Raw genomic sequence first — 55,881 nt, 5'->3', positions numbered from 1 at the left:
GAGAATACCACTACCAGCAAACCGATGCCGCCCGCACTTTGAGCCATGATCGTTACCACGTCTGCGGTGCCGAGCGTTTTGGCAATAAAAATCGCCAGGCCGTTAACCACGAATTCACCGGCAATAATGGTCAGCAGCGTAATGCCAAACACGTGGCGTTTGTTTTTGGAGTAACGGGTCAGGTCTGGAGTCATCAGGCTGGCAACAATGGCGCCGCCGACCACGATGGTGATGCCCGCGCTGATGGTTAACGCTTCCCCCATAGGGGCCAGCAGAATGGCCTCATGCAGTTTCTGCCCAGAGAGGACGTTATAGGAAATAAAGAACACCAGCAGGATAAACAGCGGCACCGCAATACGTGCTGTGATGCGCAGCGCTTTAAAACCAAAAGCGACCAGCACCGTCAAAAACAGGCCGGAGAGTGAGGCTGACAGCGGGAAGCCCAGGCGATCGCCCAAGGCGAAGTTAAGCGATTTGGCAAAGATGGCGTTCTGAATACCAAACCAGCCCAACAGGCTGACGGCCACTACCAGGCCGATAAGCACCGAACCTATACGGCCAAAGCCACACCAGCGAGCCAGCAGGCTGCCGGAAATACCTTCTCTCATCCCGGCCAAACCTAGCCCGAACGTCACGACCCCAAAAATCAAGCTGCCAATAGAGATGGCGATAAAGGCATCGGTCAGGGTCATTGAGTTGCCCAATACGGCACCCAACATAAACTGGTCCAAGGCCGTTAGCATACCCATATGCACGATGGCGACGCTGAGGAAGGAGACCCTCTTATCCTGCGGTACCCGGCTCAATGGGTAGTCTTCAATTTTAATCACGATAATCTCTCGTTAACGTTTAAATAAATTGGATGCCTTTTTCAATCAGGCGTACTGGAATGTAGCTGTCCAAATTCACCAGTTTGCAATACTCTTCGAACTGTTGGAGCGTATGCACATCGGCTTTTTGGTAGATGTTGTAGATTCTATTTTCTATGGTTTTATTGCTGACGTCATATAACCTGGCAATCTCTTTGTTGGTGTAGCGTTGCAGCATCAAAAATATGATATCCAGCTCCGACTGGGTAAAAATCTGGATGCTGACTTCGGTGGTTAATATGCTGGGTTTTTGCTGGTTGATATATTTTAGCGGTGAGAAACTGTCCAGCGGACGGGCGTTCCACATGGTGCCAACCAGCTCTTCCTTGTCATTATAGATAGGCAATTTTTCGCTGATAAAGGGGACCAGGCTGTCGCTGCCGTACCAGAAGTGCGTCTCGATGACGGCTACGCGATCCCGCGTTCCTTCGGTTTTTCTATCGTGTTCTTGCAAGTCTGGGGCGAACTCTGCCCAATCGGCAGGGAATTCGGCATCAAGCTTGCCCGCAATATCGAAATTGAGAGGTGTGTTGGTATAAAGATAGGCCGCCTTGTTCATATAAATATGGCGTGAAGATAAATCTTTAATGCCCCAAGGCTCATTTAAATGTTCCATCATGGTGATGAGACCTTTTAAATATAATTCATTGCTCTGCCAAAATGAATCCATTTGAACCCCTCATACTTCAGCGCTATCAGATGTTTTTCGCTAAATAGATGCGAGTATGGCGGTGCGCATAGCCCGCTAAGTTGCCATACGGTTGGTACCCCAGTTTTTCGTAAAACGCCTGCGCCTGAAAACTGAAGGTATCGACATAGGCCATATGGCAACCGCGCTTGACGGCTTCCTGCTCTGCCCGCAGCATCAGGTCACGGCCGTAGCCTTTTTTGCGATACTCGTCACCTACCCACAGGTACTGGACTTCTAATCCACCCCACCAGGTTCTGGCAACCAGCCCGGCTACGATCTGCCCACGCTCGTCGGTGACGGTCAGGAATAACGGATGAATATCTACTGCATCATACTGATGGTTGTGCGCCCAGAGGCTGTCAATCACGAACTCTTCGTCCTGCGGATTTGGAGTGTCCGTTACGTTAATCTTCATGGCCAATCTTTCCTTTTCATGCTAATAATTCAAATGTTCATTAAGGTGTCTGTATTGATTAGCTTTTGTTAACATTTATTGTCAGTGATTACAAGGGTGTTTTTCACCTGTTTTCCTGGTGGCAAAAAATGGGTATGTTGTTGGCAAGAGAAGGGAATAATTGACCTTTCTCAACAGTATACCGAATAGAAAATATTGTGCTTCACCAGGGATACGCCCTTAAGGGCAGAGGGTAGTGACAAGAGCAAGCCAACTTGCCAACAGCACTATGCCTCACTGAACATGTAGTAAGATTTACCATCACTTCACAGTAATGCATTGCGGCAAAGTAGTGGATTAAACTCCGCTACTTTGCCGCAAAATCCGCGCCGTTATCGTATAATTACCTGTCAAGCACCGCGTTTCGTGGTGCCTCCTCGCTTCAAGTGGCTCCACTGAGGTATTATGGCTGAGCGGCCCATTTCGCGGCCAGCTTGCAACAGGTGAGAAAGTATTGATGGCATTATGAAAACACTTAAGCCACGCCGCCCTCATGGGAGGTGGATCTATTACATTCTGCACGAAGATATTCTTTGGCCCTGCCCAGTCAAATGGGAGTGGGAAGAGAATTTCGAGGCATGGTTGCCTTTTTACTACTCGCCCACTCTGGAGTTTGTGGCAGGCGATCCGGCGAAAGCCATCAAGGTGACGAGACCCCAAACGCCCGGCTTGCAGCCGAAACGCCTGGAGTACGCTTGATTCGGGTATACCCGATGATTATTCAACCATTCTCTGAATGCCGATACTCGCCAAGTCATGCTATCAGGGCTGAAACAATCCATTCCCAATGCACAACCGCTTTTCTGGCGGAGCTCAATTGAGTAAATCGTGAACGGTACGGCGCACGTAGTGGGTCATTTGTGCCAGATCTTCGGGTGCAACCGGGCCTCCGCCAGCCAAGACGACCTGCTGCTCGATCTGAGTGATCTCTTGCTCAACTCGGTTGGCGATTTGCACCTTGACGATCTTGTCTACCGATGACAGCAGAACCTTCAATACCACTTTCAGCGCAATGTTTTCGCAGAATGAATCGTAGGAGTGAGCTGTTGGCGGCGCTTCTACCGCCGGTGGCGGCATGCGTGGGGCCATAGCCTTGAAACTGTCTACATTTTCAATAATAAGATCCATGTCTCTTATTAGTTCATCAAAATCTTTAGACACTGACTTATTTCCCTTTGCAGTACGCAAAAAATAGAACGCCTGGCTTTGGTAGGTGGACAGGCGGACACAGCTTGGATCGACCGGACGTTCAACGGATGAGCGGTAGGTTGAGCGGCATTTTAACCCTGCTCGGGTTCCGCAAACAAGATAGGGATGATTGATGTTTCACCTTCTATGTATAACTGCCAGTGATGATTTTTCGCTGACCATACAAAGTGTATTGCCGCACGTAGCTCTGATAACCGGGGGAGATGATAAAAAATGCGAAGGGTATTCAGATAAACGCTTAGACCGCAACCCGACAGGCGCCGCACAGGCTAAACTTGAGGGGCAGACATTCACACAGGGAGGAGATATGGAACCCGAACGTGGCATTAAGCGAGTGATACTTTCTGACGGTGCTATCAAACATGTGGTGGTGGAAGACGCTATGGGCAACGAGCGCCCCCTGGCTGCCGTAGATTACATCTCTGAGGGGATACAGCCGCCGTTGGAAACGCTGCCGGAAGTCCCGGCCCAGGAAGAGTAAAAAGCTCCAGGAGGATGGGGTGTAAGCCCTCGGCACAGGGCGGTGATTGCTGCTGCCAATCCGGCACGATATTGCCCATTGCTAGCCTTTTCCCCATACTGGCAGAAATTGTGTATTTTATTGCAGCCAGCAGGAAGGGCAAGTCAGTGTCAACGGTCAAGAAAAACTCTACTCCCACGCTGTTTCTGAAAATCAAACCCCAAGAAGCCGTGCTGGTCTTTATCACCATGCTCTGGGGCGGCACTTTTTTGGCCGTACATCAGGCCATGCTGGTCAGTGGGCCATTCTTTTTTGTCGGGCTACGCTTTGGCACCGCGACGTTGGCGCTAGTGCTGTTCTCTCTGCGTTCGCTGCGGGGGATGACCTGGTACGAAATCAAGGCCGGGGTGTTTATCGGCACCTCAATCATGTTCGGCTATGGGCTGCAAACCATGGGGCTGCAAACCATCACCAGCAGCCAGTCGGCGTTTATTACTGCCATGTACGTGCCGATTGTGCCGTTATTGCAGTGGTTGGTCCTTGGGCGTATGCCGGGGATCATGTCCTGGATTGGCATTCTGCTGGCCTTCGTCGGCCTGATGCTGTTGAGCGGGCCAAGCAGTTCCAGCCTAGCATTCAGCGGCGGTGAATTCCTCACATTGGTCAGTGCGCTGGCGATCGCCATCGAGGTGATTTTAATCGGTGCTTTTGCGGGCAAGGTCAACGTGCGGCGGGTGACCATTGTGCAGTTGGCTACCGCGTCGTTGTTGTCGTTTTTGATGATGGCCCCTACCGGGGAGTCGGTTCCGGCGTTTTCCAACTATCTGCTTTATAGCGCAGTAGGGCTGGGGATAGCCAGTGCGGTGATCCAACTGACGATGAACTGGGCACAACGCAGCGTTTCACCTACCCGTGCCACGGTTATTTATGCCGGTGAACCGGTATGGGCTGGGATAGTCGGCCGTATCGCCGGTGAGCGTTTGCCGGGGTTGGCGTTGATTGGCGCAGGGTTGATTGTGTTGGGGGTGATTGTCAGTGAGTTGCGTATTCGGCGAAAACCAAAGCCTGCGGAGTTAACGTAGAGGCGCTGCATGCTGCGCCTGTAAAAACGCCGCGTGAGAACGCGGCGTTGCAATAACCAAAATCAGGCCGCCTTCTTACGGCGTACAAACTGATAACCGATCCCCAGAATGATAAACCACAGCGGCGTGACGACCAGCGCCTGGCGTGTGTCCTCGCGCAGCGTCAGCAGCACCAGCACGAATGCGAAGAACGCCATGCATACCCAGCACATCAACTTACCGGCAGGCATCTTGTAGATCGATTTCTGGTGCAGAGCCGGACGTTGCTTACGGTAGACCAGATACGAGCACAGAATGATGGTCCAGACGAACATGAACAGAATAGCCGACACGGTGGTGACCAGCGTGAATACGGTCATGACGTTCGGGATAAGATAGATCAGCACCACGCCGCCCAGCAGACAGATACAGGAGAAGGTCAGGCCGTTTGCCGGTACCGCACGTTTGGACAGGTTGGCAAAGGATTTAGGCGCATCGCCTTCCTGTGCCAGGCCGAACAGCATACGGCTGGTGGAGAACACGCCGCTGTTGGCTGAAGAGGCGGCAGAGGTCAACACTACGAAGTTGATCACGCTGGCTGCGGCTGGCAGACCAATCAGTACGAACAGCTCGACAAACGGGCTCTTATCGGCCACCACAGAGTTCCAAGGCGTTACCGACATGATCACGATCAGCGCGAAGACGTAGAACATGATGATGCGGATCGGGATGGAGTTGATGGCGCGTGGCAGCACTTTTTCCGGATCTTTGGTTTCGGCGGCGGTGGTTCCCACCAGCTCGATACCCACAAAGGCAAACACCGCAATCTGGAAGCCGGCAAAGAAGCCGCTAATGCCTTTCGGGAACATGCCGCCGTCATTCCATAAGTGGGAGAAGGAGGCCACGCTGCCGGTTGGTGATTCGAAGTGCATCGCCACCATGACCAGACCGGCGATGATCAGGCCCACTATCGCGACGATTTTGATCATCGCAAACCAGAACTCCATCTCACCGAACATTTTCACCGTTGCCAGGTTCAGGCTGAGCAGCAGCAACACGCACAGTAAAGAGGCGATCCATTGGGAGAGATCGGGGAACCAGAACTGCGCGTAGGCGGTAATGGCCACCACGTCGGCAATGCCGGTCACTACCCAACAGAACCAGTAAGTCCAACCGGTGAAGAACCCTGCCCAAGGGCCGAGGAGATCGGCGGCAAAGTCGCTGAAAGATTTGTACTGCAGATTGGAGAGCAGCAGTTCGCCCATCGCGCGCATCACGAAAAACAGCATAAAGCCGATGATCATGTACACGAAGATGATGGAAGGCCCGGCCAGGCTGATGGTCTTACCGGAACCCATAAACAAACCTGTACCAATGGCACCGCCGATAGCGATCAGCTGGATATGTCGGTTTGAGAGGTTTCGCCTTAGGTGATCTTCTGATCCGGGCGTGGCGTCCACTGCTATTTTAGAATGATCTACCATCTTATGCTGTCCTGTTTTTACCTGTCATGAGTGGAATGGCGAGCTCTGAAGTGGCTCTTTTTTATCTGTATTCGCCGGTTTTTCCGACAAAAGTTAAGGTAACTCAATATCACCACCTTTGTGCAACATATTTACAACATAACGGGGTGGGATAAAAGCCGATTATTCTTTACTCAGGGGAGGCAAATCGGACGTCTAGGGGGCGGAAGATTACTCTTTACTGCGGTAAATGAACAGTACCGGCAGTGGTTATCTCATTGATTAAACAGGGGCTTATAAAATTCGCATGAGAAAAACTAATGATAAAAGGCGATTAAACTAATCCAGATGCCTGCCGGTGCTTTAGGGGCGTTAATAGCGGGTGTTGCGCGGGGAGCAGTTGAGTTCTAATCAGTTTATTGCTGCAGCTGGCGCGGCTTGGCAGAGGATCGCCGAGCGTGCAGCGTACATTTGGTTAGTTTTGCGGTTCAAATCACAAAAGTATAAATCATTGGTTGAGTCACGGTGGTCAAAAGGTCGAGAAGCCACCAGCTACACCTGCTGATCACAAAAGCATCATAAATAGGTACAAGCTCCCATTGGCCAGCGGTAAGCTGTGTTCATCACGGTAATACAGAGAGGGGATTGAATATGTACAAGACCATTTTAGTACCGGTAGATCTTGCAGAAGACGTATTGACTGAACATGCGCTCGAACACGTGGAGTATCTGGCCAAGATGTCTGGGGCCAAGGTGCATTTCTTCCATGCCTTGCCGGATGCTTCGGCGTTTGTGACCGCCTATTCGTTTGGCATCAAAGAGTTTGAAAATCAGGCTGAAGTGAAGGCGGTGGAGGGGCTGAAGAAACTCATGGCGAAGATCGACCTGCCGTTGGAGCGTCTGTCTTATACCATCAGCTTCGGTTCGCCACGTGACGAGGTGTTACAACTTGCTGAGGAAATCTCAGCCGATCTGATCGTGATTGGCTCCCGCCGTCCTAGTGTCAAAACTTACCTGCTCGGCTCGAATGCGGCCGCCATTGTACGCCACGCCAAGATCTCGGTGATGGTAGTCCGATAATTCGCTGGTTAGCCCTCATCAAACCCGGCCCGCGCCTTGCGGGCCAATTACCCCCAAAGAAAACGGCGCTTGCCAGCATGCCCGTGCAGATACTGTGCAAAAGGTGAGTTAATTCCTAGTCTATAGGGCTATTTATTCGCATCACGAACAATAATGGGGTAATAAAAATCCCACAACATTATTAATGTTTAAATGGGACTAATCCTATTGTTGTTTTTTAACTATTGATTAATAGGAGGGGGTAGATATTGATTAAGACAATGATAGAAAATATTCTGTTACGAAACTTATCATTCAACCGCTGAGGGGGGCTAAAATACACCGCCAAGCCGTTATCAGACCCCAAGCGGGGGGCCTGATAGCGCACGGATTATTGGCGGTAGGCGTGCTTGATCTGCTGAATACTGTTCTTGAAGATTTCAGCCTGATCCGGGTCATCCACCTGAGCGGCAAAGCGTTCCAGATTGATGATCACTTTACCGGCATCAGCCTGGCCAATGGCCTTTAATATCAACGTCAAAGTCGCTTTTAGGCAGGCAACTTCGGTGGCCAGCGCTTGTGGGTCTGCAGACGTAGTGAAGTCAACGTTGCTCATTTTATCTCCTGAATTTTAAGGCGTAAGCCTGAAGTGAAATGTGAAAATGTGGTTTGATGCACAACAACCGGCTGCCGACTCACCCAGGCAGACCCCGTGCCTCATTTAGGGCGCGGAGTATATCACAGCATTGGCAGTTCGTATCGCGTGTGGCCGGGTGGCGGGGGCACGATGCCCGTGAGGGCTGGTTGGCAGGGCATTTTTTCCGTTAGTGGTGTAATTCCTTCGCATACTCATTTATAGTTAGTGATAGGGTGCGTGCTTTCAGACTGCGTGGATTTTATAAAGTAATACTGGCTTAATTCGACGTGATGAATAACTATTTCATCTGCAAGCTATTGACATTTAGGTCGGTTATTTTCTCTTGAAATGTCACCTTTTTCGCCGTCCACAGCGGTTATGTATTCTGAATAAGGGTTTCCCTATAGCGGTTTGTACGTGATTAAAAATGGCATAATTTTGTTATTTTTTTGTGATTCATATAGTTACGGGTGATAATTGGTGGGGTGGTTATTATCTGGTTTTGTGAAAACAGCGATTAATTTTCCCGCCAGATGGCGTAAAATGGCGTATCATGGTGATAATGTATTGAGCCTAATAGGCTTGATGGTTTTTTATCCGCTAGCCAGTGGTTTAATCGTAACAAAGGTGGCGCAGGGGTCGACAAACCTGGCCATAGTTAACCGAGAGTAAGTATTAATCTGTATTCATTCTTTGCTGAAAACCAAGTAATATCTGTTTAGATGACAGAGGCTGATTGATTGCGTTACTCCCTTATTTTGGAGAATTTTCCTTGATTAGCGTTCTTCTTGTTGATGACCACGAACTGGTGCGCGCAGGGATACGACGCATTCTTGAAGATATCAAAGGCATTAAAGTTGTTGGCGAAGCACAATGCGGTGAAGACGCCGTAAAATGGTGCCGCGGCAACTCTGTCGATATCGTTCTGATGGATATGAATATGCCGGGTATTGGGGGGCTGGAAGCCACCCGTAAGATTGTACGTTACACGCCCGATATCAAGGTCATCATGTTGACTATTCATACTGAGAACCCGTTGCCTGCCAAGGTGATGCAAGCGGGCGCGGCTGGCTATCTGAGCAAAGGCGCAGCACCGCAAGAGGTGATTAACGCGATCCGTTCGGTACATGCCGGCCAGCGTTACATCGCTTCGGACATCGCCCAGCAAATGGCATTAAGCCAGTTGGAGCCGCAGGCGGAAAACCCGTTCAGCACCTTGTCTGAGCGTGAATTACAAATTATGTTGATGATCACTAAAGGGAAGAAAGTGAATGAGATCTCAGAACAGCTGAATCTCAGCCCTAAAACAGTGAATAGTTATCGTTATCGTATGTTCACCAAGCTGAATATCAGCGGGGATGTTGAATTGACCCATCTGGCGATCAGACACGGGCTGTTCAACGCGGAGACATTGTTAAGCAGTGAATGATCGTTTTGATGCACCGGCATTTCTTAAAACCGTAACCAGTCAGCCTGGCGTTTATCGCATGTATGATCTGACGGGGACGGTGATCTATGTGGGTAAAGCCAAGGACCTGAAAAAACGTCTCGCGAGCTATTTCCGCACTCAGGTCAGTAGCCGTAAGACGGAAACGCTGGTCAAAAATATCGCGCAAATTGACGTTACCGTTACTCATACGGAAACCGAGGCGTTACTGCTGGAACATAATTATATCAAGCTGTATCAACCCCGATATAATGTTCTGTTGCGCGACGATAAATCCTATCCGCTGATTTTTTTGAGTGCCGATAGCCACCCAAGGCTGACGGTACACCGTGGTGCCAAGCATGCCAAAGGCGAATACTTTGGCCCGTTCCCCAATTCTTACGCCGTGCGTGAAACGCTGGCGCTGCTGCAAAAACTGTTCCCCGTGCGTCAATGCGATAACAGCGTCTACCGCAATCGCTCCCGTCCTTGCCTGCAGTATCAGATTGGCCGTTGTCTGGGGCCATGCGTTGCCGGTTTGGTGAGTGAGGAAGATTATCGCCAGCAAGTAGACTATGTGCGCCTGTTTTTGTCCGGTAAGGATCAGCAGGTATTGCACCAGTTGATTGAGCGGATGGAAAACGCCAGCAAACTACTCAATTTTGAAGAAGCTGCGCGTATCCGCGATCAGATCCAGGCGGTACGGCGAGTAACGGAAAAGCAGTTTGTCTCAGGAGACAGCGACGATCTGGACGTGATCGGCGTGGCTTTCGATGCGGGTATGGCCTGCGTACACGTGCTGTTTATTCGCCAGGGCAAGGTGTTAGGCAGCCGCAGCTACTTCCCGAAAGTACCGGGTGGTACAGAACTGAGTGAAGTGGTGCAAACCTTTGTGGGCCAGTTCTATTTACAAGGCAGTCAGGCGCGCACCTTGCCAGCCGAGATCCTGCTGGACTTTACGTTACCGGAAAAAGATCTGCTGGCTAGCTCGCTAAGCGAACTGGCTGGCCGCAAGATCCAGATCCAGAGCAAACCGCGTGGCGATCGTGCCCGCTACTTGAAGCTGGCGCGTACCAATGCCTCGACGGCGCTGGTCACCAAGCTTTCTCAGCAATCGACTATCCATCAGCGGCTGGCGGAACTGGCGAAAACGCTGAACCTGACCGAAATAAACCGGATGGAGTGTTTCGATATCAGCCACACGATGGGGGAGCAGACCGTTGCTTCCTGCGTGGTGTTCGACAGTAACGGTCCGTTGCGCTCGGAGTACCGGCGCTACAATATTACCGGTATCACGCCGGGTGATGACTATGCCGCGATGGCGCAAGTGCTGAAACGGCGCTATGGTAAGGCTCTCGAAGAGAGCAAAATCCCTGACGTCATCTTTATTGATGGCGGGAAAGGGCAACTGGGTATGGCGATTGACGTGTTCAATTCGCTGAACGTGACCTGGGACAAGCACAAACCGTTGCTGATCGGTATTGCCAAAGGCAGCGATCGTAAAGCCGGGCTGGAGACGTTGTTCTTCGTCCCTGAGGGGGAGGGGATTTCGCTACCTTCGGACTCGCCGGCACTGCACGTGATCCAGCATATTCGTGATGACTCACACAACCATGCGATCACCGGCCATCGCCAGAAACGGGCGAAAGTCAAAAACACCAGCGCTTTGGAACTGATCGACGGCGTTGGGCCAAAACGGCGTCAGGTGCTGTTGAAGTATATGGGTGGACTTCAACCATTATTGAACGCCAGCGTTGAGGAAATTGCAAAAGTGCCGGGTATTTCACAAGCATTGGCAGAAAAGATCTACAATGCATTGAAACACTGAGGGCAATGTAGCAACATACTCTTAATTTCCACTCCAGCCAGATAGTTACCAGCATTATGCAATTGAATATACCGACTTGGCTTACCCTGTTCCGCGTAGTTTTGATCCCATTCTTCGTACTGGCGTTTTACCTGCCGTTCGTCTGGGCTCCGATGCTCTGTGCGGTCATTTTCGTGTTTGCTGCTGTAACCGATTGGTTTGACGGCTTTTTAGCCCGTCGCTGGAAGCAGACAACCCGCTTTGGTGCGTTCCTCGATCCGGTTGCCGATAAGGTGATGGTGGCGGTGGCCCTGGTGCTGGTAGCTGAGCATTATCACACCTGGTGGATCACTCTGCCTGCGGCAACCATGATCGCCCGCGAGATCATAATCTCGTCGTTGCGCGAATGGATGGCGGAAATCGGCAAGCGCAGCAGCGTGGCGGTTTCGTGGATTGGCAAGGTGAAAACCATGGCGCAGATGATGTCATTGGTTGGCCTGTTGTGGCGTCCAGAACGTACAGTGGAGTATCTGTCGTTCGGCTTGCTGTACATCGCCGCCGTGCTGACCTTCTGGTCAATGTTCCAATATTTGAACGCGGCACGCCGCGATTTGCTGGAACCTTGATCGAAGCGATGTAAAAATCGGCAAACGAACCCGGTGAGACAACAATTTTATTGACTCACCACGCCAGATAAGTAGAATGCATCGCATCAGACGGCAGCGGTGAGTTGCCAAAAGAGTTAAAAAAATCAGCAAGTTCTGATTAATGCGGGAATAGCTCAGTTGGTAGAGCACGACCTTGCCAAGGTCGGGGTCGCGAGTTCGAGTCTCGTTTCCCGCTCCAAATTTAGTAAAGCTGGTGATTACGAGCTTTAGCCTGCAAAGGCAAACAGAATTAAGGCGCGTTAACAAAGCGGTTATGTAGCGGATTGCAAATCCGTCTAGTCCGGTTCGACTCCGGAACGCGCCTCCAATTTTCCCGAGCCCGGGTGGTGAAATCGGTAGACACAAGGGATTTAAAATCCCTCGGCTTATGGCTGTGCGGGTTCAAGTCCCGCCCCGGGTACCAGGAAAATAAACTAAGAATAATCAAAGCAATATGTAGTAATGTCGTACCGCCGAGAGGCGGTTTTTTTGTGCCAAAAATCACGTTTCAGAAGATGTTCGGAAGATGCTTTCGGCAAATAAAAACCGAAAGCAGCATATCCATTCACTTTTATTGATTACCTACCACCGGCACAATTTTTACTTTCCTGTCATAAGTTGCCGTTTGGCTCGCATTTTTGTGGCCAGATATCGCCTGTTTCTCACTGAGCGAACCTTCCAGATCCGAAATGCCTTTTGCCTTCAAATCGTGAAATGTAAAATCAATGTCAAGACCTGGGTTAGCAACCTTGGCTGCCAGATTCGTTTATATGTACATTGGCACCTTGGCTAACGACGTCATTGAGTACGCTATAATCTGCATCTTTGTCTACCCGCCAGAATACCGAGACTCCGGTGTCTTATGGTTTACCATACTTGTATGCCTAAATATTGACGAAGGTCGAATAGTTTAACTTTTGGCCACGATCTCGTAGGTGATTACGTCGGTGTAGTCGCCTAACTCCTGGTCGTCACTGCCATACAGATCAAACGTGGGTGTAAAGCAGGTTTGGTTACCGCTGTCTTCAAACCTGATGCTGGAATTGTCAGTATTCGGCAGCAGGATCTGTTTGCCCATACTGTCCAGCGTCAGGGTATAGGGAAGCGTATTGGTGGGTGTCAGGCTGTGCTTGAGGAGAAAGCGATTATTCACCATCCCGTTAGCGTTAGTGGCATTAACGATAAAATCCTTACCGGCACTTTCAGTGGAAAGATAACTGATGCAGAGGCGATCGGCGTTGTTGGTCATGACTTTCTGTTGCTGGCCGGTGGCGATCTCGCCTAAGTCCCAGTCAGGGGCATTCATCGTAAGATTCACGATCACCGGGGGTATATTGGGGTTGGTCAGCAGTTGGCACTTGGATGTTGCCTGTGAGGCTGAAAAATAGACCGCACCAGCTTGATCATATGATACAGCCGAATTATAAACATTCGAGAGACGTATGGCCATTATGGCTACGTCAAGACGTGCTACATTGACAACGACTTTACCTGTGTGGGGGCCAAAATCTTTCCACCCACCAGTAGTGACATTGTTTCCATAAGCCAGATGACCTTTTTCGAATTTAATAATGCCGTGCGAATCTCCAGGGATCACGCCATTCATGGTGATGCTAGATCTAGGAAGATAGCTATCGATGGCTTTTCCTTTTTTATCATAGAGATAAATCACAACACCCCTGCTGACACGCTGGCTCAAGGAGAAGCCAGGTGGATCGGCTGGCATATCGAGCCAGTCGACAGAAAAGGTGACTTGCCAGCTGCCATTGTCATTTTTAATCACTCCGCAGTTGCTGAGACCGGAAATGACTGGGGCGGCTATGAATGGGTAAGCATAGACTGGACCAGAGCTAAAAAGCAGCAATGAAAAAAGAATGAGGAGGTGTTTCATAATAATACCTGTTAGATTCGACAAATTAGAAATGCAGTTTGCTGAGCAACTGATAAAGCTCAAGGCGATTGTGTAACCCCATTTTTTTGATCGCGTTGCATCGTGTCAGACTGACGGTTTTGGTGCGCAGCCGGCAATGAGCTGCAATCACACTGTCAGACCAACCCCTCTTGATCAGTTTGAGCACTTGGATCTCGGTATCTGACAGCGTGCGGTTTATTGATGGAGGGGGAATTTCTTCATCAGGGCAACGGTGCAAATGTTGCTTCAGCGTGTTTAACGTCATCCCTAACGGATCACCGCGATACAGTGCGTTATCCCGGCGAAGCGGGTCCGCGGGCAATAGGCGATGATAGATATACAGCGTCTGGGGATGGTTAAAGGCGCTTTGCCATTCCTCCCAACTTGAAAGGGCGGGCGTGCGGATAACCAGGTGCGCTGTGCTCAGTAAGGAGCTCTCGTTGATGGTGATATTAGCGCCTTGCGAAAGAAACTCATTGATGATCACTTTCAATCCATTGGCGTAGAAATGGTTTTGATCGAAGATAGCAATATTCATAACTCTTTTTCCGTGCGTTTACTGGCGAGGCAACCGCGATAGCCAGGTAAGGTGATTTGTTTGCCCGGCAAGCGCTGCGGTGTTCCCGGGTAGATGTTGAGATCTGCAACCGGGAGGCCGTCAGTCAGTATTCCTTTGAGGGTGACGTGGACATTCCCCGTTGCGGTGAGGAGTGCACCCTCGTGTTCGCATTGGATATCAAGCCCGGTTTTTTCGCGGTCTGGTCGTTGGCGTATGATCGCGCTGAAGCTCAGGTTCACGGCGATGCCCGATGCTGCACGTTCTGCTGAGGTGCCCTGCAACTGCACTATTGGGCGTACATTGAGACGATAGACCGTTTCGCTTTCCACGCTTTTCAATGGCCGCAGGGTGAGCACCTTATGCTGCTGCGGGCTGAGGGTCAGTTTGAACGGCGAGGCATACAGCGTAGGTTGGCGGACCAGCCCCAGAGGAATACGTTGTTCCTGGGAAAAGTGAACGCCTGGGTTGGTCACTAACTCGGTTGCGATAGTGACGTATTCAATCCGATCGCCATTATTGCTGACCGTGATGGTCTGCGGTTCGTCACCTCGCAACTCAATGCGTTTCGGTGAAATGTCGATCGCCGCCTCTATTGCGCCAACGGGCAGAAGCGCGCAGCTCAGGCCGAGGAACCAGGATAAAAGATGCGGCTTCATGGCTGCGCCTTGGCAACAGGTTCAAAAGTGAGCTTCAGCTCCCCTTGATAAATCCCCGCCGTAGTTTTGAAATCCCCATCAGGTGGCTGTGCGCTGATGTTGAGGGTGTAATCCCCCATGGTGTCCTGCAATGGCTGCGCCGAAGCGGGGTTATGGAACTGCACTGGTGCGCCTACCGACAGTGTTTGCGCTGAGTTTCCCACATTGGCCATGCTGATCTGGGCGGGCTGAAATTGCAGTGCTGGCGTTTGAGCTTGGCGGAGGATCAATGCCTCATCCAGGCTCACCTGAAAGATACCGTTGCTGGAGGTGATGCGCAGTGGCAACTCGATTTGATAGGGGGAATTAGCCGCACCGTACTGGAACATCTCCATTTCCTGCGTATACCAACCTCCGTTGGCATCATTGACGATGAGTCGATTGGCTTTAACGACGGTAGTGCTGACGCGACTGGTCGTTTTGCCTGTAAGCATCACTACATTGGCACCGGCTGTCGAGAGCAGGGCCGATGCCAGCAACAGTGTGCAGGCTAGCGAGCAACGCTGCTTCATGATTGACTCCCTGTCTGATAAATCACCACCCCATAGCCGATGCTGACCAGCAAAGGCAGGCCTGCAGGCGTTGATCCTGCGGTGGTCACGCTCAGATGTTGTTGTGGCCGAAATGTGATACGCCATACCTGGGTTTTCGCCGGTGCTGAAAGCACACGTAACTGCATCGTTCTTTTTTGATCAGGGCCAAGGATCAGACGCGATGGCATGACCAGCAATGAGGGAGACTCGGTATGACCTACGTCAATCAATGTTTCGGGTTGGAGTCCCGGATTGGTCAGCAACTGCTGCCGGACCTCCAGATACAGTGGCCCGTCCCCGCGGTTTTCCACTACCAGTTCGGGTAACCGGCCTTGGAGTGGGACGGTCAACTCAGCCTGTGAGAGGCTTAATAACCCCCCCGCGTAGCTGCTGTGTACGAGCAGCAGCGCCATCAATACGCTTAACCCGCGCCAGAAGATCAGGGACATGTGATTTCAACCGGTTTGCCATCGAGATCGGCGCTAAACTGTCTGATTTTCAAGGTCTGTGGCGTACCGGGAAACAGCGCCAATACGTCAGTCACCGTATTACTGGCTGGGGTTGCTTTAACCTGGCGCAGGAGTAGACGAGTATTGCCGCTATTGAGCAAGGTGAGCTCATTAACGCCGCAACGGTGCTCCAGCGCAGTGCGCTGATTGGCTGGGGCGGGCAGATGGCGTATCAATACGCCATACCCTACAGAAAGCGTCACCGGGGCAGTAATTTTATCGTCTGTGACTCCGCTGAATTCCAGGGATTTAACGGGGACAACATAAAGCCGATACACAGTCTCGCTTGCTGGCTCTTGCAACGACGTGAGGAGGATATCCCGCGACTGGTTAGGCCCCAGCGTCAGTTTGTTGGGTGTGGCCATCAGTTCTGGATGTGGCAGTTGGCTGATGAGTGTTTTGTGTTCCTGCGCTTCACCGGGGTTATCCACCTTTGCCAGAGAGATCGAAAGATAGAGCGGGGCATCGCCGGTGTTACGCACCGAGACGCGTTGCTCATGCTGGTTAAAAACCTTGAGGCTGATTGGCGTTACCATCAATTGTGGCCCCGCACTGGCGTTTAAAGGCAAGCCATTGAGGCTGGCCAACAGGGGAAGCAGTAAAAGTGTTTTTTTCATCATGACTCCGGTAGGGCAATGCTTGGCACTACAGTGCCGAACAGGTGTAAACATTGTTATTGGGTTTGCTCAGATCGCAGCGAAAACGACGGTTTTGGTTTTCGACCTCGATGGCGGGTAATAGCTGCTTGCTAGCGATGGAGAACAGGCCATTTGGGTAGGCAATGTCACCGGTTTCTTGGACAGTTCCACTCACCGGGTTCCCCTGCTCGTCTTGCAAAAATCCGTTATACAGCAGGTTAATATCCACGCTGGCTTTGGCTGCGTAGACCTGGCCTGGATGGGCGCGTGTGATATTGGCAGGCACTTCAACGTTGATGTCCTGCTCGCGATCCTGACTATTGACACGGGCAAAAGCGATATCCCGATAGCTGTTGATAGGCACGGCGTAAACGCTGCCACTGCCCACGGGAGCCCCCTCAACTTCAAAGCCATAATCCACCCCCTGTAGACTGGGGGTAGAGAGCAACATGGCGGTACCGCTGTTGCTGTAGCGGCCCAGTGCGATCCCTCGGCTATTGGCGGCAACCATGCCGCGATAGTTCAGGTCGGCGTTATTGTTGCTCGCGCTGCGGCCCAGATTTAGCGCAACATCGCCACGGCTACCTTCTCGAGTGGCATACAAGTTCACGTTATTGGTATCGCTGATGCGGCTGACTGTGGTGCCCAACGTGGTTGTGCCAAAAGTATCGGTACTGGCATGGCGGTAGTCGCCGCTGAGTTGGGTTTGTCCACCGGAACGCGCGGCGGAGAAACTGCCCTGTACGCGATCCAACGTCCAGGTCGTATTGAAAAAAATGCCGTAGTTGCCGCCGGACTGCTGGTATCCCCCTTTTTGAATGCCCACTGAGAAGGTTGACCACAGTCCATTGGGGCGATAGTTCCAGCGTGATTCAACCTGATGCGATTCGCCACTGGAGTATTGGCTGTAGTTGTACGAGAGCAGCGTGCCTCCCAGGCCACGGCTGTAAGAGAGCGCGCTGCTTGATGAGCCATAGCTGTAATAAGAAACGTTATTGTGCTGATAACGACTGTAAGAAAGGTTGCCCAGTGTGTTACCGTTCAACGACAGGTTGAGATAACCCCCAGTGCCCTTTTCACCGCTCATTATTCCAAGTGTTGGCGCGATCTGGACATCCCCCAGCGTGCCTGGACGTGTGATATTCCCTTCGGTAGCCCATTTCCCTTGTGAACCTCTGATAACGGTTCCATTGAAGAAAAACCACAGCACATCACGGCTGAAACCACCTTCCAGCAAATGCCCATCGTTGCCAAGATCTTTACCCGCCGTCAGATGCCAGGCTACATAGCCGGGATAACCGCCAAAATTGACGTTACTGATGGCGTGGTTTTCGCGGTTGATGATATTGCCGTTCCGATCGACCAAGCGAACTTCGACCGAATAGTAGCCACCTGGCAGATCGTTAACGCTGATAGCATTGCGCCCCAGAACCGCCGGGCGCTTGAGGATCATACGGCCATCGCGATAGAACTCGTAGTTGCCCTCAGCGGCGGAGAACAGCACTAGCTCACCGTTGTCGCCGCCGACACGCAGGTTCGATTGGCTGCCGAGGGTCACAAACTGATCAAAGCTGGGGGAGAGCGTGGTGCTAACGCTGCCCGAGTTATAGTCGATGCTGTTCTGCCGGCCTGCACGTAAATAAGTAGAGGTAAAGTTTTTTTGCAGGTAGTAGGTTGAAATGCCCTGACGGTGAGAGTTTTCTCCACGCATGCTGCTGTAGTTACTGTACCAGTTGAGGTAGGCAAAACTTTGCCAGGGCATGCCCAGCCAGGCATTACTATTGATATTTGCGGCGCGATAACGATCGCTGGAGGTGCGGATATCCACGTTTTGGTTGTGTACCAATCCCAATGAGGTTGCAGGCAAAATGTAGTCGCTTTCACTGCTGCGCAGGGTAATGGCACGCCGTAATTTATCCACCGTCACGTATTGACCCTCCAGCGTGAGATCGCAACCGTTCTGGCATTTTTTGTAGTCCAGTTGATCGAATATTTTCTGCATTTTAGTGATGACTTCGGGGGTAACGGCATTGCTACGATATTTTTCCTGATCAAAACTGAGCTTATTCAGTTGTGGTGAATAACTGATAAAATCCGGCAAGGTAAGGCCATCAATGGTGGCAACATATTTTGCGGTGTCATCAATTTCGGATTCGCTAAAACCGGCTGGAACACCATAGACGAATTTTAATGGGTTATTAGCCTGCGCATGAGTAGTGATAATCAACGTCAGGAATATCGACCGGCATAGCGTCAGATAAACCTCTCCTTTTTTAGAACATTTCTTTTCCTTGATGAACATTAATTATGCATTCCAGGCAAATTAAATATAAAAAAGTGTTAAAGGCCACTTCGCTAGACAAAGTGGCCATACGGAACTTATGGCCCGGTAACTACGGGTTCAAACAGCATGACCAGATCGCCGCTGTAATTACCGCCGGTGCTTAAACCATTAGCTTCAACAGGGGCGTCAAGGTTAATGTTCAGGTTATAAACCTGATCATATTCAGAACCTGATTTTTCCGTTTGCTTTATTTCTGTGGCAGTCCCTGTGGCCAAGGGTTTAGAACCTGCACCCGTATCTACGGTGATATTAGCATTGGGCATCTCATAATTACCGTTGCTCATTTTCAACGGCTGTGCCAGCGTCAATTTAAAGGATTCATTTTTACTCCATACGCGGATCGGCAGCGTTGTAGCAAATTTTTGCTGTTTATAATCCACAGCCTTAACTTCTTCTACATCATACCAACTTGAACCGTCTGGTTTAGACACAAACAGCGCGTCGTTAATGTTTGCAGTAAGGTGGATGGTTTTCGGTACCTGATTGCTTGGTGCTGCATTGGCAACGCCAGCGCAGAAAAACATGCCCATACCTAAAATCAGTGCGTATTGATTAAATTTCATTGTCTCTCTCCATGTGGAAATTCACTCATCCATCAAGATGATATTGCACTGGATTCTCTCTCAGGGAAAACTCTGTTAGGAGGTGGAAATGAATAGTTATTCTTTTCTTTAACCACCACGCAAAGTGACTCCCCAGGATTGTATCCTATGCGGTCATTTGTTTTTTATCCGGTTAATCCGCAAGTTAGGACTGTTCCAGATGGTGAGTATTGTAGACATGCAAAGGTTGATATTGGAATAACCATTCACAATTGAAGTGAAATGAAGTGTTTTTATCTGTTATTTTGATAATTGAAGTTTTAATGACTATTGTGTACAATGTTGAAGCGCAAATGGCTGTGAGCAGGAAAAAGCAGCATTTAATTGCATTGAATAACATGGATAAAAATCCCTCTATGGTTTTTTATTTGCATCTGTCAATTGCATTCGTTTGGGAGTTATGTGATAAGCGATCATGAGACTTCTCCTAGTTGACTACATGGAGGAGCTATGGCGAAGTGATTAAAATTTTACCTGAGGTGAGGATAGGCTGAGCGATAACGCCTACAGCGATAATTTATGGAGTATATTTTCAATGACAGCGTTATCTTCAAAGAAAATGAAGGGTTACGTTATAAAAACCAAAGCCACGCTGCTATTAAGCTGTCTGTATTGCAATCAGGTCTGTTGGCAGAAATCATCAAAGCGCAGAGTGAGCCCATTCATCGCGATGTTCTGCTGGATAGAGTCTGGGAGAGGAATAGCTACCCTCCATCGAATAGCAGTCTAAATCATAATGTTGCCTTCTTAAGGAAGTCGTTAAAGGAACTTGGAATTAATGATGCTATTATTGCGGTTCATCGGTTAGGTTTCAAATTAGGGGGGGTGGTTGATGTTAAGGTTTGTCAGCCAGTGGCAACATTACTGCGGGATGAAGAGAAAGATGTTTATATTTCTAATAATGAAATCATCAACATTCCACAAAGAGAACTGCCACTGTATAAAAGATGGCAACACGTGTGGCATGTGGGGGTGGAAAATAAACGCACCCTGTTCATCTGTGTTCTGCTGTTGCTAGGTTTATTGTCAGTCATGTCTGTTTTTTACTGGCCCACGCCTACTAATGAAGTCCGACACTACGTCGCAAAGGTAGCAGGATGTAGGACTTATTCTGTTTATGCCCTTGATGACGACCAAAAAGATAAATATCGGCATTATGCCGAATACTTTTTACAGTCGCAAAGTAAGCGTTGCGCGCCTGATGATATTTTATTGATGTATGTGCAAGATGAACATGGTTTACGCGAAACGCTTGAAGGTAATAATCGCGCGTTCTTCTCTATTTGCAATTTTGATAAAAAAATAACCGATTTTTGTTACAATTACTATTTTTACTCAATGGTGCCTAAATGAAAATTCGCTGGCCTACCTGGGCACTACTGTGTGGCATCATTGCGATAATGATAGGCTACTGGAAAGTCGGTAATAAGAAACCTGAAACAATACTGAGTTGCCGCTCTCAAGCGAAACTTATTTTTGACGAGAAGCCTGATTCACCGATCTTCAATGGAACTTACGCATTGCGGCTTAATAGCAACGGCAGTGGTGTCATCGGTATAACGGGGATGCTGACGATAGGGGGGCAGAATCACCGTGTCTTGCATACTGTCATCGTACACTATCGAACCCTCGATGCTGAGCAAGGTTGGTTTGATGTGCGCCGCAGTGATGATGCCATTGAGGAAGGTGATAATACCCCGAAAAGAGTGATTAATACCTACCTGTTGGGGTGCATTAGCGGGAAGATACCGAGGGTGTTTCGTGTTTCACGCTGGAATGACAAGGCGTATATGATTGGAAATATGCACTCTCCCATCATGGTGTGCTCACGGACGGATGATTGAGGGAGCCAGTCTAAGGCCTGTATCGCAGGCCTTAGGCCGTGGTCGAAGAAATTTTTACTTCGGTCTTCTGATCTTGGCAACGCTGGGATTAATTCATCTACTGATGGCTGTACGGGGTCATCTCTCGCCCGGCCAGGAAAGTAAATATAGAATAATCAGAGCAATATGTAATAATTTTGTGCCGCCGAGAGGCGGTTTTTTTGCCGGCGCCTCCTTTCAAGCTGATAGCCGCATTTTATTTGGCGTTAATCACTCCTTTGCTGCCTGCATCATTATCCACCCAGACATCTTCCCCCTTGAGGCGGCGATCCCCTTGAATGGTATAAGTGATGGTGCCACTTCTGAACACCAGCGTGCCATCAGATTTCTTTGCTTTGACCTGCTTACCGTTGACCAAGACATGATCCTTGGCATCGATACTGATTGTCGCTACCGTGGCACCCGTCTGTGGGAATGTGGCAACCCACTCACCGGTATATGGGCTGGCACTGGTGTCAGCAGCGGGAGCGGCTCCAAAACCGGCCTTGGCATTCTCGGCCTTGGTTTTGTGAATGTCACAGCCTTGGGCCTCGGTCACTTGGGTGCAGCCAGAACGCTCAAGCTGCTGGGCAAATTTTGCGTTGATGGCGTGGGCTGGGGCGATGCCAAGTAGGGTAAGTGTCAGCATAAGAGCTGCATTTTTTGACATTGTAGTTCCTCCTAAAATGAGCCGAACCATTGCCACGGAAAAGGACTGGGTATTTCGGTGGCTGAGGCGCATATCTAAATCTAGCATTCATTAGCCCTTACGCGATTCGACAAGTAGCGAGGCATTTTCTCAATCGATGGTTGAATTCAATAACGTAGCGCTATGGTTTCCCTGTCGTCGATTTATAAATTGAATGGATTCAGCCCGATTTTGTTGCTCGCGGCAACTGGTATGCTACAAAACTCGGCTATTCAATCAGGAGATGACGATGGAATTTGAAATTGAGATTATTAATCCGGCGAAACACCCAGAACTAGCGGCCCAGCAGGTGGTGATCGAATTGATCCGCGCTGGGAAAATTGACAACTCCTTTAATGGCGCCAAAGCGTTAAATACTTACCAAAATCTGGTGGAAAAATATAAAGCATTAGCTGCACAGCCCGGTGCTGTTCAGGCTAAGGACAACGCTATAGAGCCCCCTGCCTCGGAGGTTAAGATGGCTACAACGCCAAGTAAACCTGTTGTGGTTGCGGCCAAAGCAAAAAGCAATGTTGCCAAGCCCTCCGCAGAGGCAAAAGCGAGAACCAAGGTATCGGCGCCAGCGGTTAAAGAGTCAACCGTTGCTGCAGAAGTCGTCGCCAAGCCAAAGAAAGCCAAACCAAATTCGACTACTGCCAAGAAAAAATAATCCTTCTATGCTCGCGCAGCTTACTCAAGATTGGGCGCAGCAGCGCCCCTACGTCTTGAGTCGGTTGGATCAAACGACTATTTCGTAGAGACTATGCTGATACCTTCTGCCGGTAGCGGCAGCGCCGTTTTATAGCGCACCTGCTTGAGGGCAAAGCTGGAGCGGATGTTGGCTACGCCCGGGATCTTGGTCAGATGATCCAGAATAAAACGCTCTAGCGCGCGAATATCGGGTACCAATACCCGCAACAGATAATCGGCATCGCCCGTCATCAGGTAACACTCCATCACTTCTGGGCGCTGATCAATGGCCTGTTCAAAGTTGCTGAGTGCACCTTCAACCTGCTTTTCCAAACTCACCTGAATAAATACGTTCACATGGAGCCCAAGCACAGCCGGTTCCAGCAAGGTCACTTGCCCCCTGATGATGCCCAACTCTTCCATGGCTTTTACACGGTTGAAGCAGGGAGTTGGGGACAGATTGACCGAGCGGGCAAGCTCCGCATTGGTGATCCGCGAGTTCGTCTGCATCGAGTTCAGAATGGCGACGTCTGTGCGATCAAGCTTCTTCATATGAGAAAATTTACCCTTAAAATGTGATTTATGAGGTTAAAGTGACTCATAAAAGCCGATTGTATGAACATAATAAGAGAAAGTTTCCCCGGTTATCCAGATAAAATTAGCATATTGAATGAATGGATGAGAAACCGCTGTGGATACTGAGGGTAAATACTTAACCGGCTCGCCAAACGTGTCGAGCTACGCGCCCGATAGCGTGAAAATCAAAGGCGTCCTGCTGTTGGTTGGGGCCATTGTGATTTGGGGGGCGAACTGGCCGGTGATGAAGGCTGGGCTTTCTCATATGACGCCGATTTGGCTTTCTACTGCCCGATTTGTCAGTGGCGCACTGTGCCTGTTTGCTCTGCAGATATTGACCAAGAAGCTGCGATTCCCGCCACGCAAGGATTGGCCGTTGGTGGTGAGCGTAGGGCTGTTGCAAATGCTGACATTTACCGTGCTCGGTGCCTTTGCCATGACCGAAGTGCCTGCTGGCCGATCCGCTATCCTGGCTTACACCACGCCGCTCTGGGTCACGCCTATCGCAGTGTTGTTTTTCCGTCAGTCGCTTTCACGTCGGCAATTGATGGGCTCGTTACTCGGTGGTGTAGGGGTCATTGTGTTGTTCAACCCGTTCACGTTTAACTGGGGCGATAAGGTTCTCATCGTAGCGAACCTGATGTTGCTTACGGCCTCTTTTGCCTGGGCTATGTGCATTTTGCACCTGCGTTATCATAAAGGGGGGTGCAGCGCGTATGAGCTGGCTCCCTGGCAGATGCTGCTGGCCAGCGTGCCGTTGGCGTTGATGGCTCGAGTCTTCGAAGGGCCGTATACCGGCGATGGTTCTACATCGTTAATCGAAATACTGCTGTTTATGGGGCCGCTGGCGACCGCGTTCTGCTTTGTTGCGGTGAATGCCGCCAGCATGTGGTTGTCGAGCACCAGCATGTCGACGGCGATGCTTGGGGTGCCGGTAATAGGCTTACTGATGTCCGTTATCTTCCTGGGGGAGCAATTGACTCTCACGCTGGGTATTGGCCTGCTGGTCATCATGTCGGGTATTTTTATTGTGACGGTAAAGCCATCGGCAAGTGGCATCAAGACTCCGTAGCGTTATCAGTCTGGCCAAGTTACCTTGGCCTGCTTACGTCTGTGAGTTGGGCTTGTTCTAATCATTTCTCGCCAACCTTTCTCTGCTGGGCCGAAAGGGCTACCAACATCAATCCCGTAATAAATAGACGTCGTTTGGTAACCCTTGGTACATGGCGACGGGATTGAAAAGTCGGGCGGGCAAGGGCACCCCCTTAATCATTACTGTTGAAGTTAAGGGGCGCAAAGCAATGAGGTATCCGAACCTGATAACTGCGGCCTTCCTGAAAAGTCATGGCAAGTTAGCATGTTCGAGGGGGGAAGCAAACAGAGCGAGGCGGCTGGCAAAGTCTTGACCGGCTTCATGCTGCCCCCATTGAGAGTAATAAAAAGGCCAGAGTCGTTACGCTAACGAGCTCTGGCCTGTTTGTTCACCGGGGAGAATTAATCCAGTTTTGGATGCTGGTCGATCAGCGTTTGCTTTTTCTTCTCCAAATCGGCGATTTGCTGGCTGATATCTTCGACTTTCTGCTCGATATTATCGTAAGTTTCCTGCAGCAGCTCTTTGGCTTCTGAGCGGTCAGAGGCGGCTGGAGCAGCACCGCGCAGCGGCTTGTTGGCCGTTTCTTTCATATACAGACCGGTAACCAGACCAATCGCTGCCACCACCATCAGATAATAGGCTGGCATATACAGGTTACCGGTGCTTTCGACCAGCCATGCGGCCAGCGTTGGCGTGACGCCCGCAATCAGTACCGAGATATTGAATGAAATCGCCAGCGCGCTGTAACGGATGTGGGTTGGGAACATCGCAGGCAGAATGGAGGCCATCACCCCGATAAAGGAGTTGAGCAACACGGCCAGTATCAAGAGGCCAACAAAAATCAGGCCGATAACGTTACTGTTGATCAAGATAAAGCTAGGGATGGCCAGCAACAGCAGACCGACGCTACCGCCAATGATGAAAGGTCTACGGCCAATGCGGTCGCTGGTCATGCCGACCAATGGCTGGACGAACAACATACCTAGCATGATGGCAATGATAATCAGCACGCCGTGGTCTTCGGAATAGTGCAGGTTATGCGACAGGTAGCTTGGCATGTAGGTCAGCAGCATGTAGTAGGTCACGTTGGTCGAGATCACGATACCTACGCACACCAGCAGGCTTCTCCAGTGCTTGGTGGCGATCTCTTTGAACGAAGTTTTCGGCGGGTTCTCAATTGCCGCACGGTCGTTCTGTTCCATTTTGTCCATATGCTGCTGGAATGCCGGCGTTTCTTCCAAGGCGTGGCGCAAATACAGGCCAATCACACCCAGTGGTGCTGCCAGGAAGAACGGAATACGCCAGCCCCAGTCGAGGAAGTTGGCCTCACCCACGATGCTGGAGATAAGTACCACCACACCCGCCCCTAATACGAAGCCGGCGATGGAGCCAAAGTCGAGCCAACTGCCCATAAATCCGCGTTTACGGTCTGGTGAATACTCGGCTACAAAAATGGCTGCGCCAGAATACTCCCCGCCGACGGAGAAGCCCTGTGCCAGTTTGGCCAGCAACAGCAGAATAGGGGCCCAGATGCCAATCGAGGCGTGGGACGGGATCAGGCCGATACAGAAGGTACTGATCGCCATAATAATGATGGTGATGGATAACACTTTCTGGCGGCCGAATTTATCGCCCATGGCACCGAAGAAGACGCCGCCCAAAGGACGTACCAGGAAAGGAACCGAGAAGGTGGCCAGAGCGGCAATCATCTGCACGCCGGGCGTGGCGCCAGGGAAGAACACCTGGCCTAGTGCGTAGGCGACAAAGCCGTAAACACCGAAGTCAAACCATTCCATGGCGTTGCCTAACGCGGCGGCGGTAATGGCTTTCTTTAACTTGCTGTCATCAATAATCGTGATGTCATTAATCTGTAGTGGTTTATGCTTTTTTTTTCTTAGCTTCATAAATCATCCCATGCAAAATTGATCGTAGGCGAGTTCGTCGGCCCGCTCATTTTTATTGGTCAAGATATCAGTCAGGCTAATGTCACCTCTGTTTTGCAGATCGTCCTCGTGGTTTTTTTCTGAGAGTCTCATCACAATAAATAGGGTTTTAAACAAAAAATGTCATCCTCAGGATTAGTTTTTCTTGTCATATAGCTTAGCGTTATCTGGAGTTTGAATCAAACCGAGTAAAAAATGTTATGTTTTTCAGTGGCTTTTACGGCAGGATTATCTGAGGGATGGGCCAGTTTTCATCAATAAAGGGTGTTAAAACGTGTTCAGTATGTCTCCGAACACCTGTCTACACTGTCCCCGAACAGTACAGGAATGATACAGGGTTAAGGCCCCCTCACGAATGCAAAATCAGGGGGCGGTGCTGCTAGCAGTTCGTCCGGTTAAGGCTTGCCGTCATAGCCATCCCAGTAAGTGGCGATAGCATTTTCGAGCAGGATCTCACGCTGTTTTTTCGGCGAGTCAGCCGTATAGGATTGATTAAACATTGTCGCCTTTTGCTCCGACTCAGGTAAAAAATCAGGGCTGCGGAACCCATTCACCCTTTGCTGTGCCTGCTCGCGGGTCAGCCCATCCTGGCGATCTTTTTTGCCTATCTGATAAAACTGCTCAAAGAATGGGATGGCGGCTTTCGTCGATTTTGAGATATCGGTGCGTGTATCGGGGCCGAAATGTGCCTCCGCCAACTGGAAGGTGGCATGGCGGGCGTGTCTTTCAACGCTGTTTTGTGAGGTGGTGCAAGCGCAGAGCAATAACGTGGCTAACAACGGGATCGAGCGGTAATGTTTCGATAACATGTGAAGCTCCTTGTTATAGGTATTGAAGGTTCCAGAGGATGTCCCGCTATTCTATCCCAGTAGCAACATATTGAAACCCATCTTGATAGTGCAACCCTTGCTACACTTATTACAGGCAGCGTTGCCTGGTGAGTGGAGGTGGATATGTCTGATACCGAACTGCTTCAAGTGCTTTTGCAGCGTATAGAGGCATTGGAAGCCCGTGAACAGGCACTCACTGCGGCCTCCAATGCCTACCAGGCAATCATCACCACCCTATTAGGTAATATGGATAAAACAGCGTGCGACAAGGTGATCTCAATGATCGATCAGGCACATGAAATCGCCTATGTACGCGCTGCGCATCGCTGTGACGAACCGCAGAAACGTAAAATCAAGCAGGCGGATGATGTGGCACAGCGTATGTTTATGGTCGCACAGGGGCAGGGAAGGACATCACAGTCACGCTGATCCTATAACAGTTTGCGGCGAATAATGCAGGAATTGATCTACCTCAATAAACTGTCATTGTGATAGCTTGGGCTGAGATTGGTGATAGTCACGATGCGCTGAGGCATTAAGGTATAGCGATGGATACGATTAAGAACATCCTGGTTACAGAGATAGAGCAGATTAACCGGCGGGAAGGGCGTGACGGCAAGCCGCGTTTCAACAGCGAGTTTGCGCGTACCCACCGTTGGCTGTGTTTTGCCATGTTCGCTGGCTATTTTGCGGTGATCGCGGTGATGTATCCGGTGCCCTATATGGGGCTGTATTCGTTCCTGGGTTTTACTGCCTTTGTGCTGTTTATGTTTGCCATGCTGCTGATTGAAATCAAACCGGTTTACCGTTTTGAGGACATCGGCGTGCTGGATCTGCGAGTTTGTTACAATGGGGAATGGTACTTTACGCGCGCGCTGTCGCCGCAGGCCATCCAGGCACTGTTGAACGAACCTACGGTGAGCCCGGTGTTGAAAACCCGTATGCAGGAAATCATCGCCAATAAGGGCGAGATTGATTTCTATGACGTTTACGATCTGGCCTATGCCAAAAGGTTATCCACCCCGTCAGCACCGCAGGCCGTGCTGAGCTGAATAGGTTGCGCGGGTGTCGATGTTGGTTATAATAGTTGTCGGTTATGAGACTATTCTTAGGAAATAGCGATGAGTGATGATATTTTTGATTTTGACATTGATGATGAATTAGCCAAAGCGGAAAAAAACGCGGCGCAGAAGGCCAGGGAAGTTCCTGAAATTCTTGAGGATGAAGAAGACTGCGAAGGCTGCAAAATCTGATTGAATTGCCAAAAAAACCGCTGCGGCGGTTTTTTTATGCCCACCCGCCAGACATTGCCTCAATCCAGCACAAAACCCCAGATCAACAGCCCAGCCACGGTAACGAGGCATAGTGCAGACACGGTCAGCAGCACTTTTCCCAGTAAATCTTTCTCTTGTTGTTTTTGCATCAGGTTACATCATCCAAGTAGTATTCGATGGACCAAATCGGCGATACCCAAATCCAGTAAGGCAACGCTAAAAGCGATGACGGTCAAGGCTGAAAAGAACTTCGCTTTGCTGCTCAAGATCTTATCCGACGGTTGATGTGCCGCAAACGGCCCACCTCAGCGTTGAGGTGGGCATTAATGACAGTCATTAAGAGTTATCCGGGCCGGATTAGTTCCCGCAACGGCATGGTTAATGGCGTTCAACGGGTTAATCGGTAACGATCTTGACGCCTATTTTGCTGATTTGATTAGCATCCATCTCCGCGATAGTCCAGGTTAAACCATCCCATTCCACCTGATCCCCCACCACGGCTTCTCCCCCGATTAACCGGGTGACGAACTGGCCGAGCGTTTGCTGATCGTCCACGCCCTCTTGCAGATTCAGGCCGTAAACCTGAGATATATCACTCAGGCGCGCATCGGATTGCAGAATGAAATCACCGAAGAACCGCTCATCCAGCGTAACCGTAGGTGCCTGGCTGAACAGTTTACCCAACGCAGGCAAATCGTGTTCATGGCCAATAACGCACAGGGTATCGCCTGCCAGCAAGCGGGTGCTGCCACTCGGGTGTAACAGTTCTTTGCCACGGAACAGCGCGGCAATGTGCGTTCCCGGCGGCATCTTGAGTTCGCGCAGCGCTGCGCCGACGCACCAGTTTTCAGCGCTTAGCTGATAGACAAACTGCTCCCATTGGTTTTCCTGGTGAACATCCAGCCCCACGCGCGAGATCGGGGCTAATGCTGGTGGCACCACCACCTTGGCCTTTTTGGCGGCAAAGGACAGCGAAGTACCCTGCAACAGCAGTGAAACCAACACCACAAAGAACGCGACGTTAAAGAACAGATTGGCATTGGGTAGCCCGGCCATCATCGGGAATACCGCCAGGATCACCGGCACCGCGCCGCGCAACCCCACCCAGGAGATAAACATCCGTTCGCGCAGGTTGAAGTTGCGAAACGGTAGCAGGCCGATAAACACCGAAATCGGGCGGGCAAACAGGATCATCCACAGCGAGAGCAGCAGGGCAGGGATGGCGATAGGCAACAGGTCGTGCGGGTTAAGTAACAGCCCTAGCACCAGGAACATGCCGATTTGGCTCAGCCAAGCCAGACCGTCGAAGGTTTGCACAATGCCATGGTAGTTACGGATTGGACGGTTACCCAGCAGCAGGCCGCACAGATAGACCGCCAGAATGCCGCTGCCATCCAGAGCGGTAGTCAGGGCAAAGATCAAGATGCCGCCGCTCACCGCCAGCAGCGGATACAACCCTTCCGCCAGCTTGATGTGGTTGATCAGCGTGATCAGCAACCAGCCTCCGCCCAGACCAATCACGATGCCCATACCAAACTGCTGCAAGAGATGGACGATGAACATCCAGCTCAGCGAGGTTTCGCCAGCGGAAATCATGGCAATCAGGGTGATGGTTAAAAACACCGCCATCGGATCGTTGCTGCCGGACTCAATTTCCAGCGTCGCGCTGACACGCTCGTTCAGCCCTTTGCCACCCAACAGTGAAAACACCGCGGCCGCATCGGTCGATCCAATAATGGCACCGATCAGCAGCCCCTGGATCAAATCGAGGTTAAACAGCCAGGCGGCGGCCAGGCCCGTCAGTCCGGCGGTGATCAGTACGCCGATGGTGGCCAGTGACAATGCTGGCCACAACGCGACACGAAAGGAGCTGACGCGGGTACGCATACCGCCGTCGAGCAGGATCACTGCCAGAGCCAGGTTACTGACCAGATAGGCGGCGGGATAGTTATCAAAGGCGATACCACCAGGGCCGTCAACACCGGCCAGCATGCCTATCGCCAGGAAGATCACCAGAATGGGAATACCCAGGCGTGAAGAGAAAGAACTGAGCAGAATACTTGCTCCCACCAACACGGCACCGATGATGAACAAGCTATTGATCGTGCTGGCATCCAAAATAATGTTCTCCTGCGAGTTGAGCTGAAAGGGGGCGCCAAAGCAAAGACACCGGGTCATAATAGCCTGTTTTTCCTGTGCAACGCCAAGGCTGATTGCCAAAAAACGGTGTCATTATGGCTGCTTGCCGCAAAATTTGATGAAATGAGAGTTGAAATGTGGGTATTGCTGCTTTTGTGCCTATTTATCAGCTCATTGAGGACGGCAGGAAACAGGTTATCGAGGAAAAACCATTAACCCCCCAGCAGGAGGCTTAATGGTTTACAGGCGGGAGGTTAGTGATCGAGTGATTGCAGGGCACGCTTGATTAATTCGGCTGCCAGTTTCCTTTCGGCCTCGGAGATCCCGTCCAGGTTGAGGCTGGAAAGCTCGGTTACCAATACGCTGCGATCTTTGCCGCTGATGGAAGAATCCAGTGCGGACAGCAGTCTACCCAAGATTTTCAGTAGTGTGGCGTTTTCTGCTACGGCTTCGGTTGCCGCGGTCGGTTTATCGGTCATTAAAAATCCTCTCTGTCGTGACGGAAGGGAAATGTTACCGGCGCACGCGATGGTGATGCGCCATCCCTTAGGGTTCGTGAGCCCAATCGCTACCGTAAGGCAGGGATGTGGATTTTTTCTTATGCACTGTAGTTATAACAACTCACCGCAATATGCTCCAGCACAACTTTGCATCAACGGGTCGCGATAGGTTGAGCAATAGGTGCGCTGACCACCGATCAATTATAGCTAAGCGGGCACAGCATGCGGCGTTCCTACGAGGGTGAAGGGTGTCATGTTAGCAGGGCGCTGCAAGCAACGCCCTTACACGGGAGATTAGGCTTTACCAGAGAACAGGAAGCGTAACAGCGGGATACGCTTGTGCACCTCATATAACAGGAAGGCACAGGCAAAGACGAACACCAGACCCAGCAGGAAACCCAGCAGATTATTATCGATCAGCGGAGTCACAAAGGCGCCGTATATCAGCGTCAGCGGATGGTGAACCAGATAGATAAACAGCGAAGCGTTGACCAGATAGGTAATGCGAGGAGAATGGAAATCGAGCAGCGCATGGCCAAATGCGAACACCACGTTGGCCATCAGGATCCCGAGCACGGCTTTGATCATGATTTCCAGTTCAAACCCAAAGCTGCTGTGCGCCAGCAGTTTCTGGTTGAGCATGTAGGCTACCAACAGCAGCAGTGAGCCCAGTACGGCTGGCCACGAGGGCGTGAGGAACACCGCTTTCAGCCATGAATACTTAAACGCGTAGGCTCCCACAATGAAGAAAGGCAAGTAGAACAGGGTTTCCATCACCACGAAGTTGAACAGGCCGTTAGACAGTAAATGCGGGGCGGTGATTAAAATAATGCGATGAAACACGCCGTATATAAAGGCATACAATAAAAACCACAATGAGATATTGCTGAGAGTGGTCATTTTATTTATTGGCCGCGGTGCCATCGGCGTTTTTATCGCCTTAATTTTTTTAAACAGATAAAAACAGGCGCAGGTCAATAAGCACAAGGTTAATAAAAACCACAGATGGGAGACCAACTCCCAAACCGCCACGTTTATTTTTTGTTCAGGGGTGAAATCATCCCAGCCGGTTAATTTATCGGTGTAGTTCTTGAGTAAAAAAAACTGTGGCAAGGTAATCAATGGGATAGAACTCAACAGCGGAATGGCAACCCGCTCCAGGCGTACCTTCAACCAGCGGTGACTGTCATAGCGTTCGTACAGCATGTAGGAGAAGTAGCCGGAGATAATGAAGAACACCTGCATGCGAAAGGCGTGAATAAAGTCGTTCAACACCGTTAGCGAAAACGACGGGGTCGCGCTGTTTACCGCCCACGAGTGGCTGGAGTAAATCAGAGAAAGATGAAAAGGAATGCCCAGCAGCATCAAATAGGCCCGGATCGAATCCAGGAAAAACTCGCGCTGGTTAGTGCTGTCAGTCATAGGTTACCGCTGGTGGTTGCATCAGGGGAGTGTAAACCCGCTTAATAAGTCGGCAATGAGGGAATCGCAAACTCAAACCCTACTATAGCGACCGACATTTTTCCATAGCGTCTTGGAGCCCGGCTTGCTACGCTGCACAACTGCTTAAACTCTAAGCCGTAAACATCAACTCACGTTTATCATGTTGTCGGCGAGCTGAATAATCCATTAATATGGATTTTGAATATTTTGAGCACACGAATAGGGGGGGATGTGCTAGTAAATCTATTATCAAAAAAACCACGCGCCACGAGCGTACGTTGGTTAGGTGCTACCGTTTTGTGCACGTTGTTGAGTTCGCAGGCTTGGGCTTTTTCTATCGACGATGTGGCCAAACAGGCGCAGGATCTGGCAGGAAAAGGCTTTGAAGCCCCGAAGAGCAACCTTCCTTCCCAGTTCCGTGAACTGAAGTTCGCGGACTATCAACAGATCCAGTTTAATCACGACAAAGCCGTGTGGAGTAAGCTGAAAACCCCTTTCAAGCTTGAGTTCTACCATCAAGGGATGTACTTCGACACGCCGGTTATCATCAACGAGGTCACGGCCACCGCCGTCAAAGAGATCAAATACAGCCCGGACTTTTTCGACTTTGGTTCCGTCAAGCACGATCCCGATTCGGTGAAGAAACTCGGTTTCGCCGGGTTTAAAGTGCTCTATCCGGTCAACAGTGCGGATAAGAACGACGAAATCATGAGTATGCTGGGCGCGAGCTATTTCCGCGTAGTGGGTAAAGGGCAGGTTTATGGGCTTTCTGCTCGTGGGCTGGCTATCGATACCGCCTTGCCATCTGGCGAAGAGTTCCCGCGTTTTCGCGAGTTCTGGATCGAACGTCCCAAGCAGGGCGACAAGCATCTGGTGATTTATGCCTTGCTGGATTCTCCACGTGCTACCGGCGCTTACCGTTTTGTGGTTTACCCCGGCCGCGATACCACGGTAGATGTCCAGTCCAAAGTGTTCCTGCGCGACAAGGTGGGCAAGTTGGGTATGGCACCGTTGACCAGCATGTTCCTGTTCGGGCCGAGCCAGCCTTCGCCAACGCTGAACTACCGCCCGGCGCTGCACGACTCCAACGGTCTGTCGATCCATGCCGGTAACGGCGAGTGGATCTGGCGTCCTCTGAACAATCCTAAGCACCTGTCGGTCAGCACTTACAGCATCGAAAACCCGAAAGGTTTTGGTCTGTTACAGCGTGGCCGCGATTTCCGCGATTATCAGGATCTGGACGATCGTTACGATCTGCGTCCAAGCGCCTGGGTTGAACCGCGCGGCGATTGGGGCAAGGGCAAGGTTGAGCTGGTAGAGATCCCAACCGCGGATGAAACCAACGATAACATCGTGGCGTTCTGGACGCCGGACGTATTGCCTGATGCAAAAACGCCGTTGGCATTGAACTACCGCCTGTACTTCACCCGCGACGAAGAGAAACTGCATTCACAGGATATCGGCTACGTGGGTAAAACCATACGTTCAACCGGTGATGTGAAGCAGTCAAACCTGATCCGCGAGCCGGACGGCAGCGTGGCGTTCCTGGTTGACTTCGTCGGCCCGGCATTGAAAGCGCTGGATGCCAATACGCCGGTAGCTTCTCAGATCAGCATTGGTGACAACGGCGAAATGGTGGAAAACAGCGTTCGCTACAATCCGGTCACCAAAGGTTGGCGTTTGACGGTGCGTTTGAAAGTGAAAGACGACAAACAACCGGTAGAAATGCGTGCTGCGTTGGTCAACGGTGACAAGACCTTGACGGAAACCTGGAGCTATCAGCTACCTGCCAATGAATAAGTCTACTGAAACTGCCCAGGAATATCTTGCGGCAATGCCCCTGACCGATGAGCGGTCAGGGGTGCTCAAACAACAAGTAATGGCAGGCGATACCCCGGCACTGGAGGCTTTGCATCGTCAGATGGGAACCTCTGATACCAATGTTGCGTCTCTGTCTGCAGATGACATCGCCCTGGCCTCGGTCAAGGCGCGTATAAGCCAGGCTTGGCCGGATGCCGTCGATGACGACGATTTTGATTGTGACCCGGAAGGGCGCACCATCCTGAAAGCCACGCCGCCGGTAAAACGTACAACCATGTTCCCCGAAGCCTGGCGCACCAACCCGGTGGGGCGTTTTTGGGATACTCTGCTGGGCCGTAAGACGCATAATCGTCATGCCAGCAAAGAAGAAGCCGAGGCGGAAAACCGCTGGCGTATTGTCGGTTCAATGCGCCGTTACGTGCTGTTAATCCTGATGCTGGTGCAAACCGGCATCGCCACCTGGTACATGAAAACCATCCTGCCTTATCAGGGCTGGGCGCTGATCGATCCTATCGCCATGTTGGATCAGGATCTGATGCAGTCGATGCTGCAAATATTACCTTATCTTTTGCAGACCGGTATTCTGATCCTGTTTGCCATTCTGTTCTGCTGGGTCTCAGCCGGTTTCTGGACGGCGCTGATGGGGTTCCTGCAACTGCTGATTGGCAAAGATAAATACAGCATCTCTTCGACTATCAAAGGCGATGAGCCGATCGATCCAGCGCACCGTACCGCGTTGATCATGCCGATCTGTAACGAAGACGTTGAACGGGTATTTGCCGGGTTGCGGGCAACCTACGAGTCGGTGAAGGCGACCGGTCAGCTTGCGCATTTCGATATCTATGTGCTTAGCGACAGTTACGATCCCGATATCTGCGTCGCTGAACAGAAGGCCTGGATGGAGCTGTGCCGCGATGTTGAGGGGCATGGACGTATCTTCTACCGCCGTCGCCGCCGTCGTGTGAAACGTAAAAGCGGCAACATCGACGACTTCTGCCGTCGTTGGGGCGGTGAGTACAGCTACATGGTGATCCTGGATGCGGACAGCGTGATGAGCGGCGAGTGCCTCACCGGCCTGGTGCGCTTGATGGAAGCTAACCCGAACGCCGGTATCATCCAGTCTGCGCCAAAAGCCTCGGGTATGGATACGTTGTATGCCCGTGTGCAGCAGTTCGCCACGCGCCTTTATGGCCCGCTGTTCACCGCTGGTCTGCACTTCTGGCAGTTGGGCGAATCCCATTACTGGGGTCATAACGCCATCATCCGGGTGAAACCCTTTATCGAGCACTGTGCTTTAGCGCCGTTGCCGGGTGAGGGGTCGTTTGCCGGTTCCATCCTCTCCCATGACTTTGTGGAAGCCGCATTGATGCGTCGTGCTGGCTGGGGCGTGTGGATTGCCTACGATCTGCCGGGCAGTTATGAAGAGTTACCGCCTAACCTGTTGGACGAGCTGAAACGTGACCGCCGCTGGTGTCATGGTAACCTGATGAACTTCCGCCTGTTCCTGGTAAAAGGTATGCACCCGGTACACCGTGCGGTGTTCCTGACCGGGGTAATGTCCTACCTGTCGGCACCGTTGTGGTTTATGTTCCTGGCGCTGTCCACCGCGTTGCAGATAGTGCATACGCTGGTGGAACCGCAATACTTCCTGCAACCCCGGCAGTTGTTCCCGGTGTGGCCACAGTGGAAGCCAGAACTGGCTATTGCGCTGTTCTCCACCACCATGGTACTGCTGTTTTTACCGAAGTTGCTGAGCATCGTGCTGGTCTGGGCGAAAGGCTCGAAGCAGTATGGCGGGCCGATCCGGTTGCTGATTTCCATGCTGATGGAAGTGATGTTCTCAGTGCTGTTGGCGCCGGTGCGCATGCTGTTCCATACCGTGTTTGTGGTCAGCGCGTTCCTGGGCTGGGAAGTGGTGTGGAACTCGCCGCAGCGTGATGATGATGACACCCCTTGGGGCGAAGCCTTCAAGCGTCACGGTTCGCAAATGCTGCTGGGTCTGGTTTGGGGCGGCGGTATGGCATTGCTGGATCTGAACTTCCTGTGGTGGCTGTCACCGATCGTCTTCTCGCTGATCCTGTCACCGTTTGTTTCGGCGCTGTCGAGCCGCGCTACGCTCGGCCTCAAGAGCAAGCGAGCCAAGCTGTTCCTGATCCCGGAAGAGTACGATCCGCCGCGTGAACTGGTTGCCACAGACACCTATCTGCAACTTAATCGCCAGCGTGCCTTGCGCAACGGCTTTATGCATGCGGCGGTGGACCCGTCCTACAACGCCTTGGCTGCCGCGCTGGCAACGGCTCGTCACCATCTGCGTACCATTATCGATCGGGCGCGGGAAGAGCGGGTGAACGAGGCGCTGGAAGTCGGGCCAGAGAAGTTGGCAAAAGCCAAACGCCTTGAGCTGTTAAGCGATCCTGTGGCGTTGTCACGCCTGCATCAGCGTATTTGGCTGCTGCCGCAGGGCGAAGCCTGGCGCGAGCATTATCGGCAGTTACCGCATAATGAACTGGCTCACCCCGTCGGCCAACGCTGACGGTTAGCGTTAATTACAGGGGGAATGCGCGCTGCGTGTTCCCCTTTTTCGTTGCAATCTCAAAAAAGGCTTGGTTGTTGAAAATGGCTTCACTAGTCCGTCTGGCACTGTTGGCCGCTATGACGACGGCATTATCTGGCTGCGGTAGCATTATCAGCCGCACGGTACCTGGCGCAGGCCATGGGCACCAATATTATCCAGGGGTGCAGTGGGATTTGCGTGATACTCCCTGGCGCAGCGTTATGGTGATTGATGTACCGCTCTCGCTGGTGGTGGATACCTTTATGCTGCCGTTTGATGCGCAGCACGGGCCTTACGAATAGGTTTTAGCCTCTGGTTGCGAAGACCACCAACTGATAGCTTTGGTTGTTACAGTGGAAAGAGGTCAACGCCGTCATCCCCAGCCCAGCGACATGGGCGGCCAGCGAATGCGGGTTGTCTTCATTAACAAATAGCGCGCCAACGTCAAAATCCTGCTGAGTTCGCGCTTTCACCGCGGCAAACAACTGGCGTAGCAGGCCTTTTCCCCGCCATTCGGCACTCAGGCATACCGGGCCGTATAGAAATACCCGCTGTTGATCCAACGCCTGGTCTTGAAAGCGTTGCGTGGCCAACGTGTGCAGCATGGCATCCACGACCGGCGGTCGGGGTTGGGCGTTGGTTGGCATCAGGCAGACAAACCCAGCCAACTGCTCATCCTCAATGGCGATAAGAATACCCAGGCCGTTATTGATGCTTGCCAGCTGTTTTTCGTTCATCTGCGAGACGATAAAACCCTGTTGCCGCTGCTGGGCGTTGAGGTTCTCTGGGGTGTTTTGCGCCTGTAGAGCCAGAATTGCGGGATAATCACCGGGAACCGCTTGCCTGATGAGCATGATACCTGCCTGTGTTAAGGGGAGAATGTAGCAGCATGCAATGTGTAGCCAGGGTCGTCAAGGCGAGGGTGGGCAACCAGGCGCCCACCCAACGGGCTCAACGTTCATCCCATTCGTCGGCAGCGCTCTGGCCTTCTTCGGTATCCAGCGGCGGATCGAGCTGAAAATCCCCTTCCTCCCACTCATGCAGCGTATTTTCGTTGATCCACTCGGCGCGGATCTCAATCTCGTCGTAGTCACCGTCAAAAATGGCCTGGGCGGCAGCGCCGCTGCGCATCGTCATGCATTCGACAGACTCGCCTTCTTCTTCGAAAAACTCGGCCTGCCACATCGTGTCGCCATCCAACATGATGTATTTTTGCAGGTTAAACTGTTGAGGTACCGGCGGCTCATCATCGCCGCCTTCCGCCGTTTCGATAAACTCTTCGCGAGCGGCTTCGATCGCTTCTTCCAGCGTGGCATACAGGCTCATGCTCATCTCCTTTTTCAATCATCTTGGGGGGACACCAGCATTAATTGTTGTCGCATCGCCGCAGGATGCAAATTTTTTGTTGTCCGTTTTGCGACGATAGTTGTCCATCAGCCGGGAGACGCCTGGCTACGGGCAGGAAATAATGGCTACACCCTTTGGTCTGTAGGAGAATCAGGATGTTAGCCAACCCAGCAAGCAAGTACCGGCCATTCCCGGCCATCGATTTACCCGATCGTCAGTGGCCGGGGCACACCCAGCAGCAGGCACCGCGCTGGTGTTCCAGCGATCTGCGTGACGGCAATCAGGCGTTGGCCGAGCCGATGGATAACGCTCGCAAGCTACAGTTCTATCAACTGTTACTGGCCTGCGGGTTCAAGGAAATCGAGGTGGCATTTCCTTCCGCATCGCAAACCGACTTTGATTTCGTGCGGCACTTGATCGAGCAACGGCTGATCCCGGATGATGTCTCAATCCAGGTGCTGACGCAGTCGCGCGACGATCTGATCGACCGCACGATGGAGTCGTTACAAGGGGCTCCACGTGCCATAGTGCATCTGTATAACGCCACCGCCCCGATGTTTCGCGATATCGTTTTCAAGCAGGACAAGGCCGCTACCGTGGCGCTGGCGGTGAATGGCGCACGCCGTATTCGCCAATGGTGCGATCGGCATCCGGAAACTGATTGGTGCTTTGAGTATTCGCCAGAGACCTTCTGCTTTACCGAGCTGGAGTTTGCCCTGCAAATCTGTGAGGCGGTGGCAGACGTGTGGCAACCTGAACGCCAGCGGCCCATGATTATCAACCTGCCGGCCACCGTGGAGATGAGTACCCCGAACATTTATGCCGACCAGATCGAATGGTTCTGTCGCCACTTCAGCCAGCGGAAACAGGTGACCATCAGCGTGCATCCGCATAACGATCGTGGTACCGGTGTCGCTTGCGCCGAGTTGGCCATGCTGGCGGGGGCTGACCGAGTGGAAGGCTGCCTGTTTGGCAACGGCGAACGCACGGGCAATGTCGATTTGGTGACGTTAGCGCTCAATTTGTACACCCAGGGCATCGCGCCAGAGCTGGACTTCAGCCGGTTGAAAGAAGTGGTTGAAGTGGTGGAACAGTGCAACCAGTTACCGGTACATCCGCGCCATCCTTATGCCGGGGAGTTGGTGTTTACCGCGTTCTCGGGCTCGCATCAGGACGCCATCAAGAAAGGTTTCGCCGCCCAGCAGCAGCGTGAAGATGGGTTATGGCAGGTGCCTTATCTGCCGCTCGACCCGGCAGACGTGGGATGCAGCTATGAGGCGGTGATCCGCGTTAACAGCCAGTCTGGCAAGAGCGGAGCGGCCTGGCTGCTGGAGCAGAATCATGGATTGCGCTTGCCGCGTGGCTTGCAGATTGACTTCAGCAAAGTGGTGCAACAGGCCACGGATGAAAGCGGCAAGGAAATGACGGTGGCGGAGATCTGGCGGCTGTTCCGCAACAGCTACGGATTGGTGGAACAGCCGCGTTTGCAACTGCTTAGCTATCAAACGCAAAGCCAGGGTGGGGCGGCTTACAGCTTTACGGCGCAGGTAGCTCTGGCAGGAGAACCAATGCAGCTGCAAGGTAGCGGGAACGGGCTGTTGTCCAGCGCGGTAGATGCGCTCTGCCAACGCTTTGGCCTGGTGCTGGCCATCGACGACTACCATGAACATACCCTGGGCCATCAGAGCCATAGCCGGGCAGTAACCTATATCCGTTGTACGCCAGCAAAAGGGGAGGCAATTTACGGAGTTGGGATTGATGCCGACTCGGCCAGCGCCTCGCTCCAGGCTCTGTTCAACGTGGCTGGCCGCTGTTTGCCGTGATCGCAGGCTGAGCCTGGGCAAAATAGGTGCTGGGGGAAACGCCAAGCAGGCGGCGGAACATGGCGCTAAACGCGCTGGGGCTGTCATAACCCAGATCCAAAGCCACCTCCAGCACCGACCTTCCGGCAGCCAGGGCATTGAGTGCTGCCAGCAGGCGGGCACGACGCACCCAGTCGCTAAAGCGTAGGCCAGTCTCACGTTGGAAGCGACGGGACAGCGTACGGCCACTGACGTTGATGTGCTGCGCCGCCAGTTCCAACTCCCAAGGCTGTGCCAAAGATTGCTGAATGTGCTGGCACAGGGCCAATAAGACGCCATCGCGTGGCTCGGGCAGGTGTAGAGGCAGGATCGGCAGCATACGTAACTCATCGAGGATCAGTTCCATAATGCGCTCTTCGCGTCCGCCGGGCCGATAGCCTGGCTGAATATCCATCGCGCTGATAATCAGTTCACGTAACAAGGGAGAAATCTGCACGACCTGGCACTGAGCAGGCAAATCGGCACGGGCCAGGGGATCGACGAACAGCGTGCGTGCTGCTACGTTACCGCTAAAACGCAGGTTATGTTCCACTTTGGCCGGTAACCAGACGCCACGGCCTGGGGGAACAACCCAGCTGCCTACACGCGTATTCACCTGTACTACGCCGCTAAGGCCATGGATCAGTTGGGCGCAGTTGTGGCAGTGATCAGGTTCGCTATCACCATCCTGATAGTCCTTTGAAAATGGCACGATAGACTGATTTTCTGGGAGAAAATCGACGTTAAACAGCATTGTTTCTCCTCTGGAGCCTGATGACGTGTCTGTTGCAGCATGCCATGTCTTGCCGCTACCGCAAAGCGCATTTCCTGTACGCCGTTTTGCCATGAAACAGCTTAGGCTAACTGTTTGCCAACGGGAGGAAATATGGAACTTGCCAACGCGGTATTACGCATTGCCCGGCCCACCGACCATTTGGCCGCGATTGCCAACATGTATTGCCAGGGCCTGGGGTTTGAACAACTGGGTGAGTTTGAAGATCACCAGGGGTTCGATGGCATTATGCTTGGTCATCCGCACCATGCCTATCATCTGGAGTTCACTCATCACCGCGGTGTACTGGTGGGGCGCGCACCTACGCAAGACAACCTGTTGGTATTTTATGTGCCGGAGGTTGCAAGTTGGCAGAGAGGGTGCGATCGGCTGATAGCCAGTGGCTTTAAGCGCGTGCAGGCATACAACCCTTATTGGGATGTGCATGGGCAAACGTTTGAAGATTTGGATGGCTATCGCGTGGTGTTGCAAGCACGTGCCTGGCAGACATAAAAAAAGCCAGCGAAGAACGCTGGCTTAAGGCTGAATACTCAGTATCTATCAGGCGTGCGTGACCGGTTTATCACCGCTTTTACCCTGGGTATTTTCCAGCATGCGACGGATCGGGACGATCAGCAGGATAAGCACGGCGGCACAGATCACCAGCGCAATAGAGCAGCGGGCGAACAGGGTTGGCAGCATGTCCAACTGATCCGCTTTCACGTGGCCACCGATCAAGCCGGCAGCCAGGTTGCCCAGCGCGCTGGCACAGAACCACAGGCCCATCATCTGGCCACGCATTCTGTCCGGTGCCAGCAGCGTCATGGTTGCCAGGCCAATCGGGCTCAGGCAAAGCTCACCCAGCGTCAGCATCAGGATGCTGCCCACCAGCCACATCGGTGACACGCCAGCGCCGCCATTGCCCAACACCTGTTGCGCGGCCAGCATCATCAGGCCAAAACCTGCGGCGGCAAACAGAATACCGATCACGAATTTGGTGATGCTGCTCAGGCGGATTTTGTTACGAGCCAGAGCCGGCCAGGCCCAACTGAAGATTGGCGCCAACAGGATAATGAACAATGCGTTAATCGATTGGAACCATACCGCCGGGATCTCGAAGTCGCCGATCATGCGGTTGGTGTAATCGTTAGCGAACAGGTTGAACGAGGTCGGTTTCTGTTCGAAGGCCGACCAGAAGAAGGCGGCAGAAATCAGCAGGATAAAACAGACCAGCAGACGCGCACGCTCTTTGCGGCTCAGGCCAGCAAAGAAGAACAGATAGATAAAGTACAGCGTGACCGAGGCGGCGATGACGTAAACCAGCATACTGGCAACGGCGACCGGGTTAATCACGATGATGCCTTGGGAGATCATAATCACGATTGCGGCAACGCCCACGGCTAGCGCAATCAGCCAGCCACCCACGCCATTTTTCTTGGCAATCGGGCTATTCCAGGTTGAGTCCAGGCCTACTTCGCTGTCATAGCGCTTCATGGCCGGTACGGCAAACACCCGGAAGATCACTAAAGCTACCAACATCCCGATACCACCGATGCCGAAGCCCCAGTGCCAACCGTGTGAACGGATCAGCCAGCCGGAAATCAGCGGGGCAATAAAGGAGCCCATGTTGATGCCCATGTAGAACAGCGAGAAGCCACCGTCACGGCGCGCATCGCCTTTCTTGTACAGGGTTCCAACCATCACCGAGATACAGGTTTTGAACAGGCCGGAACCGAGCACGATAAACATCAGGCCGACGAAGAACAGGTCGTTGCCCATAATAGCAGACAGGGCAATCGACAGGTGGCCCAGAGCGATCAGGATTGAACCGTACCAAACGGCTTTTTGCTGGCCGAGCCAGTTATCGGCTAACCAGCCACCCGGCAGTGCCGCCAGGTACATACTGCCAGCAAAGATACCGACGATCGCCGAGGCGTTTTCGCGCGCCAACCCCATCCCGCCGTCATAAACCGTAGCGGCCATAAACAGGATCAGTAACGGACGAATGCCATAAAACGAGAAGCGCTCCCACATTTCAGTGAAGAACAGGGAGCCGAGAGGATATGGATGGCCGAGGAACGTCCGGCTTTCTTTCTGATTAACAGAGGATTGCATAAAGTCTTCCCAATATAATGTGCTGCGCGCTGGCAGCAGATACTGTGGTATGTCTGTGTCTGTAAGTGAGGAAATCCCGCTGAGGCGGATTACCTGACAAAACCTCAGCCGCAGTGCCTATTAAGCTTGAAAACCCTGCAGGCTATTTTATTCACTTGGTCAGAATGTTACTTCTGGCGTGATATTATTTAACCATTTGATAACTGAATGGTGGTTTTGTCTAGTACCTGTATCCCATTTTTTAGACGAAAAGTCGACAAACATCTACTTTATTGGTTTTTATGTTGGCTGTGGCGTTATTTCCATTGACAGGTGGTTTATTGCTCTGTTTGTGATTTTTTTGTCTAAAAACAAGGTGTTAATAATATTATTCTTAGAGGTTGGGGCCGGGTTACAGCGGGAGGGTAACAATAATAAAAGTAAGGGAAATGGGGCTTGGGTAATATTTATCACAACAACTGGCGATAAATAGCGCTATTACTCTTCTTGTAACGTGTCTTCACGCATTCTCGCTGGCCGCCGTTGCAGACACCACCAGGAATAGAATGCGTTAAATAGCACCACCAGCGCCGTCATGCAGAATACCGCGCGGAATCCGTAGCTGGCAGAGACGGCTGCGCCGAGCAGTGGGCCGCTAACGTTGCCGATATCCCGGAAAGATTGGTTATAGCTGAATATTCGCCCGGCAACCTGATTGGTACAGTTGTAGATCAGTAAGGTTTGTACCGCAGGCAGCAGTGCGCCATCGGCAGCGCCGAGCAGGAAACGCAATACGCCGAGTTGCCAGGGGGTCTGGACAAAGGCCATAGGGATCAGCAACAGCACGGAAATCACCAGCATAAACACCAGAATCCGCTCCGGGCCGATCCTGTCGCCCAACTTGCCCAGCCGTGGCGCACTCATCAAGGCAGCAACGCCGGGTACCGAGGCGATCAAACCACTGACAAACGCCAGGTTGCTGATGTTGCCCGCCAGTTCACGCACGTAAAGCGTGAGGATTGGGGCAATCGAGCCAGTGGCGATCTGGATGATCATGGTGGTGACAAACAGGCTGAGGATCAGCTTGGGGCTTTTGAGCGAGGCAAAGACTTGGCGCGCATGCAACATGTCTTTTTTCTGCACCGGAGTGAACTGTTCCCGCACGCAGAACAGCGTCAGCAGGAAACAGATAAACAGCACCGTAGCGGTGATGAAGAACACGGGGCGCAGGCCATATTGGTCAGCCAGCAAACCGCCAATCAATGGGCCAATCAGGGCACCACTGACGCCGCCGGTCGATAGGGTACCCAGTGCCCAGCCGCTGCGATGGCGCGGCACCTGGGTAGCAATCAGCGCATTGGCGTTGGGAATAAAGCCGCCGAGCAGCCCTAGCACCGCGCGCAGTGCCAGAAACTGCCAGATGTTTTGCGCCATGCCCATCAGCACCATCACAATGCCCATTCCTAGCGCAGAACGCAGCAACATCAGCTTACGCCCACGGCGATCGGCCAGGCTGCCCCAGAACGGTGAGGCAATGGCGGAGAACAGGAAGGTGATACTGAACACCAATCCGGACCACATATTCAGCGACTGATGGCCGGTAACGCCAAGAGCTTCAACGTACAGCGGCAGGAACGGCATGATCAGGCTAAAGGCCGCACCGGTCAGAAAGCAGCCCAGCCAGGTGATGAACAGGTTGCGTTGCCAATTGATAGGTTCTGCTGCCGGGGCCATAGGTTTCCGTGCGGGATAGGGGAGCCTGGCGATCGCGCAAGGCAAAAAAAGTTAGCCTGGTAAGTATGCGCTTAATAACGAAGGTTATCAATTGAGCAACTGTGTGATTTTGAGTAAAAATGAAATAAAGTTTTAAAACGGGGAATGTCAATTATTCCCGCGCAGAATAACGCGGGAACGGGGGCTCAGGCGCCGACCAAGGCTTCGAATCCGGCGCTGGTGGTAGTGAGGGCGACGTTTGTCACCTCATAATTGGCCACGGCGATGAAGGGATCTTCCGCCAGGATGGCATCCAGCGTGGAACGTTCCATATCTTTTACCAGGATCACGCCGCCGGTACGCGGATTCTTTCGGCCAGAGGCAATAAAGCTGCCAGCTTGAAAATAGCGCTTCAACCAGGCGATATGCCCTTCAAGATGGCTTTCTACTTCTTCAATCGGGCGGTGGTAGGTCAGGCTGACGATATACATAGAAGCTCCTGTTGCTGGAAAAGTGACAATATCATGTGGGCCATCCTGGCCCGTGGTGATTAATAGAGAGAGGGCTCACCTTCTGGGCGGGTCTTGAAGCGGCGGTGCAGCCACATATATTGATCCGGTGCCATCAGGATCTCTTTTTCTACCACTTTGTTCATAAAGGCCGCAGCCTCGACTTCGTTATCCAGCGGGAAGTTCTCCACCGCTGGCTGCATGATGAGTTCGTACCCTTTCCCTTCTGGCAGGCGGCGAGGCGTAAAGGGAATGATCGCCGGTTTCCCCATGCGCACCAACACATAGCTGCCTGTGGTGGTCGCTGCTTTTTCCACTGCAAACAGCGGAGCAAACACGCTGCTGCGCGGGCCGTAGTCATGATCCGGTGCGTACCAGATGATCTCTCCTTGTTTCAGGGCGCGGATCATCCCTTTGACGTCTTTACGATCCAGCATGGATTTGTTTGAACGCATACGGCCCCAGGTCTGTAGCCAATCCATCAGCTTGTTGTCGTGTGGACGGTAGACGCCTATCCCTGGATTGTGGATACCGAAGATGCGCGCACCCAACTCCAGAGTCAGGAAGTGCAGGCCGATCAGTAGCACTCCTTGATGATTGTCCCGTGCCTTTTGAATGTGCTCTAGACCGCTGACGCTGAACCAGCGCTCAATGCGCCAGTTGGGCCAGAACCAGGCCATGCCGGTTTCAAACAGCCCCATCCCCACGGATTCGAAGTTCTTGACTATCAACGCATCACGTTCGGCTCTTGGCATATCCGGAAAGCACAGTTCCAGGTTACGCTCGGTTATCGCTCGCCGGCGTTTGAGGAAACGCATTGAAAAGCGACCCAACCCGGTCCCCAAACGATAAATCATTGGGTATGGCAACAGGACCAGCAGGTAGAGTAAGGCAATGCCAAACCAGGTAAGCCAGTAGCGCGGATGCAGTAAAGATCGATTGAAAGAAGGAACTTGCGTCATGGGTTCTCAGCTTAGAAGCAGTCATTTAACAGTAATAACAGATAAAATGCATAGATACGTCGAGTTGCCGGTCGCCAGCAGCACTTTTGGTGACAACGGGTTGCTAGAACGACTCAGTCTATGCGATGGTTTTCTGCCGCTTATAATAGCGTATTGTGGCATTTTTCTTTTGTAACAGGAAAACTCACCGCATTAAAACACCCTTTTTTGGCCAAAATCAGGCGTGGGCGCTGGTTTTTTCGCCAAATCCAGTGAGGATCGACCTATAAATCAGACGGCGTTTTATGCGTTCATTGATTCAGGAGGTAACTATGTTGGCATCATGGTTAAGTGCTGGACTGCTGGTGATGGGGGGGCTGCTTGGTTGCCTAGGGGCATATTTGCAGTACAACCCTTTGCTGGCCGTAGCGGGAACCGGACTGCTGTCTGGGGCGATTATCTCTGGGGCTACGGAATGGTCAAGCGGGCGCTAAACACCCGCTTGAGGTCGTTTTAATGGTCTTTGAACAAACCTTTTACCCGATGCGGTTCTGAGCGCCAATACTGTGGCGGAGCCTGCACTTGGGCCCCCAGTTTTGCGGCCGCGTGCCATGGCCAACGAGGGTTATAGAGAATACCGCGCGCTAGCGCGACCATATCGGCCTGACCGGTGGCGACGATCGCTTCCGCTTGCTCTGGTTCGGTGATCAACCCCACGGCGATGGTTGGCATCCCCACTTTATGTTTGATGGTTTCGGCAAACGGCACCTGATAGTTCGGCCCCACCGGGATTTTTTGCTGTGGTGACAGGCCGCCGCTGGAAATATGAATGTAATCGCAGCCCAACTCCTTTAAAGCGCTGGCCAGTTCAACAGATTGTTGTTCGTCCCAGCCTCCTTCAACCCAGTCACTGGCGGAGATCCTCACGCCAAGCGCTTTGTTGGCCGGGAATACCGCCCGCACCTGGCTAAAAATCTCCAGCAACAATCGCATACGATTTTGCAGGCACCCACCATATTGATCGGTGCGATGATTGGCCAGTGGCGAAAGGAACTGGTGCAACAGGTAACCATGTGCCCCGTGCAGTTCGATCAGCTCGAAGCCGAGACGGTCGGCACGCCGTGCCGCTGCAACAAACTGTGCCTTCAGCTGCTCAATTTGCTCCAGGCTCATAGCCTGTGGAGTCTCATCCAGAGGGTTAAAGGGCTGGGTAGAGGCCGAGAGCGTTTGCCAACCACCCTCACTCCTGGTCAGTTGGGCACCGCCATGCCAGGGAAGGGCGCAAGAAGCTTTGCGGCCAGCATGCCCCAGTTGGATCCCCAAAGGCATGGTGGCGTGCTTTTTTACCGCCTGAACCACGTCGGCAAGTGCCTGCTCGGTATCGTCGTCCCACAGGCCCAGATCTCCCGGAGAAATACGTCCTTCCGGTGAAACCGCAGTGGCTTCCACAATCAGCAAACCTGCCCCGGAAAGGGACAGATGGCCGAGGTGCATCGTATGCCATTCGGTGGCTTTGCCGTTGTCGGCAGAGTACTGGCACATGGGGGCGATAATGATGCGGTTAGGCAACCGCAGTAGCCCCAAGGTGATCGGAGTAAACAGCTGGCTCATAATTTCCTCATGGTCCGTCCAAATTCGTTGCTACAACTTGCACTAGGCTTATCGGTATTTGCCAATAACGTCAAGCTTTGTGCGGAAATGATTGCCGCCGGGTTAATGCTGTGTTGCAGCCTATTTTCGGGTATGATGTGCGCCGCGCGCGGGCTAACGGCCCGTGGGCACTCAATCAGTCACCTCCCGAAAGACAGGAAAGTACACCATGCCAGTGTTACATAACCGAATTTCTAATGAGGAACTGAAGGCGCGTATGCTGGCCGAAACCGAGCCACGCACCACAGTTTCTTTTTATAAATATTTCACCATTGACGACCCAAAGGCATTTCGCGATAGCCTGTATATTCAGTTCGATAAACTGAAGGTGTTTGGCCGTATCTACGTGGCCAAAGAGGGCATCAATGCGCAGATCAGCGTGCCACAGAGTCATTTTGACGCGTTCAAAACCGTGCTGTTTGCTTCGCACCCGGCGCTGGATCAAGTGCGCCTGAATATTGCGCTGGAAGACGACGGCAAATCCTTCTGGGTACTGCGCCTGAAAGTGCGTGAACGTATTGTGGCCGACGGGATTGAAGATGAAACCTTCAATCCTGCCAATGTGGGTGAGTATCTGCAGGCCGATCGTGTTAACCAGATGATCGACGATCCGAATACGGTGTTTGTTGATATGCGCAACCATTATGAGTACGAGGTTGGGCACTTTGAGAAGGCGATCGAAGTGCCTTCCGACACGTTCCGCGATCAGCTACCGATGGCAGTGGAAATGCTACAGGAGCAGAAAGACAAGAATATTGTCATGTACTGTACCGGTGGGATCCGTTGTGAGAAAGCCAGCGCCTATATGCTGCATAATGGCTTCAAAAACGTCTATCACGTGGAAGGCGGTATTATCGAATATGCCCGCCAGGCGAAGGCGCAAGGGTTGCCATTGAAGTTCATCGGCAAGAACTTTGTGTTTGACGAGCGCATGGGGGAACGTATCTCAGAGGACGTGATTGCCAACTGCCATCAGTGCGGTGCGCCATGTGATACTCACACCAACTGCCTGAACGACGGCTGCCATCTGCTGTTTATCCAGTGCCCAAGCTGTGCCGAGAAGTTTGCTGGCTGTTGCAGCGAGACCTGCCGTGAAGAACTGAAACTACCGCGTGAAGAACAGCGAGCCCGCCGGGCTGGCCGCGAGAATGGCGTAAAAATCTTCAATAAGTCCAAAGGGCTGTTGCAAACCACCATGCATATCCCAGAACCGAAAGAGTAGGGTGTTGCTCATAGGATAGAAATAGGGCGCTGAAATTCAGCGCCCTTATTGATTACTTCTCGCGAACGCCTTCGACCGAGATGATCAGCTCAACTTCCTGAGAGGCTGGGCCGAGGTCGGTGGTGATGCCAAAGTCTTTCAGCTTGATTTTACCGTTGGCTTCGAAACCGGCGCGGTAACCGCCCCAAGGATCCTTACCTTCGCCGACCAGCTTGGCTGCCAGCGTGACTGGCTTGGTCACGCCATTCAACGTCAGGTTGCCGACTACGGCATAACCTTCACCGTCTTTTTTCACCTCGGTAGAGGTAAAGGTGGCCTGCTTGTTCTTTTCAACGTTCAAGAACTCGGCGCTGCGCAGGTGTTTGTCACGCTCGGCGTGGTTGGTGTCTACGCTGGCGGTGTTGATGGTTACGTTGACTTTATCGTTAGCCGGGTCTTTTTCATCGAAGGTAAAGCCACCGTCAAAATCTTTGAAAGAACCATAAATCCAGCTGTAACCCAGGTGCTGGATGCGGAATTCGATAAAGGCGTGCTGGCCTTGTTTGTCGATTTTATAATTGGCAGCCAGGGCGGAACCGGCGTTTAACAGCAGAGCGTCCGCGGCCAGGCCTAATACGGTTTTCTTCAACATAGCAATATCTCCATAAATCCAAAGGGTTAATCGGTGCTGCGACCCAGCATCCGTTTCAAAGTAACATCACCATCAATAAAGTGATGTTTAAGCGCAGCAAGGGCGTGCAGTACCGAAAGCACGACGACGGCCCAAGCCAGATAAAGATGGATAGTCCCGGCGGTATCGGCCTGCTGTGGCAAACCGGTCACGCTGGCCGGTACGTCAAACCAGCCAAATACGCTGATTGCCTGACCGTCGGCGGTCGAGATCAGGTAGCCACTGATCAGGATGGCGAATAGCACGGTGTAAAGCGCGATATGGGCGAGTACCGCACTGATATGCGTAAGACGGCTATAACTGGCCAGGGGCTTGGGCGGCGGCGAGATAAAGCGCCAAACCACTCGTACCACCATTACGATAAACAGCAGCGTGCCAATACTTTTGTGGATCTCCGGCGCCTGGTGATACCAAACGTCGTAGTAACCCAGCGTCACCATCCATAATCCGAGGGCAAACATGCCGTAAACGGTCAGTGCCACCAGCCAGTGGATCAGCACAGAAACGTGACCAAAGCGGTCGGCGGTATTTTTCCAGAGCATCAGTTTTCCTTACAAATCTCATTTACCGACAGCAATACTTAAACTTTAAGAAATATAAATCAATAATAAATTTAACTAAGTTACTGCATAAAAATATTAATCAGTAGATTTGTTTGAGTTGTGGCGAGTTGGTCAAAGGAATCGTTGGAGAGGGCGCTTTTCTGGCAATACTGGAGAAACTCTGGCCAATTGAAATCTATCGACTTTATTCTTAATTGTCAGCTTTTGTCATTTTTCGTAAATACCACCAGAAACCTTGGCAAATAATTGAAAAACGACTAACGCCGATTATTTGTTCGCCTTATCTACCAGGATTAATTTAATTCCTTCAGCAACTTGAGGGTAATATGCCTGCGACAGCAAGGAATAATTTGCTAACATGTATTTATCGACGGCTCTGGCGGGCCTGTATCACACAAGGAAATTTCATGGGCATACCCGAGTTTAATGACCGCAAGTTACGTCTGATCATGATGCTGGCCATGCTGGTGGTGATCCTGGCTGGCATAAAGGCGGCGGCAGATATTGTGGTGCCATTCCTGCTGGCGGTGTTCTTGGCCATCGTGTTAAACCCGCTGGTGCTGCTACTGGAACGCTTTCGTGTGCCTAGAGCGCTGGGGGTGACGCTATTGGTGATTGCCATCGTCGTGCTGTTGCTGACCTTGATCGGTATGCTGGGTGCTTCATTAAATGAGTTTGCTCGCTCATTGCCGCAGTATCGGGGCGTGATGCTGGAGAAGCTGAGTGAACTGCAATACCAGGCGCAGCGCTTCAATCTGGATATTAACTTCTCGGCAGAAGCGGTGGTCAAATACGTCGATCCTGGTGCCACCATGAACCTGGTGACCCGCCTGCTGGGGCATCTTTCCGGGGCCATGACCAGCATCTTCCTGTTATTGATGACGGTAGTCTTTATGCTGTTTGAGGTGAAGGTATTGCCCTTTAAGCTGCAGCAGGCGCTGGATAATCCCACCGAAGGGATGGCCACTATCCGCCGGGCCTTGCAAGGGGTTACACACTATCTGGTGATCAAGACCGCCATCAGCCTGGCAACTGGCCTGATCGTCTGGGGCTTTCTGAGCTGGGTTGGCGTTCGTTTTGCCTTTATCTGGGGCATGATGGCGTTCATGTTCAACTATGTGCCCAATATTGGTTCGATCATTGCCGCTATTCCGCCGCTGATCCAGGCTTTGCTGTTTAACGGCTTTGCCGATGCGGCCGTGGTGGCTGCGGGCTATATTCTGATCAACCTGATCATCGGTAATATGCTGGAACCACGGATCATGGGCCGTGGGCTGGGGCTTTCTACGCTGGTGGTGTTCCTTTCCCTGATCTTCTGGGGCTGGCTGATGGGGCCCGTGGGGATGCTGCTTTCGGTCCCCTTGACCATTATCGCGCGCATCACGTTGGAAACCATGGATGGAGGACGCAAGGTGGCAATGCTCCTCGGTGATGGGCGCGAGATAAACGAAATTACGCCGAAATGAGGCTTAAACGACGGCCTGCAGTGCTAACGAAGCCGAACCCACCTGTTTAAAGGTGGTGGGTTCTGGCGGATAGAAATAGCGCAGTATGTTATACAGTGAATAAAATTCCAGCCGGTTACGCACGTTGATTTTCTCGGTGATATGGCGCTTGTGCACGTACACCGTATGGGAGCTGATCTGTAATTTCTTGGCGATGCGGTAATTCGGCATTTCGGACATCCAATAGCGCATTACCGTCAATTCTTGCGGGCTGAAAAGCGAATGAGCCTCTTGATCCTTCATTAGCTCACTGGGGATTTTACTTAGCGTTTTTAGCGCAATGGGTAACACGGCTTTGTTGAATAAAAAAGTATTGCTGGCGATGCGCAGCGGGCTTTCACTATAGGGATAAGGAGCATCAAGGTAAATATGTACCGTTGCACGCCAGGCCGCCGTGATAAACGCTGAAAGCAGTTGATTATCTGTTGTACAGCGGCAGTAGTTGGTTAGATTCACCAAAATATGGCTGGGTTTGAAACTGGCCAGTAGAGGGAGCGCGGTGTCGATGTCTGGGCAGCATTTTACTGACGCAAACACGTTGTCAGTAAAGTGGCTGGCGATCCCAATACGAGTGAAACAGCATTCGTCTACAACGAGTAGTTTCATGGTGACGTCCTTGTTGAAGATACAAAACGGGCTAGAGCCTAATTATGTAAAATAGGCCTTACCCGGCAGTAGGATCAATTCGGAAATCCAGTGGCTATAGGAAGATATTTCCGTCCATAGCCTATTTTTCAGTAATATCAGTATGTTGTCGTATTTTTATCGCTGTGGTTTTCCCCTGCCGCTGGCCAGAGCGGTGCGAACAGGGGATTGATCGGTCAGAAACGCCGCAGGCTGAAGGGGGTGATATCCAGGGATGAAGGCTTATCTTGCGCAAAAAGCGCTGCTATCTCGCCCAGTACACTGGCAAACTTAAAGCCGTGGCCACTCAGGCCGGTGATCACCATCAACTGTTGGCAGTCAGGCAGGGTGTCGATGATAAAGTCTTCATCCGGGCTCATATCATAGCTACAGGCCTCACCGTGTAGACAAACGCCAAGCCCAGGCAAGAAGTGGCGCAGAAAGCCGAATACTTCGGTACCGTCGCTGGCCAGGGAGCCGAACGGCTTACGCTGATCTGCTGTCTCCATCGGTTGTCCACCCTCATGTTTACCGACCTTTAAGCCGTCATTCTCCGATGGGAAACCGTAATAGTGGCAGCCGTCTTGCGCTTCAACGGTGAACGCCGGAAAGCGGTTGTTTTCGCTGTAACGGCCATCGGCCTGATACCAGGAAAACACCTTACGTACCGGTGAAACAGGAAGCTGTGGTAACAGATTTTTGACCCAGGTACCTGCGCAGACCACGGCTTTACGCCCTTGGTAGCGCCCTTCTGAAGTAACGACCTCAACCCCTTGCTCGATTGGCTCTATCGCGGTCACCGGGCAATTAAACAGTTGGGCGCAGCCCGCTTCTCTGGCCAGTCTGATATAGCTGGCGACAATCAGCTCAGAACGCAGTATTCCTGCATCCGGTTCGAACAGGCCGACATAACCCGCTGGCGCAGTGAACTCTTGCCAGCGCTGTTGGATCTGTTCGGCGCTCAGTAACTGTGTATTGAGGTTAAAGCTTTTGGCACTGCGCTGTGCCGTGGTGACAAACTCACTGTTTTGTGGCCCCAGAGTGAGTACGCCACAGGGATGAAACAGCTTGTCGCCGCTTTTCTGTTCCAATCCGTTCCACAGTGCCTGGGCACGCAGCAGAAAAGGCACATATTTTTCGCCTTCACCGTAAGCATGGCGGATGATGCGGGTATCGCCGTGGTGACTGCCCTGACGATGCGGGGGGAAAGCGCTGTCGATCATTAAGACCTTAAGGCCTGCGGTTGTCGCATAATAGCCTGCAGCAGCCCCAACCGAGCCGCTACCCACGATGATCAAGTCATATTCCACGTGCCATGTCCTTTCTCTGATGTGTCGCTGATGGCCGTTATGATAAAAGTTTGGCGGCGGTAATGCACCATGAACCGATGCGAGCCGATACAAAAGAAAAGGCGCCGGTTAATTGCCGACGCCTTAGCGGTTGAGGGTGAATGGGTTAATGTTTTCTTCGATCAAGGTCTAAATAATCCGTAGATTCTATCTTGGCGATGCCAGCTTCTAAAATATTGATCAATTGGCGGGCAACGTCTGTGGTTAGCCAAAGAGTCCGATCCACTTGCGCTTCTTCGGCTGTTTGGTCTAGTGAAGACAGGTAATGAAGGCGAATCATCATGGCATCATAAACATCGACGGTACTGATATCCCAGCCAACAAGCGGATGTGTCTGTATTACTTCATCATTTCTGTCCATAAAGACCCCTTATCAAGTAGTGACTAGCTGGAGTTACTAACGAGGATCAATGCGTCTCATCTTCATGGTGAGCTTTTACAGTATACGCATCCGGGATCTGACGTGGGGTGTTTTCCTGCGGTTTATTGCAAATAAATATTTTTTGCGCAATTAATCGGCAAATGGTAGGGGCGCTGAATGCTGCGCCCGTTCAAATATTACTCTTCGGATGCGGGAGGAAGTTGCACGTGCGCATGGCTTTCCAATTCGGCTGCCAGATGAGCGAAATGCTTTTGCATCTCAGGATCGCGGTTCTGATTTTGTGCTTCCAGTTTCAGGCTGTGGATCAGCAACTGATTGGTTTTGTCATTCAAGCCAAAAGACAAATAAGAGAAAGCGACCTCGAGTACGTTCAGCCGCCGTTTTTGATCGGCGATCAGGGCCAGCAACTCGCCAAAGGTCATCGCTTCTTCGGGTTTGTCTTTATCCGGAACCATTGTTTACACCTTTGTTGCACCATAAGTCGTCTAATCATTACAGACCACAAGTGCTGTTTGTTCCAGGGGAAAGGGCAATACGGCGGAAACAAAAAAGCCGGAGAGCGACCCCCGGCAACAACGACATTGCAGAATTATTCTGCACTGAACCAATCGTCGGCACTTTCCCAGGTTTCCTGGAGTATCTCCTCGATCAGGTCTTTATCTGTTTTGGCACCGCCCATTACGGAAAGGCCATTGGCACCGGCATAACGGATCTGGACGGTAGTGTCAGGAAACTGGCGATTGACCCGTTTACTGAATTCGCCGGTCAGGGCTTCGATAGCCCCCGGCGGCAGTGGTTTGGTTTTATCTATAGTGACTTCAACACGCATAATTGCCCCCGGAACTGTATACTGGATATTTATACAGTCAAATAACACCGGAGGCAAGAGCAGAAATAAAATATTTAGCAGTCGGTCACTGACCAGTTGATGGTCTCACCCGCCAGGAAGGGCACCACGGCTTCATTACCCAGAGTTATCTCCTCTGGCTGGGCCACCGGTAGGCGTTGCAGCGTGATAAAGTCCTGGTTCACCGGCAAGCCGTAGAAGCGTGGGCCATTCAGCGAGCTGAAGGCTTCCAGATGCTCAAGCGCGTCTAATTGCTCAAACACGGTGGCGTAGGCGGGCATCGCGTTAGGGGCGTTAAATACCCCTGCACAGCCACAGCTGGTCTCTTTACGGTGTTTGGCATGAGGTGCCGAGTCGGTGCCTAGGAAGAAGCGGTCACAACCGCTGGCAACGGCGCTGCGTAACGCTTCCTGATGGATGTTACGTTTGAGGATCGGCAGGCAGAACAGGTGTGGACGGATCCCACCGACCAGCATGTGGTTGCGGTTAAACATCAGGTGCTGTGGCGTAATGGTGGCACCAAGGAAACGATTGCCTTCCTGCACGTACTGAGCGGCTTCCCGGGTGGTGATATGCTCGAATACGATTTTTAATTCCGGGAACTGGCGGCGCACCGGCTCCATCACCTGTTCGATAAAGCGAGCCTCGCGATCGAAGATATCCACGCTGGCATCGGTGACTTCTCCATGGATCAGCAGCGGCATACCGATCTTCTGCATCTGCTCAAGCAGGGGATAAATTCCGGTCACATCGCTCACGCCGTGGCTGGAGTTGGTAGTGGCATTGGCTGGATAGAGTTTGGCGGCGGTGAACACCCCTTGCTCAAACCCGTTGACTAGCTCCACAGCAGCCAGTGAATCCGTC

The 55,881-nt window shown here is 51.9% G+C and carries 60 protein-coding genes and 3 tRNA genes (2 of these 63 only partly in view); 25 read left to right on the top strand and 38 right to left on the bottom strand.

The window, feature by feature from the left end; genetic code table 11:
* The 3 genes in view from N6G83_RS16965 to N6G83_RS16955 are tightly spaced (at most 25 nt apart) and all read right to left on the bottom strand, a layout consistent with a single transcriptional unit that may run on beyond the window.
* Positions 1–830: the 5' portion of a cytosine permease gene (locus N6G83_RS16965; RefSeq protein WP_074031286.1), read on the bottom strand. The gene continues 460 nt to the left of window position 1, outside the view; 830 of the gene's 1,290 nt are visible here — the first part of the coding sequence; its start codon is at positions 828–830; its stop codon lies off the left edge, out of view.
* A gap of 19 nt (positions 831–849) precedes the next feature.
* Positions 850–1,539 carry a helix-turn-helix transcriptional regulator gene (locus N6G83_RS16960; RefSeq protein WP_024528492.1) on the bottom strand — a complete coding sequence of 230 codons (690 nt, stop codon included), beginning with the start codon at positions 1,537–1,539 and terminating at the stop codon, positions 850–852.
* A gap of 25 nt (positions 1,540–1,564) precedes the next feature.
* Positions 1,565–1,975, bottom strand: coding sequence for a GNAT family N-acetyltransferase (locus N6G83_RS16955; protein ID WP_074031288.1), 411 nt, complete (start codon positions 1,973–1,975; stop codon positions 1,565–1,567).
* 504 nt (positions 1,976–2,479) lie between these two features.
* On the opposite strand from N6G83_RS16955, the gene N6G83_RS16950 reads away from it, so the two are divergent.
* Positions 2,480–2,713 carry a hypothetical protein gene (locus N6G83_RS16950; protein WP_211136086.1) on the top strand — a complete coding sequence of 78 codons (234 nt, stop codon included), beginning with the start codon at positions 2,480–2,482 and terminating at the stop codon, positions 2,711–2,713.
* Between the two features lie 114 nt (positions 2,714–2,827).
* On the opposite strand, the gene N6G83_RS16945 is transcribed toward N6G83_RS16950, so the two are convergent.
* Positions 2,828–3,142 (bottom strand): hypothetical protein, encoded by a 315-nt coding sequence (locus N6G83_RS16945; RefSeq protein WP_024528493.1) that lies wholly within the window; start codon positions 3,140–3,142, stop codon positions 2,828–2,830.
* A gap of 388 nt (positions 3,143–3,530) precedes the next feature.
* On the opposite strand from N6G83_RS16945, the gene N6G83_RS16940 reads away from it, so the two are divergent.
* The gene (locus N6G83_RS16940; RefSeq protein ID WP_199062812.1) at positions 3,531–3,704 is read left to right on the top strand and encodes a hypothetical protein; all 174 of its coding nucleotides are present in this window, start codon (positions 3,531–3,533) and stop codon (positions 3,702–3,704) included.
* 146 nt (positions 3,705–3,850) lie between these two features.
* Positions 3,851–4,765, top strand: a complete 915-nt coding sequence (locus tag N6G83_RS16935) for a DMT family transporter (protein WP_074031291.1) — start codon at positions 3,851–3,853, stop codon at positions 4,763–4,765.
* 62 nt (positions 4,766–4,827) lie between these two features.
* Here N6G83_RS16935 and cycA read toward each other — a convergent pair whose 3' ends face one another.
* On the bottom strand, positions 4,828–6,228 hold the full coding sequence (gene cycA, locus N6G83_RS16930; RefSeq protein ID WP_024486730.1) for a D-serine/D-alanine/glycine transporter: 1,401 nt from the start codon (positions 6,226–6,228) through the stop codon (positions 4,828–4,830).
* Between the two features lie 630 nt (positions 6,229–6,858).
* Here cycA and N6G83_RS16925 point away from each other — a divergent pair.
* Positions 6,859–7,287, top strand: a complete 429-nt coding sequence (locus N6G83_RS16925; protein WP_021804757.1) for a universal stress protein — start codon at positions 6,859–6,861, stop codon at positions 7,285–7,287.
* 370 nt (positions 7,288–7,657) lie between these two features.
* Here the strand turns inward: N6G83_RS16925 and N6G83_RS16920 are convergent, their stop codons facing one another.
* On the bottom strand, positions 7,658–7,882 hold the full coding sequence (locus tag N6G83_RS16920; RefSeq protein WP_074031292.1) for a DUF2594 family protein: 225 nt from the start codon (positions 7,880–7,882) through the stop codon (positions 7,658–7,660).
* 793 nt (positions 7,883–8,675) lie between these two features.
* Between N6G83_RS16920 and uvrY the strand changes: the two genes are divergently transcribed.
* The 6 genes from uvrY (at position 8,676) to N6G83_RS16890 (ending at position 12,207) form a co-directional block, all read left to right on the top strand.
* Positions 8,676–9,332 (top strand): UvrY/SirA/GacA family response regulator transcription factor, encoded by a 657-nt coding sequence (uvrY, locus tag N6G83_RS16915; RefSeq protein WP_024485703.1) that lies wholly within the window; start codon positions 8,676–8,678, stop codon positions 9,330–9,332.
* Positions 9,325–11,157: an excinuclease ABC subunit UvrC gene (uvrC, locus tag N6G83_RS16910; RefSeq protein ID WP_074031293.1), complete on the top strand. Its 1,833-nt coding sequence runs from the start codon at positions 9,325–9,327 to the stop codon at positions 11,155–11,157. The genes uvrY and uvrC overlap by 8 nt, the downstream gene beginning before the upstream one ends.
* A gap of 56 nt (positions 11,158–11,213) precedes the next feature.
* Positions 11,214–11,762, top strand: a complete 549-nt coding sequence (gene pgsA, locus N6G83_RS16905) for a CDP-diacylglycerol--glycerol-3-phosphate 3-phosphatidyltransferase (RefSeq protein WP_024528495.1) — start codon at positions 11,214–11,216, stop codon at positions 11,760–11,762.
* A gap of 144 nt (positions 11,763–11,906) precedes the next feature.
* A tRNA-Gly gene (locus N6G83_RS16900) sits at positions 11,907–11,982 on the top strand.
* Positions 11,983–12,037: 55 nt separating this feature from the next.
* Positions 12,038–12,111: transfer RNA gene (locus tag N6G83_RS16895), tRNA-Cys, on the top strand.
* 10 nt (positions 12,112–12,121) lie between these two features.
* Positions 12,122–12,207, top strand: a tRNA-Leu gene (locus N6G83_RS16890).
* A gap of 147 nt (positions 12,208–12,354) precedes the next feature.
* Here the strand turns inward: N6G83_RS16890 and N6G83_RS16885 are convergent.
* The 9 genes from N6G83_RS16885 to N6G83_RS16845 all read right to left on the bottom strand — a co-directional run bounded on the left by N6G83_RS16885 (position 12,355) and on the right by N6G83_RS16845 (position 19,536).
* Positions 12,355–12,543, bottom strand: coding sequence for an integrase (locus N6G83_RS16885; RefSeq protein WP_074031294.1), 189 nt, complete (start codon positions 12,541–12,543; stop codon positions 12,355–12,357).
* 150 nt (positions 12,544–12,693) lie between these two features.
* On the bottom strand, positions 12,694–13,674 hold the full coding sequence (locus tag N6G83_RS16880) for a hypothetical protein (protein ID WP_211136084.1): 981 nt from the start codon (positions 13,672–13,674) through the stop codon (positions 12,694–12,696).
* Positions 13,675–13,699: 25 nt separating this feature from the next.
* Positions 13,700–14,233, bottom strand: a complete 534-nt coding sequence (locus N6G83_RS16875) for a helix-turn-helix transcriptional regulator (RefSeq protein ID WP_074031297.1) — start codon at positions 14,231–14,233, stop codon at positions 13,700–13,702.
* Positions 14,230–14,910 (bottom strand): hypothetical protein, encoded by a 681-nt coding sequence (locus N6G83_RS16870; protein ID WP_211136083.1) that lies wholly within the window; start codon positions 14,908–14,910, stop codon positions 14,230–14,232. Before N6G83_RS16870 ends, N6G83_RS16875 begins: the two co-directional genes overlap by 4 nt.
* Positions 14,907–15,461 carry a hypothetical protein gene (locus tag N6G83_RS16865; protein ID WP_211136082.1) on the bottom strand — a complete coding sequence of 185 codons (555 nt, stop codon included), beginning with the start codon at positions 15,459–15,461 and terminating at the stop codon, positions 14,907–14,909. Before N6G83_RS16865 ends, N6G83_RS16870 begins: the two co-directional genes overlap by 4 nt.
* Complete coding sequence (locus N6G83_RS16860; RefSeq protein ID WP_211136081.1) at positions 15,458–15,931, bottom strand: hypothetical protein; 474 nt, start codon at positions 15,929–15,931, stop codon at positions 15,458–15,460. Before N6G83_RS16860 ends, N6G83_RS16865 begins: the two co-directional genes overlap by 4 nt.
* Positions 15,922–16,611, bottom strand: a complete 690-nt coding sequence (locus tag N6G83_RS16855; protein ID WP_211136080.1) for a pilus assembly protein — start codon at positions 16,609–16,611, stop codon at positions 15,922–15,924. Before N6G83_RS16855 ends, N6G83_RS16860 begins: the two co-directional genes overlap by 10 nt.
* A 25-nt stretch (positions 16,612–16,636) precedes the next feature.
* Complete coding sequence (locus N6G83_RS16850) at positions 16,637–18,931, bottom strand: TcfC E-set like domain-containing protein (RefSeq protein WP_260524001.1); 2,295 nt, start codon at positions 18,929–18,931, stop codon at positions 16,637–16,639.
* 77 nt (positions 18,932–19,008) lie between these two features.
* Complete coding sequence (locus N6G83_RS16845; protein WP_211136843.1) at positions 19,009–19,536, bottom strand: CS1 type fimbrial major subunit; 528 nt, start codon at positions 19,534–19,536, stop codon at positions 19,009–19,011.
* A 558-nt stretch (positions 19,537–20,094) separates the two neighbouring features.
* Here N6G83_RS16845 and N6G83_RS16840 point away from each other — a divergent pair.
* Both N6G83_RS16840 and N6G83_RS16835 read left to right on the top strand, forming a co-directional pair.
* On the top strand, positions 20,095–20,928 hold the full coding sequence (locus N6G83_RS16840) for a winged helix-turn-helix domain-containing protein (RefSeq protein WP_260524000.1): 834 nt from the start codon (positions 20,095–20,097) through the stop codon (positions 20,926–20,928).
* Positions 20,925–21,419 carry a hypothetical protein gene (locus tag N6G83_RS16835; protein ID WP_024528506.1) on the top strand — a complete coding sequence of 165 codons (495 nt, stop codon included), beginning with the start codon at positions 20,925–20,927 and terminating at the stop codon, positions 21,417–21,419. Before N6G83_RS16840 ends, N6G83_RS16835 begins: the two co-directional genes overlap by 4 nt.
* 235 nt (positions 21,420–21,654) lie before the next feature.
* Here the strand turns inward: N6G83_RS16835 and N6G83_RS16830 are convergent, their stop codons facing one another.
* Positions 21,655–22,107, bottom strand: coding sequence for a hypothetical protein (locus N6G83_RS16830; protein WP_211136673.1), 453 nt, complete (start codon positions 22,105–22,107; stop codon positions 21,655–21,657).
* 268 nt (positions 22,108–22,375) lie between these two features.
* Between N6G83_RS16830 and N6G83_RS16825 the strand changes: the two genes are divergently transcribed.
* Positions 22,376–22,795, top strand: coding sequence for a hypothetical protein (locus tag N6G83_RS16825; protein WP_211136674.1), 420 nt, complete (start codon positions 22,376–22,378; stop codon positions 22,793–22,795).
* Between the two features lie 77 nt (positions 22,796–22,872).
* On the opposite strand, the gene N6G83_RS16820 is transcribed toward N6G83_RS16825, so the two are convergent.
* Positions 22,873–23,367 (bottom strand): Lrp/AsnC family transcriptional regulator, encoded by a 495-nt coding sequence (locus N6G83_RS16820; protein ID WP_024485698.1) that lies wholly within the window; start codon positions 23,365–23,367, stop codon positions 22,873–22,875.
* A 139-nt stretch (positions 23,368–23,506) separates the two neighbouring features.
* On the opposite strand from N6G83_RS16820, the gene N6G83_RS16815 reads away from it, so the two are divergent.
* Positions 23,507–24,463, top strand: a complete 957-nt coding sequence (locus N6G83_RS16815; protein WP_248006696.1) for a DMT family transporter — start codon at positions 23,507–23,509, stop codon at positions 24,461–24,463.
* 422 nt (positions 24,464–24,885) lie between these two features.
* Here N6G83_RS16815 and proP read toward each other — a convergent pair whose 3' ends face one another.
* Together proP and N6G83_RS16805 are read right to left on the bottom strand one after the other, a co-directional pair.
* Positions 24,886–26,388, bottom strand: a complete 1,503-nt coding sequence (gene proP / locus N6G83_RS16810) for a glycine betaine/L-proline transporter ProP (RefSeq protein WP_024528512.1) — start codon at positions 26,386–26,388, stop codon at positions 24,886–24,888.
* Positions 26,389–26,822: 434 nt separating this feature from the next.
* A complete protein-coding gene (locus N6G83_RS16805) occupies positions 26,823–27,236 on the bottom strand; it encodes an Exc2 family lipoprotein (protein WP_074031307.1) in 414 nt (137 codons plus the stop codon).
* A 144-nt stretch (positions 27,237–27,380) separates the two neighbouring features.
* On the opposite strand from N6G83_RS16805, the gene N6G83_RS16800 reads away from it, so the two are divergent.
* From N6G83_RS16800 to N6G83_RS16790, 3 genes are all read left to right on the top strand, one after another.
* On the top strand, positions 27,381–27,686 hold the full coding sequence (locus N6G83_RS16800; protein WP_024528514.1) for a hypothetical protein: 306 nt from the start codon (positions 27,381–27,383) through the stop codon (positions 27,684–27,686).
* A gap of 119 nt (positions 27,687–27,805) precedes the next feature.
* The gene (locus N6G83_RS16795) at positions 27,806–28,309 is read left to right on the top strand and encodes a YlaC family protein (RefSeq protein ID WP_024528515.1); all 504 of its coding nucleotides are present in this window, start codon (positions 27,806–27,808) and stop codon (positions 28,307–28,309) included.
* 69 nt (positions 28,310–28,378) lie between these two features.
* Entirely contained in the window at positions 28,379–28,510 is a 132-nt protein-coding gene (locus tag N6G83_RS16790) for a hypothetical protein (RefSeq protein WP_021178340.1), read from the top strand.
* A gap of 417 nt (positions 28,511–28,927) precedes the next feature.
* Here N6G83_RS16790 and N6G83_RS16785 read toward each other — a convergent pair whose 3' ends face one another.
* The 3 genes from N6G83_RS16785 to mdoC all read right to left on the bottom strand — a co-directional run bounded on the left by N6G83_RS16785 (position 28,928) and on the right by mdoC (position 32,592).
* Positions 28,928–30,649 (bottom strand): potassium/proton antiporter, encoded by a 1,722-nt coding sequence (locus tag N6G83_RS16785; RefSeq protein WP_024528517.1) that lies wholly within the window; start codon positions 30,647–30,649, stop codon positions 28,928–28,930.
* A gap of 275 nt (positions 30,650–30,924) precedes the next feature.
* Entirely contained in the window at positions 30,925–31,149 is a 225-nt protein-coding gene (locus N6G83_RS16780; RefSeq protein ID WP_021178338.1) for a hypothetical protein, read from the bottom strand.
* A gap of 315 nt (positions 31,150–31,464) precedes the next feature.
* Positions 31,465–32,592, bottom strand: coding sequence for a glucans biosynthesis protein MdoC (gene mdoC, locus N6G83_RS16775; RefSeq protein WP_211136675.1), 1,128 nt, complete (start codon positions 32,590–32,592; stop codon positions 31,465–31,467).
* Between the two features lie 252 nt (positions 32,593–32,844).
* Between mdoC and N6G83_RS16770 the strand changes: the two genes are divergently transcribed.
* The 3 genes from N6G83_RS16770 (at position 32,845) to N6G83_RS16760 (ending at position 37,290) form a co-directional block, all read left to right on the top strand.
* The gene (locus tag N6G83_RS16770) at positions 32,845–34,413 is read left to right on the top strand and encodes a glucan biosynthesis protein G (RefSeq protein WP_211136676.1); all 1,569 of its coding nucleotides are present in this window, start codon (positions 32,845–32,847) and stop codon (positions 34,411–34,413) included.
* Positions 34,406–36,967: a glucans biosynthesis glucosyltransferase MdoH gene (gene mdoH, locus N6G83_RS16765; RefSeq protein WP_211136677.1), complete on the top strand. Its 2,562-nt coding sequence runs from the start codon at positions 34,406–34,408 to the stop codon at positions 36,965–36,967. Before N6G83_RS16770 ends, mdoH begins: the two co-directional genes overlap by 8 nt.
* Before the next feature lie 83 nt (positions 36,968–37,050).
* The gene (locus tag N6G83_RS16760) at positions 37,051–37,290 is read left to right on the top strand and encodes a YceK/YidQ family lipoprotein (RefSeq protein ID WP_029711076.1); all 240 of its coding nucleotides are present in this window, start codon (positions 37,051–37,053) and stop codon (positions 37,288–37,290) included.
* A gap of 3 nt (positions 37,291–37,293) precedes the next feature.
* Here the strand turns inward: N6G83_RS16760 and N6G83_RS16755 are convergent, their stop codons facing one another.
* Both N6G83_RS16755 and N6G83_RS16750 read right to left on the bottom strand, forming a co-directional pair.
* A complete protein-coding gene (locus tag N6G83_RS16755; protein WP_211136678.1) occupies positions 37,294–37,842 on the bottom strand; it encodes a GNAT family N-acetyltransferase in 549 nt (182 codons plus the stop codon).
* A 97-nt stretch (positions 37,843–37,939) separates the two neighbouring features.
* Positions 37,940–38,314 (bottom strand): MysB family protein, encoded by a 375-nt coding sequence (locus N6G83_RS16750; RefSeq protein WP_024485685.1) that lies wholly within the window; start codon positions 38,312–38,314, stop codon positions 37,940–37,942.
* Between the two features lie 176 nt (positions 38,315–38,490).
* Here N6G83_RS16750 and leuA point away from each other — a divergent pair, with 176 nt between their 5' ends.
* The gene (gene leuA, locus N6G83_RS16745; protein WP_074031310.1) at positions 38,491–40,158 is read left to right on the top strand and encodes a 2-isopropylmalate synthase; all 1,668 of its coding nucleotides are present in this window, start codon (positions 38,491–38,493) and stop codon (positions 40,156–40,158) included.
* Here leuA and N6G83_RS16740 read toward each other — a convergent pair.
* Positions 40,130–40,930, bottom strand: a complete 801-nt coding sequence (locus N6G83_RS16740; protein ID WP_074031311.1) for an AraC family transcriptional regulator — start codon at positions 40,928–40,930, stop codon at positions 40,130–40,132. The two genes, leuA and N6G83_RS16740, sit on opposite strands and share 29 nt — an antisense overlap.
* Positions 40,931–41,062: 132 nt before the next feature.
* On the opposite strand from N6G83_RS16740, the gene N6G83_RS16735 reads away from it, so the two are divergent.
* Entirely contained in the window at positions 41,063–41,461 is a 399-nt protein-coding gene (locus N6G83_RS16735; protein WP_074031312.1) for a VOC family protein, read from the top strand.
* Between the two features lie 48 nt (positions 41,462–41,509).
* Here the strand turns inward: N6G83_RS16735 and N6G83_RS16730 are convergent, their stop codons facing one another.
* The 4 genes from N6G83_RS16730 to N6G83_RS16715 form a co-directional block, all read right to left on the bottom strand.
* A complete protein-coding gene (locus tag N6G83_RS16730; RefSeq protein ID WP_024528527.1) occupies positions 41,510–43,063 on the bottom strand; it encodes a peptide MFS transporter in 1,554 nt (517 codons plus the stop codon).
* Positions 43,064–43,540: 477 nt separating this feature from the next.
* Positions 43,541–44,776 (bottom strand): multidrug efflux MFS transporter MdtG, encoded by a 1,236-nt coding sequence (gene mdtG, locus N6G83_RS16725; protein WP_024528528.1) that lies wholly within the window; start codon positions 44,774–44,776, stop codon positions 43,541–43,543.
* A 185-nt stretch (positions 44,777–44,961) separates the two neighbouring features.
* Positions 44,962–45,246 carry a YciI family protein gene (locus N6G83_RS16720; protein WP_024528529.1) on the bottom strand — a complete coding sequence of 95 codons (285 nt, stop codon included), beginning with the start codon at positions 45,244–45,246 and terminating at the stop codon, positions 44,962–44,964.
* Between the two features lie 59 nt (positions 45,247–45,305).
* The gene (locus tag N6G83_RS16715) at positions 45,306–46,226 is read right to left on the bottom strand and encodes a Kdo(2)-lipid IV(A) acyltransferase (protein WP_199063134.1); all 921 of its coding nucleotides are present in this window, start codon (positions 46,224–46,226) and stop codon (positions 45,306–45,308) included.
* A 311-nt stretch (positions 46,227–46,537) separates the two neighbouring features.
* On the opposite strand from N6G83_RS16715, the gene N6G83_RS16710 reads away from it, so the two are divergent.
* Positions 46,538–46,699 (top strand): histidine kinase, encoded by a 162-nt coding sequence (locus tag N6G83_RS16710; protein ID WP_211135630.1) that lies wholly within the window; start codon positions 46,538–46,540, stop codon positions 46,697–46,699.
* 19 nt (positions 46,700–46,718) lie between these two features.
* On the opposite strand, the gene N6G83_RS16705 is transcribed toward N6G83_RS16710, so the two are convergent.
* On the bottom strand, positions 46,719–47,816 hold the full coding sequence (locus N6G83_RS16705; protein ID WP_211135631.1) for an NADH:flavin oxidoreductase/NADH oxidase: 1,098 nt from the start codon (positions 47,814–47,816) through the stop codon (positions 46,719–46,721).
* 208 nt (positions 47,817–48,024) lie between these two features.
* Here N6G83_RS16705 and N6G83_RS16700 point away from each other — a divergent pair, with 208 nt between their 5' ends.
* On the top strand, positions 48,025–49,077 hold the full coding sequence (locus tag N6G83_RS16700) for a rhodanese-related sulfurtransferase (protein ID WP_024528532.1): 1,053 nt from the start codon (positions 48,025–48,027) through the stop codon (positions 49,075–49,077).
* 52 nt (positions 49,078–49,129) lie between these two features.
* Here N6G83_RS16700 and N6G83_RS16695 read toward each other — a convergent pair whose 3' ends face one another.
* Both N6G83_RS16695 and N6G83_RS16690 read right to left on the bottom strand, forming a co-directional pair.
* Positions 49,130–49,708, bottom strand: coding sequence for a YceI family protein (locus N6G83_RS16695; protein ID WP_211135632.1), 579 nt, complete (start codon positions 49,706–49,708; stop codon positions 49,130–49,132).
* A 26-nt stretch (positions 49,709–49,734) separates the two neighbouring features.
* The gene (locus tag N6G83_RS16690; protein WP_021804727.1) at positions 49,735–50,289 is read right to left on the bottom strand and encodes a cytochrome b; all 555 of its coding nucleotides are present in this window, start codon (positions 50,287–50,289) and stop codon (positions 49,735–49,737) included.
* A gap of 428 nt (positions 50,290–50,717) precedes the next feature.
* Between N6G83_RS16690 and N6G83_RS16685 the strand changes: the two genes are divergently transcribed.
* Positions 50,718–51,776 carry an AI-2E family transporter gene (locus tag N6G83_RS16685; RefSeq protein ID WP_074031316.1) on the top strand — a complete coding sequence of 353 codons (1,059 nt, stop codon included), beginning with the start codon at positions 50,718–50,720 and terminating at the stop codon, positions 51,774–51,776.
* Positions 51,777–51,779: 3 nt separating this feature from the next.
* Here N6G83_RS16685 and N6G83_RS16680 read toward each other — a convergent pair whose 3' ends face one another.
* From N6G83_RS16680 to pyrC, 6 genes are all read right to left on the bottom strand, one after another.
* Positions 51,780–52,421, bottom strand: a complete 642-nt coding sequence (locus tag N6G83_RS16680; protein ID WP_074031317.1) for a helix-turn-helix transcriptional regulator — start codon at positions 52,419–52,421, stop codon at positions 51,780–51,782.
* 215 nt (positions 52,422–52,636) lie between these two features.
* The gene (gene solA, locus N6G83_RS16675; protein ID WP_024528536.1) at positions 52,637–53,749 is read right to left on the bottom strand and encodes an N-methyl-L-tryptophan oxidase; all 1,113 of its coding nucleotides are present in this window, start codon (positions 53,747–53,749) and stop codon (positions 52,637–52,639) included.
* A gap of 145 nt (positions 53,750–53,894) precedes the next feature.
* Positions 53,895–54,149 carry a biofilm formation regulator BssS gene (gene bssS / locus N6G83_RS16670; RefSeq protein ID WP_024485935.1) on the bottom strand — a complete coding sequence of 85 codons (255 nt, stop codon included), beginning with the start codon at positions 54,147–54,149 and terminating at the stop codon, positions 53,895–53,897.
* A 197-nt stretch (positions 54,150–54,346) separates the two neighbouring features.
* Positions 54,347–54,625, bottom strand: coding sequence for a hypothetical protein (locus tag N6G83_RS16665; RefSeq protein WP_024528537.1), 279 nt, complete (start codon positions 54,623–54,625; stop codon positions 54,347–54,349).
* Positions 54,626–54,759: 134 nt separating this feature from the next.
* A complete protein-coding gene (gene dinI / locus N6G83_RS16660; RefSeq protein WP_021178315.1) occupies positions 54,760–54,999 on the bottom strand; it encodes a DNA damage-inducible protein I in 240 nt (79 codons plus the stop codon).
* A 74-nt stretch (positions 55,000–55,073) separates the two neighbouring features.
* Positions 55,074–55,881 carry the 3' portion of a dihydroorotase gene (pyrC, locus tag N6G83_RS16655; protein WP_260523999.1) on the bottom strand. 242 nt of this gene lie beyond the right edge of the window, so the window shows 808 of its 1,050 coding nt (coding positions 243–1,050); the start codon falls outside the window, past its right edge; the stop codon is at positions 55,074–55,076.

This window comes from Serratia sp. PL7, from assembly GCF_945957435.1.
Note: the sequence above shows the minus strand (reverse complement) of the source record. Positions and strands in the feature narration are given on the sequence as shown.

Bases quoted from the DNA above. Each gene is read 5' to 3' on its own strand.
- N6G83_RS16960 (WP_024528492.1), bottom strand. From the start codon at position 1,539: ATGGATTCATTTTGGCAGAGCAATGAATTATATTTAAAAGGTCTCATC.
- N6G83_RS16955 (WP_074031288.1), bottom strand. From the start codon at position 1,975: ATGAAGATTAACGTAACGGACACTCCAAATCCGCAGGACGAAGAGTTC.
- N6G83_RS16950 (WP_211136086.1), top strand. From the start codon at position 2,480: ATGAAAACACTTAAGCCACGCCGCCCTCATGGGAGGTGGATCTATTAC.
- N6G83_RS16945 (WP_024528493.1), bottom strand. From the start codon at position 3,142: ATGGATCTTATTATTGAAAATGTAGACAGTTTCAAGGCTATGGCCCCA.
- N6G83_RS16940 (WP_199062812.1), top strand. From the start codon at position 3,531: ATGGAACCCGAACGTGGCATTAAGCGAGTGATACTTTCTGACGGTGCT.
- cycA (WP_024486730.1), bottom strand. From the start codon at position 6,228: ATGGTAGATCATTCTAAAATAGCAGTGGACGCCACGCCCGGATCAGAA.
- N6G83_RS16925 (WP_021804757.1), top strand. From the start codon at position 6,859: ATGTACAAGACCATTTTAGTACCGGTAGATCTTGCAGAAGACGTATTG.
- N6G83_RS16920 (WP_074031292.1), bottom strand. From the start codon at position 7,882: ATGAGCAACGTTGACTTCACTACGTCTGCAGACCCACAAGCGCTGGCC.
- pgsA (WP_024528495.1), top strand. From the start codon at position 11,214: ATGCAATTGAATATACCGACTTGGCTTACCCTGTTCCGCGTAGTTTTG.
- N6G83_RS16880 (WP_211136084.1), bottom strand. From the start codon at position 13,674: ATGAAACACCTCCTCATTCTTTTTTCATTGCTGCTTTTTAGCTCTGGT.
- N6G83_RS16875 (WP_074031297.1), bottom strand. From the start codon at position 14,233: ATGAATATTGCTATCTTCGATCAAAACCATTTCTACGCCAATGGATTG.
- N6G83_RS16870 (WP_211136083.1), bottom strand. From the start codon at position 14,910: ATGAAGCCGCATCTTTTATCCTGGTTCCTCGGCCTGAGCTGCGCGCTT.
- N6G83_RS16865 (WP_211136082.1), bottom strand. From the start codon at position 15,461: ATGAAGCAGCGTTGCTCGCTAGCCTGCACACTGTTGCTGGCATCGGCC.
- N6G83_RS16860 (WP_211136081.1), bottom strand. From the start codon at position 15,931: ATGTCCCTGATCTTCTGGCGCGGGTTAAGCGTATTGATGGCGCTGCTG.
- N6G83_RS16855 (WP_211136080.1), bottom strand. From the start codon at position 16,611: ATGATGAAAAAAACACTTTTACTGCTTCCCCTGTTGGCCAGCCTCAAT.
- N6G83_RS16850 (WP_260524001.1), bottom strand. From the start codon at position 18,931: ATGTTCATCAAGGAAAAGAAATGTTCTAAAAAAGGAGAGGTTTATCTG.
- N6G83_RS16845 (WP_211136843.1), bottom strand. From the start codon at position 19,536: ATGAAATTTAATCAATACGCACTGATTTTAGGTATGGGCATGTTTTTC.
- N6G83_RS16840 (WP_260524000.1), top strand. From the start codon at position 20,095: ATGGAGTATATTTTCAATGACAGCGTTATCTTCAAAGAAAATGAAGGG.
- N6G83_RS16835 (WP_024528506.1), top strand. From the start codon at position 20,925: ATGAAAATTCGCTGGCCTACCTGGGCACTACTGTGTGGCATCATTGCG.
- N6G83_RS16830 (WP_211136673.1), bottom strand. From the start codon at position 22,107: ATGTCAAAAAATGCAGCTCTTATGCTGACACTTACCCTACTTGGCATC.
- N6G83_RS16825 (WP_211136674.1), top strand. From the start codon at position 22,376: ATGGAATTTGAAATTGAGATTATTAATCCGGCGAAACACCCAGAACTA.
- N6G83_RS16820 (WP_024485698.1), bottom strand. From the start codon at position 23,367: ATGAAGAAGCTTGATCGCACAGACGTCGCCATTCTGAACTCGATGCAG.
- proP (WP_024528512.1), bottom strand. From the start codon at position 26,388: ATGAAGCTAAGAAAAAAAAAGCATAAACCACTACAGATTAATGACATC.
- N6G83_RS16805 (WP_074031307.1), bottom strand. From the start codon at position 27,236: ATGTTATCGAAACATTACCGCTCGATCCCGTTGTTAGCCACGTTATTG.
- N6G83_RS16800 (WP_024528514.1), top strand. From the start codon at position 27,381: ATGTCTGATACCGAACTGCTTCAAGTGCTTTTGCAGCGTATAGAGGCA.
- N6G83_RS16795 (WP_024528515.1), top strand. From the start codon at position 27,806: ATGGATACGATTAAGAACATCCTGGTTACAGAGATAGAGCAGATTAAC.
- N6G83_RS16790 (WP_021178340.1), top strand. From the start codon at position 28,379: ATGAGTGATGATATTTTTGATTTTGACATTGATGATGAATTAGCCAAA.
- N6G83_RS16780 (WP_021178338.1), bottom strand. From the start codon at position 31,149: ATGACCGATAAACCGACCGCGGCAACCGAAGCCGTAGCAGAAAACGCC.
- mdoC (WP_211136675.1), bottom strand. From the start codon at position 32,592: ATGACTGACAGCACTAACCAGCGCGAGTTTTTCCTGGATTCGATCCGG.
- mdoH (WP_211136677.1), top strand. From the start codon at position 34,406: ATGAATAAGTCTACTGAAACTGCCCAGGAATATCTTGCGGCAATGCCC.
- N6G83_RS16760 (WP_029711076.1), top strand. From the start codon at position 37,051: ATGGCTTCACTAGTCCGTCTGGCACTGTTGGCCGCTATGACGACGGCA.
- N6G83_RS16755 (WP_211136678.1), bottom strand. From the start codon at position 37,842: ATGCTCATCAGGCAAGCGGTTCCCGGTGATTATCCCGCAATTCTGGCT.
- N6G83_RS16750 (WP_024485685.1), bottom strand. From the start codon at position 38,314: ATGAGCCTGTATGCCACGCTGGAAGAAGCGATCGAAGCCGCTCGCGAA.
- leuA (WP_074031310.1), top strand. From the start codon at position 38,491: ATGTTAGCCAACCCAGCAAGCAAGTACCGGCCATTCCCGGCCATCGAT.
- N6G83_RS16740 (WP_074031311.1), bottom strand. From the start codon at position 40,930: ATGCTGTTTAACGTCGATTTTCTCCCAGAAAATCAGTCTATCGTGCCA.
- N6G83_RS16735 (WP_074031312.1), top strand. From the start codon at position 41,063: ATGGAACTTGCCAACGCGGTATTACGCATTGCCCGGCCCACCGACCAT.
- N6G83_RS16730 (WP_024528527.1), bottom strand. From the start codon at position 43,063: ATGCAATCCTCTGTTAATCAGAAAGAAAGCCGGACGTTCCTCGGCCAT.
- mdtG (WP_024528528.1), bottom strand. From the start codon at position 44,776: ATGGCCCCGGCAGCAGAACCTATCAATTGGCAACGCAACCTGTTCATC.
- N6G83_RS16720 (WP_024528529.1), bottom strand. From the start codon at position 45,246: ATGTATATCGTCAGCCTGACCTACCACCGCCCGATTGAAGAAGTAGAA.
- N6G83_RS16715 (WP_199063134.1), bottom strand. From the start codon at position 46,226: ATGACGCAAGTTCCTTCTTTCAATCGATCTTTACTGCATCCGCGCTAC.
- N6G83_RS16710 (WP_211135630.1), top strand. From the start codon at position 46,538: ATGTTGGCATCATGGTTAAGTGCTGGACTGCTGGTGATGGGGGGGCTG.
- N6G83_RS16705 (WP_211135631.1), bottom strand. From the start codon at position 47,816: ATGAGCCAGCTGTTTACTCCGATCACCTTGGGGCTACTGCGGTTGCCT.
- N6G83_RS16700 (WP_024528532.1), top strand. From the start codon at position 48,025: ATGCCAGTGTTACATAACCGAATTTCTAATGAGGAACTGAAGGCGCGT.
- N6G83_RS16695 (WP_211135632.1), bottom strand. From the start codon at position 49,708: ATGTTGAAGAAAACCGTATTAGGCCTGGCCGCGGACGCTCTGCTGTTA.
- N6G83_RS16690 (WP_021804727.1), bottom strand. From the start codon at position 50,289: ATGCTCTGGAAAAATACCGCCGACCGCTTTGGTCACGTTTCTGTGCTG.
- N6G83_RS16685 (WP_074031316.1), top strand. From the start codon at position 50,718: ATGGGCATACCCGAGTTTAATGACCGCAAGTTACGTCTGATCATGATG.
- N6G83_RS16680 (WP_074031317.1), bottom strand. From the start codon at position 52,421: ATGAAACTACTCGTTGTAGACGAATGCTGTTTCACTCGTATTGGGATC.
- bssS (WP_024485935.1), bottom strand. From the start codon at position 54,149: ATGGACAGAAATGATGAAGTAATACAGACACATCCGCTTGTTGGCTGG.
- N6G83_RS16665 (WP_024528537.1), bottom strand. From the start codon at position 54,625: ATGGTTCCGGATAAAGACAAACCCGAAGAAGCGATGACCTTTGGCGAG.
- dinI (WP_021178315.1), bottom strand. From the start codon at position 54,999: ATGCGTGTTGAAGTCACTATAGATAAAACCAAACCACTGCCGCCGGGG.